This is a genomic window from Blastomonas sp. RAC04 (assembly GCF_001713435.1).
Lineage (GTDB): Bacteria > Pseudomonadota > Alphaproteobacteria > Sphingomonadales > Sphingomonadaceae > Blastomonas > Blastomonas fulva.
This window is the reverse complement of record NZ_CP016460.1, coordinates 783,586-839,643: the sequence shown is the minus strand read 5'-3', so window position 1 is coordinate 839,643 and position 56,058 is coordinate 783,586. Positions and strand designations below refer to the sequence as shown.

Annotated in this window: 57 protein-coding genes (2 of these 57 cut by a window edge); 22 read left to right on the top strand and 35 right to left on the bottom strand. The window is 62.2% G+C overall.

The window, feature by feature from the left end; translation table 11 throughout:
* Window positions 1-670 carry the 3' portion of an SDR family NAD(P)-dependent oxidoreductase gene (locus tag BSY18_RS05065; protein ID WP_069049882.1) on the top strand. It extends 122 nt beyond the left edge of the window, so only the last 670 of its 792 coding nucleotides appear in the window; its start codon lies beyond the left edge, outside the window; its stop codon occupies window positions 668-670.
* Between the two features lie 66 nt (window positions 671-736).
* Here BSY18_RS05065 and BSY18_RS05060 read toward each other — a convergent pair whose 3' ends face one another.
* Window positions 737-1,936, bottom strand: a complete 1,200-nt coding sequence (locus BSY18_RS05060) for an acyltransferase family protein (RefSeq protein WP_171900174.1) — start codon at window positions 1,934-1,936, stop codon at window positions 737-739.
* A gap of 132 nt (window positions 1,937-2,068) precedes the next feature.
* Here BSY18_RS05060 and BSY18_RS05055 point away from each other — a divergent pair, with 132 nt between their 5' ends.
* Window positions 2,069-2,887, top strand: coding sequence for a LytTR family DNA-binding domain-containing protein (locus tag BSY18_RS05055; RefSeq protein ID WP_150126210.1), 819 nt, complete (start codon window positions 2,069-2,071; stop codon window positions 2,885-2,887).
* A 219-nt stretch (window positions 2,888-3,106) separates the two neighbouring features.
* Here the strand turns inward: BSY18_RS05055 and BSY18_RS05050 are convergent, their stop codons facing one another.
* Window positions 3,107-4,096: an alpha-ketoacid dehydrogenase subunit beta gene (locus tag BSY18_RS05050; protein WP_069049879.1), complete on the bottom strand. Its 990-nt coding sequence runs from the start codon at window positions 4,094-4,096 to the stop codon at window positions 3,107-3,109.
* Window positions 4,093-5,088, bottom strand: coding sequence for a thiamine pyrophosphate-dependent dehydrogenase E1 component subunit alpha (locus BSY18_RS05045; protein WP_069049878.1), 996 nt, complete (start codon window positions 5,086-5,088; stop codon window positions 4,093-4,095). The genes BSY18_RS05050 and BSY18_RS05045 overlap by 4 nt, the downstream gene beginning before the upstream one ends.
* 107 nt (window positions 5,089-5,195) lie before the next feature.
* Between BSY18_RS05045 and BSY18_RS05040 the strand changes: the two genes are divergently transcribed.
* Window positions 5,196-5,534, top strand: coding sequence for a hypothetical protein (locus BSY18_RS05040; RefSeq protein ID WP_335617680.1), 339 nt, complete (start codon window positions 5,196-5,198; stop codon window positions 5,532-5,534).
* A 16-nt stretch (window positions 5,535-5,550) separates the two neighbouring features.
* Here BSY18_RS05040 and BSY18_RS05035 read toward each other — a convergent pair whose 3' ends face one another.
* Window positions 5,551-7,224, bottom strand: a complete 1,674-nt coding sequence (locus tag BSY18_RS05035; RefSeq protein WP_069049876.1) for an FAD-dependent oxidoreductase — start codon at window positions 7,222-7,224, stop codon at window positions 5,551-5,553.
* Window positions 7,225-7,361: 137 nt separating this feature from the next.
* On the opposite strand from BSY18_RS05035, the gene BSY18_RS05030 reads away from it, so the two are divergent.
* On the top strand, window positions 7,362-8,156 hold the full coding sequence (locus BSY18_RS05030) for an enoyl-CoA hydratase/isomerase family protein (protein WP_069051707.1): 795 nt from the start codon (window positions 7,362-7,364) through the stop codon (window positions 8,154-8,156).
* On the opposite strand, the gene BSY18_RS05025 is transcribed toward BSY18_RS05030, so the two are convergent.
* From BSY18_RS05025 to BSY18_RS04990, 8 genes are all read right to left on the bottom strand, one after another.
* Window positions 8,157-9,140, bottom strand: coding sequence for an alpha/beta hydrolase (locus tag BSY18_RS05025; RefSeq protein WP_069051706.1), 984 nt, complete (start codon window positions 9,138-9,140; stop codon window positions 8,157-8,159).
* Window positions 9,141-9,250: 110 nt separating this feature from the next.
* The gene (locus tag BSY18_RS05020) at window positions 9,251-10,357 is read right to left on the bottom strand and encodes a Gfo/Idh/MocA family protein (protein WP_150126209.1); all 1,107 of its coding nucleotides are present in this window, start codon (window positions 10,355-10,357) and stop codon (window positions 9,251-9,253) included.
* A gap of 8 nt (window positions 10,358-10,365) precedes the next feature.
* Window positions 10,366-10,596 (bottom strand): biotin/lipoyl-containing protein, encoded by a 231-nt coding sequence (locus BSY18_RS05015; protein WP_069049875.1) that lies wholly within the window; start codon window positions 10,594-10,596, stop codon window positions 10,366-10,368.
* Between the two features lie 114 nt (window positions 10,597-10,710).
* Window positions 10,711-11,364: a carboxymuconolactone decarboxylase family protein gene (locus tag BSY18_RS05010; RefSeq protein ID WP_069049874.1), complete on the bottom strand. Its 654-nt coding sequence runs from the start codon at window positions 11,362-11,364 to the stop codon at window positions 10,711-10,713.
* A 20-nt stretch (window positions 11,365-11,384) separates the two neighbouring features.
* Window positions 11,385-12,731: a spinster family MFS transporter gene (locus tag BSY18_RS05005; protein ID WP_069051704.1), complete on the bottom strand. Its 1,347-nt coding sequence runs from the start codon at window positions 12,729-12,731 to the stop codon at window positions 11,385-11,387.
* 23 nt (window positions 12,732-12,754) lie between these two features.
* Window positions 12,755-13,510 carry an SDR family oxidoreductase gene (locus BSY18_RS05000; RefSeq protein WP_069049873.1) on the bottom strand — a complete coding sequence of 252 codons (756 nt, stop codon included), beginning with the start codon at window positions 13,508-13,510 and terminating at the stop codon, window positions 12,755-12,757.
* 13 nt (window positions 13,511-13,523) lie between these two features.
* A complete protein-coding gene (locus BSY18_RS04995) occupies window positions 13,524-14,567 on the bottom strand; it encodes an NAD(P)H-dependent amine dehydrogenase family protein (protein ID WP_069049872.1) in 1,044 nt (347 codons plus the stop codon).
* 3 nt (window positions 14,568-14,570) lie between these two features.
* Window positions 14,571-16,199, bottom strand: a complete 1,629-nt coding sequence (locus BSY18_RS04990) for an MFS transporter (protein WP_236823452.1) — start codon at window positions 16,197-16,199, stop codon at window positions 14,571-14,573.
* A gap of 201 nt (window positions 16,200-16,400) precedes the next feature.
* Here BSY18_RS04990 and BSY18_RS04985 point away from each other — a divergent pair, with 201 nt between their 5' ends.
* Window positions 16,401-17,654, top strand: a complete 1,254-nt coding sequence (locus BSY18_RS04985; protein WP_069049870.1) for an acetyl-CoA C-acetyltransferase — start codon at window positions 16,401-16,403, stop codon at window positions 17,652-17,654.
* A gap of 7 nt (window positions 17,655-17,661) precedes the next feature.
* Here the strand turns inward: BSY18_RS04985 and BSY18_RS04980 are convergent, their stop codons facing one another.
* Window positions 17,662-18,456, bottom strand: a complete 795-nt coding sequence (locus BSY18_RS04980) for an SDR family oxidoreductase (RefSeq protein WP_069049869.1) — start codon at window positions 18,454-18,456, stop codon at window positions 17,662-17,664.
* Window positions 18,457-18,611: 155 nt separating this feature from the next.
* Here BSY18_RS04980 and BSY18_RS04975 point away from each other — a divergent pair, with 155 nt between their 5' ends.
* The 5 genes from BSY18_RS04975 (at window position 18,612) to BSY18_RS04955 (ending at window position 23,869) form a co-directional block, all read left to right on the top strand.
* Complete coding sequence (locus BSY18_RS04975) at window positions 18,612-19,838, top strand: CaiB/BaiF CoA transferase family protein (protein WP_069049868.1); 1,227 nt, start codon at window positions 18,612-18,614, stop codon at window positions 19,836-19,838.
* Window positions 19,831-21,345: a class I adenylate-forming enzyme family protein gene (locus BSY18_RS04970; RefSeq protein WP_236823451.1), complete on the top strand. Its 1,515-nt coding sequence runs from the start codon at window positions 19,831-19,833 to the stop codon at window positions 21,343-21,345. The genes BSY18_RS04975 and BSY18_RS04970 overlap by 8 nt, the downstream gene beginning before the upstream one ends.
* An 81-nt stretch (window positions 21,346-21,426) precedes the next feature.
* Window positions 21,427-22,230: a helix-turn-helix domain-containing protein gene (locus BSY18_RS04965; protein WP_069049867.1), complete on the top strand. Its 804-nt coding sequence runs from the start codon at window positions 21,427-21,429 to the stop codon at window positions 22,228-22,230.
* A gap of 122 nt (window positions 22,231-22,352) precedes the next feature.
* Entirely contained in the window at window positions 22,353-23,540 is a 1,188-nt protein-coding gene (locus BSY18_RS04960) for an aromatic ring-hydroxylating oxygenase subunit alpha (RefSeq protein WP_069049866.1), read from the top strand.
* Entirely contained in the window at window positions 23,537-23,869 is a 333-nt protein-coding gene (locus BSY18_RS04955; RefSeq protein ID WP_069049865.1) for a hypothetical protein, read from the top strand. Before BSY18_RS04960 ends, BSY18_RS04955 begins: the two co-directional genes overlap by 4 nt.
* Before the next feature lie 37 nt (window positions 23,870-23,906).
* Here the strand turns inward: BSY18_RS04955 and BSY18_RS04950 are convergent, their stop codons facing one another.
* The 3 genes from BSY18_RS04950 to BSY18_RS04940 are packed head-to-tail and all read right to left on the bottom strand — an operon-like array spanning window position 23,907 to window position 25,569.
* Window positions 23,907-24,284 (bottom strand): VOC family protein, encoded by a 378-nt coding sequence (locus BSY18_RS04950; protein ID WP_069049864.1) that lies wholly within the window; start codon window positions 24,282-24,284, stop codon window positions 23,907-23,909.
* A 26-nt stretch (window positions 24,285-24,310) separates the two neighbouring features.
* The gene (locus BSY18_RS04945; protein WP_069049863.1) at window positions 24,311-25,102 is read right to left on the bottom strand and encodes an SDR family NAD(P)-dependent oxidoreductase; all 792 of its coding nucleotides are present in this window, start codon (window positions 25,100-25,102) and stop codon (window positions 24,311-24,313) included.
* The gene (locus BSY18_RS04940; RefSeq protein WP_069049862.1) at window positions 25,099-25,569 is read right to left on the bottom strand and encodes a VOC family protein; all 471 of its coding nucleotides are present in this window, start codon (window positions 25,567-25,569) and stop codon (window positions 25,099-25,101) included. The genes BSY18_RS04945 and BSY18_RS04940 overlap by 4 nt, the downstream gene beginning before the upstream one ends.
* Window positions 25,570-25,723: 154 nt before the next feature.
* Here BSY18_RS04940 and BSY18_RS04935 point away from each other — a divergent pair, with 154 nt between their 5' ends.
* From BSY18_RS04935 to BSY18_RS04925, 3 genes are read left to right on the top strand one after another with little or no spacing between them, the layout of a single operon-like run.
* Window positions 25,724-26,518 carry an SDR family NAD(P)-dependent oxidoreductase gene (locus BSY18_RS04935; RefSeq protein ID WP_069049861.1) on the top strand — a complete coding sequence of 265 codons (795 nt, stop codon included), beginning with the start codon at window positions 25,724-25,726 and terminating at the stop codon, window positions 26,516-26,518.
* 10 nt (window positions 26,519-26,528) lie between these two features.
* Window positions 26,529-27,545, top strand: coding sequence for a zinc-dependent alcohol dehydrogenase (locus tag BSY18_RS04930; RefSeq protein WP_069049860.1), 1,017 nt, complete (start codon window positions 26,529-26,531; stop codon window positions 27,543-27,545).
* On the top strand, window positions 27,542-28,786 hold the full coding sequence (locus tag BSY18_RS04925; protein WP_069049859.1) for an MBL fold metallo-hydrolase: 1,245 nt from the start codon (window positions 27,542-27,544) through the stop codon (window positions 28,784-28,786). Before BSY18_RS04930 ends, BSY18_RS04925 begins: the two co-directional genes overlap by 4 nt.
* Before the next feature lie 26 nt (window positions 28,787-28,812).
* Here BSY18_RS04925 and BSY18_RS04920 read toward each other — a convergent pair whose 3' ends face one another.
* On the bottom strand, window positions 28,813-29,421 hold the full coding sequence (locus BSY18_RS04920) for a TetR/AcrR family transcriptional regulator (RefSeq protein ID WP_069049858.1): 609 nt from the start codon (window positions 29,419-29,421) through the stop codon (window positions 28,813-28,815).
* A 130-nt stretch (window positions 29,422-29,551) separates the two neighbouring features.
* On the opposite strand from BSY18_RS04920, the gene BSY18_RS04915 reads away from it, so the two are divergent.
* Complete coding sequence (locus BSY18_RS04915) at window positions 29,552-29,878, top strand: 2Fe-2S iron-sulfur cluster-binding protein (RefSeq protein WP_069049857.1); 327 nt, start codon at window positions 29,552-29,554, stop codon at window positions 29,876-29,878.
* A gap of 21 nt (window positions 29,879-29,899) precedes the next feature.
* A complete protein-coding gene (locus BSY18_RS04910; RefSeq protein ID WP_069049856.1) occupies window positions 29,900-31,150 on the top strand; it encodes a cytochrome P450 in 1,251 nt (416 codons plus the stop codon).
* A gap of 24 nt (window positions 31,151-31,174) precedes the next feature.
* On the opposite strand, the gene BSY18_RS04905 is transcribed toward BSY18_RS04910, so the two are convergent.
* Together BSY18_RS04905 and BSY18_RS04900 are read right to left on the bottom strand one after the other, a co-directional pair.
* Window positions 31,175-32,341: a thiolase family protein gene (locus BSY18_RS04905; protein ID WP_083231312.1), complete on the bottom strand. Its 1,167-nt coding sequence runs from the start codon at window positions 32,339-32,341 to the stop codon at window positions 31,175-31,177.
* Entirely contained in the window at window positions 32,338-32,742 is a 405-nt protein-coding gene (locus BSY18_RS04900) for a Zn-ribbon domain-containing OB-fold protein (protein ID WP_069049854.1), read from the bottom strand. Before BSY18_RS04900 ends, BSY18_RS04905 begins: the two co-directional genes overlap by 4 nt.
* A 165-nt stretch (window positions 32,743-32,907) precedes the next feature.
* Here BSY18_RS04900 and BSY18_RS04895 point away from each other — a divergent pair, with 165 nt between their 5' ends.
* From BSY18_RS04895 to BSY18_RS04885, 3 genes are read left to right on the top strand one after another with little or no spacing between them, the layout of a single operon-like run.
* Window positions 32,908-33,741: a coniferyl-alcohol dehydrogenase gene (locus tag BSY18_RS04895; RefSeq protein WP_069049853.1), complete on the top strand. Its 834-nt coding sequence runs from the start codon at window positions 32,908-32,910 to the stop codon at window positions 33,739-33,741.
* A gap of 22 nt (window positions 33,742-33,763) precedes the next feature.
* Window positions 33,764-35,956, top strand: coding sequence for an acyl-CoA dehydrogenase family protein (locus tag BSY18_RS04890; RefSeq protein ID WP_069049852.1), 2,193 nt, complete (start codon window positions 33,764-33,766; stop codon window positions 35,954-35,956).
* A gap of 9 nt (window positions 35,957-35,965) precedes the next feature.
* Window positions 35,966-36,763, top strand: coding sequence for an enoyl-CoA hydratase/isomerase family protein (locus BSY18_RS04885; protein WP_069049851.1), 798 nt, complete (start codon window positions 35,966-35,968; stop codon window positions 36,761-36,763).
* A gap of 3 nt (window positions 36,764-36,766) precedes the next feature.
* Here BSY18_RS04885 and BSY18_RS04880 read toward each other — a convergent pair whose 3' ends face one another.
* The 15 genes from BSY18_RS04880 to BSY18_RS04810 all read right to left on the bottom strand — a co-directional run bounded on the left by BSY18_RS04880 (window position 36,767) and on the right by BSY18_RS04810 (window position 50,898).
* Window positions 36,767-37,474 carry a TetR/AcrR family transcriptional regulator gene (locus BSY18_RS04880; protein WP_069049850.1) on the bottom strand — a complete coding sequence of 236 codons (708 nt, stop codon included), beginning with the start codon at window positions 37,472-37,474 and terminating at the stop codon, window positions 36,767-36,769.
* Window positions 37,475-37,492: 18 nt separating this feature from the next.
* A complete protein-coding gene (locus BSY18_RS04875; RefSeq protein ID WP_069049849.1) occupies window positions 37,493-38,959 on the bottom strand; it encodes an aldehyde dehydrogenase family protein in 1,467 nt (488 codons plus the stop codon).
* 36 nt (window positions 38,960-38,995) lie between these two features.
* Complete coding sequence (locus BSY18_RS04870; protein ID WP_069049848.1) at window positions 38,996-39,730, bottom strand: SDR family oxidoreductase; 735 nt, start codon at window positions 39,728-39,730, stop codon at window positions 38,996-38,998.
* 82 nt (window positions 39,731-39,812) lie between these two features.
* Window positions 39,813-40,595, bottom strand: a complete 783-nt coding sequence (locus BSY18_RS04865) for a hypothetical protein (RefSeq protein WP_069049847.1) — start codon at window positions 40,593-40,595, stop codon at window positions 39,813-39,815.
* 51 nt (window positions 40,596-40,646) lie between these two features.
* Complete coding sequence (locus BSY18_RS04860; RefSeq protein ID WP_069049846.1) at window positions 40,647-41,066, bottom strand: nuclear transport factor 2 family protein; 420 nt, start codon at window positions 41,064-41,066, stop codon at window positions 40,647-40,649.
* Complete coding sequence (locus tag BSY18_RS04855; RefSeq protein WP_069049845.1) at window positions 41,063-41,824, bottom strand: SDR family NAD(P)-dependent oxidoreductase; 762 nt, start codon at window positions 41,822-41,824, stop codon at window positions 41,063-41,065. The genes BSY18_RS04860 and BSY18_RS04855 overlap by 4 nt, the downstream gene beginning before the upstream one ends.
* Window positions 41,821-42,222: a nuclear transport factor 2 family protein gene (locus BSY18_RS04850; RefSeq protein ID WP_069049844.1), complete on the bottom strand. Its 402-nt coding sequence runs from the start codon at window positions 42,220-42,222 to the stop codon at window positions 41,821-41,823. Before BSY18_RS04850 ends, BSY18_RS04855 begins: the two co-directional genes overlap by 4 nt.
* A complete protein-coding gene (locus BSY18_RS04845; protein ID WP_069049843.1) occupies window positions 42,219-43,916 on the bottom strand; it encodes a class I adenylate-forming enzyme family protein in 1,698 nt (565 codons plus the stop codon). Before BSY18_RS04845 ends, BSY18_RS04850 begins: the two co-directional genes overlap by 4 nt.
* A gap of 4 nt (window positions 43,917-43,920) precedes the next feature.
* Window positions 43,921-44,904 (bottom strand): acrylyl-CoA reductase (NADPH), encoded by a 984-nt coding sequence (acuI, locus tag BSY18_RS04840; RefSeq protein WP_069049842.1) that lies wholly within the window; start codon window positions 44,902-44,904, stop codon window positions 43,921-43,923.
* Between the two features lie 20 nt (window positions 44,905-44,924).
* The gene (locus BSY18_RS04835) at window positions 44,925-45,611 is read right to left on the bottom strand and encodes a TetR/AcrR family transcriptional regulator (RefSeq protein WP_069049841.1); all 687 of its coding nucleotides are present in this window, start codon (window positions 45,609-45,611) and stop codon (window positions 44,925-44,927) included.
* A 72-nt stretch (window positions 45,612-45,683) separates the two neighbouring features.
* Window positions 45,684-47,078, bottom strand: coding sequence for an amidohydrolase family protein (locus BSY18_RS04830; RefSeq protein ID WP_069049840.1), 1,395 nt, complete (start codon window positions 47,076-47,078; stop codon window positions 45,684-45,686).
* Window positions 47,075-48,061 (bottom strand): CoA transferase, encoded by a 987-nt coding sequence (locus BSY18_RS04825; RefSeq protein WP_083231311.1) that lies wholly within the window; start codon window positions 48,059-48,061, stop codon window positions 47,075-47,077. Before BSY18_RS04825 ends, BSY18_RS04830 begins: the two co-directional genes overlap by 4 nt.
* A complete protein-coding gene (locus BSY18_RS04820) occupies window positions 48,058-49,062 on the bottom strand; it encodes an enoyl-CoA hydratase/isomerase family protein (RefSeq protein WP_083231310.1) in 1,005 nt (334 codons plus the stop codon). The genes BSY18_RS04825 and BSY18_RS04820 overlap by 4 nt, the downstream gene beginning before the upstream one ends.
* A 19-nt stretch (window positions 49,063-49,081) precedes the next feature.
* Window positions 49,082-50,578, bottom strand: a complete 1,497-nt coding sequence (locus BSY18_RS04815; protein WP_069049838.1) for a class I adenylate-forming enzyme family protein — start codon at window positions 50,576-50,578, stop codon at window positions 49,082-49,084.
* A gap of 11 nt (window positions 50,579-50,589) precedes the next feature.
* Window positions 50,590-50,898, bottom strand: a complete 309-nt coding sequence (locus tag BSY18_RS04810) for a hypothetical protein (protein WP_171900173.1) — start codon at window positions 50,896-50,898, stop codon at window positions 50,590-50,592.
* Between the two features lie 247 nt (window positions 50,899-51,145).
* Between BSY18_RS04810 and BSY18_RS04805 the strand changes: the two genes are divergently transcribed.
* Both BSY18_RS04805 and BSY18_RS04800 read left to right on the top strand, forming a co-directional pair.
* Complete coding sequence (locus tag BSY18_RS04805; RefSeq protein WP_069049837.1) at window positions 51,146-52,324, top strand: FAS1-like dehydratase domain-containing protein; 1,179 nt, start codon at window positions 51,146-51,148, stop codon at window positions 52,322-52,324.
* A gap of 8 nt (window positions 52,325-52,332) precedes the next feature.
* Window positions 52,333-53,496: a sulfotransferase family protein gene (locus BSY18_RS04800; RefSeq protein WP_069051700.1), complete on the top strand. Its 1,164-nt coding sequence runs from the start codon at window positions 52,333-52,335 to the stop codon at window positions 53,494-53,496.
* Here the strand turns inward: BSY18_RS04800 and BSY18_RS04795 are convergent.
* Window positions 53,493-54,248 (bottom strand): IclR family transcriptional regulator, encoded by a 756-nt coding sequence (locus tag BSY18_RS04795; protein ID WP_069049836.1) that lies wholly within the window; start codon window positions 54,246-54,248, stop codon window positions 53,493-53,495. The genes BSY18_RS04800 and BSY18_RS04795 overlap by 4 nt on opposite strands.
* A 61-nt stretch (window positions 54,249-54,309) precedes the next feature.
* On the opposite strand from BSY18_RS04795, the gene BSY18_RS04790 reads away from it, so the two are divergent.
* Together BSY18_RS04790 and BSY18_RS04785 are read left to right on the top strand one after the other, a co-directional pair.
* Window positions 54,310-55,899, top strand: coding sequence for an acyl-CoA synthetase (locus BSY18_RS04790; protein ID WP_069049835.1), 1,590 nt, complete (start codon window positions 54,310-54,312; stop codon window positions 55,897-55,899).
* On the top strand, window positions 55,896-56,058 hold the start of the coding sequence (locus tag BSY18_RS04785; protein WP_069049834.1) for a hypothetical protein. Its footprint extends 1,460 nt past the window's final position; only the first 163 of its 1,623 coding nucleotides appear in the window; the start codon lies at window positions 55,896-55,898; the stop codon falls past the right edge of the window. The genes BSY18_RS04790 and BSY18_RS04785 overlap by 4 nt, the downstream gene beginning before the upstream one ends.

The following is a 56,058-nucleotide window of genomic DNA, read 5'->3' as shown; positions in this document are numbered from 1 at the left end:
CCGTCGGGCCGACCGCAATGCGCAGGCTGTAGAAGCGCTGAAGGCGCTCGGCGCGCCACGTGCGCACTCTGAATCGGTTGATGTAAGTGACGAAAAGGCGGTTGAAGCGGCTTTTGCGTCTACGCTTGGGGCGATGGGCCGGGTCGACTGCGTTTTCGCCAATGCCGGGTTCAGCAGCAAGGCCGGATCCTTCCCTGACATGACCAGCCAGCTTTATCACGAGTTGCTTGGGGTAAACCTTCACGGAGCATTTTATACGCTGCGAGAGGTAACCAAACATATGCGCGAACGCGCTTTGGCGGGAGACCGCGGCGGATCTATTGTAGCATGTGGCAGCTTATCCATGTTCCGCGGGATTCAAGGCATGGAGCACTACGGTGCGGCGAAAGGTGCAATAGCCTGCATTATTCGTGGCCTAGCAGTCGAGATGGGGCAATATGGCGTCCGCGCCAATATGATCGCTCCCGGCTTTTTCCCTAGCGGGCTTATGGACGGAGCGTCAGAAGAAGAGTCCACAGCTCTTATCAAGCACTTCTCAAGCATCACTCCACTCGGCCGGGTCGGCCAGTTGATTGATATAGAAGGCCCTGCCGCCTATCTCGCTTCTGATGCCTCCTCGTTTCAAACCGGAGATATCCTGATCATTGACGGCGGTCGTATGGTTAAATAACGCGCGCGAAACACTGCCCATGATGCCGGTGACGTTCGCCTGTTTGGAACGGGGAACGTAGCTCCGTCAGAGCTTCTCAAAGGATTGGCTCCTGACTTCTTGCGCTGCTGTCGCCGAAAGCGAGCGCGGGGTCACGCGCTTCAGCCCGAGGAAGGGTCGCAGCCAGTTAACCCGCCGGGCGCTTTCGTAGGTCAGCGCGCAGCCCAGCAGGGTCGTCAGCAGGATCACCCCGAAAGCCAGCCCCGTCTGCGCTCCGGCCTGCTTGAGCCAGAAACCGGCTGCAATGATGATTGTCTGATGCGCGATGTAATATGGAAAGATCGCCTCGGTAAGGTAGCGTCGCACCGGACCGTCGTGGTGAAGGTGGGTCTGGGCGAAGCCGATAAGGCCTAGGATCGCGGTCCATGCCAGCGCGGTGCGTGCCAGCAGGCGGGCGGTTTCCCACGCCGATGTTCCATCGCTCATGCCATGAACTGCAAACAGCGCGGCACAGGCCAGCGCGGCGATGCCAAGCAGCGCAGGCCATTGGCCAAGAATAGTGGTCCAAGCAGCACCCGAACGCGCCAGCGCCACCCCGAAGAAGAAGGCAAAGCCGTAGATCGCGTGAGCATAGGGATCGTCGAACAGGGCATGGGTCTCGCCAAACACGGGGTGCAGAAGCAGCCGCGCCAGTGCCAGCCACACCATCGGCAGCACCACGAGCCGCCAACCGGTGAAAAGCTGGTCGAAGCCCCGCTGCAAGAGCACTCGCACCCGTGCGGGAAGTGCCGCGAGCACCGCCAGCATCAGCGAATAGGCCCACAAATAGGCAACGAACCACAAGTGGTTCCAGGTGGGTAGCGGCGTGCCCCGGCTGCCGCCGAACTCGAAATAATCGTTGAGCCAGAAATGCACGAAGCCGGCCTCGTAGGCACCCCTGTCGCGCAGTTCGAACCATGGCTGCGGGGCGACGAACAGCATCATTCCCGCCAGCAGCGGCACCGCGAGACGCGCAGATCGGCTCGCTGCAAAGCCGCGCGGCGTCGCGAGCTTGCCCAGCAGCGCACGTGACACCACGCCCGAAATCACGAACAGCAGCATCAGCCGCCACGGATTGACTGCCATCATCGGCCAAACCGCCCAATCGACCGGCTCGGCGGCTTTGACGTGCCATGCCCACGGCACGAAGAACATCCCAATATGATAAAGGATCAGCAGCGCAAAAGCGCCGATTCTGAGCCAATCGAGGCCATATTGGCGGCCAGTCATCCCCGTGGTGGCTTGCATAACACTTCTCCATCGCATCTAATCTGGACCGGGCCTAAGCTGCGGCCGTCCATCGCGTCATCGCGATGGTGACGGGCGGCTGAGCCGGTGGGACAGGTGGCGGGGCGGCGTGTGACGAGCGGCGGGATTGGAGTGGCGAGTGGTACGCGGCATGGCAGGTGGCTGCGCCGCGATCCGCGGGCAATTACCTCGCTGACCTTTGCCGGATTCGGTTTGCTATACATGGTGGTCAATGCGGTGAGCCTGATAGACCAGCGCCGCGCGCTGGGTCGGCCGATTGCCGCATGGCAGGCGTGGGTGCTGGAGGGCACCAGCTTTGCCGCTTGGCTCATGCTGCTCCCCGTCGTGCTGATGCTTGCGATCCGGCTCGCACCGCGGCCGCTATGGCAGGCTACGCTTGGTCATGTGGTTGGCTGCGTCGCTGTCTCGGTTGCCCACACCCTGCTCATGGCCGCGCTGCGCATTGTAGCGTTCGACATCTCAGGGCTGGATTACGCGCCGAGTGAAACGCTAACCACGCGGCTTCTGTTTGAAGCACGCAAGGACGTCATCACTTATATCTCGATCCTCGCAGTTTTCTTGCTGGCGCGGCGGCTAATGGCCGAGACCGGGCCGTTGCCAATACGTCCTTCTGCCGAAGCGGCACTGATTGAAGTGCGTGATGGCAGCCGCATGGTGATGCTGCGCCCTGACGAGATCGACTGGGTGAATGCGGCCGGCAATTATATCGAACTCCACGGCGATTTCGGCACTGAACTGGCGCGGCGGACCATGGCTGGTATCGAAGCGGAGCTTGCTCATTACGGCTTCGTCCGCGTTCACCGCTCGCGGCTGGTCCGTCGCGCGGCAATCGCGTCGACCGAGACACGCCAAAGCGGTGACTTCGACATTACATTGCGCTCGGGCGCGGTGATCAGTGGCAGCCGTCGTTTCCGGCAAAACATAACCTGAATTCAATGGGCGCGTGAGGCGTCCGATACCTACATAATTCACCACTGGGGAGTTTGGCCACGACCAAATAGAAGCAAGTCAGCATCGCCCGGTATTCGTGTTGAATTCAGAGCACGACTTGTTCCGGCAGCTTCTATCAGGACCAGACGTTCGAGCCGACTGATCTCAACTACCGGCCCATTAGCTGCACATCCATTGTCGGCATTGGGTGGTACCTACCTATTCCATCATCGCCTTGGCCTGAGCCAGGATCGCTTCAGGCTGTACGATGAATGCGTCCTCCAGAACCTTGGCGAACGGTACAGGGCAGTACGGACCGCCGAGACGCTTTACCGGGGCCTTGAGTTGGCCAAACATTTCGTCGGCAATGGTCGCAGCGATCTCCGCACCGGGCCCGAAGGCCTTGACCGCCTCGTGCACGATCAGGGCACGTCCCGTCTTGGCAACCGACGCCAGCACTGCCTCCTTGTCCCAAGGCGAAATGGTGCGCAGGTCGATCAATTCCGCTGAGATGCCAGCATCCGCTAGCCCGGCAAGCGCCATCTGACAGCGCATGACCTGGCCCGACCAGCTGATGATCGTGAGGTCGGAGCCTTCGACCATAACATTGGCCTTGCCCAGTGGAATGGGTCCTTGATCGTCGGCGACATCGCCCGGAACGAACAAAGTCATCCCGTTTTCGACGAAGATGCACGGGTCGGGATCCTGAATACAGGACAGCAACAAGCCCTTCATGTCGGCCGGATTGGAGGGACACACCACCTTGATCCCAGCGGAATGCGCAAACCAGCCTTCGAGATGGTCGCTGTGCTGGCCCGCAGTTTGCCAGCCTGCACCGGTGAGCGTGCGAATGGTGATGGGAACGCTTGTCTGCCCGCCGCTCATGAACCGCAGTTTTGCGGCATGGTTGAAGATCATGTCCATCGCAACGGTCGTGAAATTCATCAGCATGATCTCGGCCACCGGCTTGTAGCCCGCCATCGCCGCGCCGATGGCGGCGCCTATGATCGCCTGTTCCGAAATCGGTGTCGTGCGAACACGGTGTCCACCGAATTTGGTGGAAAGCCCCCGCATGGTGCCGGTGACGCCGCCCCCCTGCGGATCGGCGATGTCCTCGCCCAGCACGACAACCTTGGGATCCGCCGCCATCGCGTCCATCATCGCAGCGTTGATGGCCTGAATCCCGTTCATCTTCAGCATCTCGGTCATGCTGCAATCTCCTCGGCGAACACATCCCGGCGCAATTCGTCCACGGATGGCAGTGGGCTGGCCATGCCGAACGCTTCGGCATCGGCGATTTCGGCTTCCAGATCGGCCTGCATGGCGGCGAGCAGCTCTTCGCTGGCGTGGCCCTCTGCAATCAATCGGGCGCGAAGTGCGGGCAGCGGATCGTTGGCGATTGCGGCTTCCTTGACTTCCTTGGGGATATAGAAATCGTCATCACCCAGCACATGGCCCAGGAAACGGAAGGTCTTGCATTCCAGCAGGGTTGGCCCGTCGCCCGCACGGGCCCGCTCGATCGCGACCGCCATATGTGCATACATGTCGTCCGGATCGTTGCCATCCACGGTAAACCCGGGCATTCCATAGGAGATGGCCCGCGTCGAAATCTTGTCGACCGATGTCGCGACATCATAAGCGGTGTGCTCGCCATAGCCATTGTTGGGGCATACGAAGATCACTGGCAGCTTCCACAGCGAGGCAAGGTTCAGGGATTCATGGAACGCACCGATATTGGATGCCCCGTCTCCGAAGAACGCGACCACCACTCGCGAGGATCCGTCCATCTGCGCAGCCCAAGCCAGGCCATTCGCAATGGGCATCGACGAGCCGACGATCCCAGTGGTGACCATCACGCCCATCTCGGGATAGGTCAAATGCATCGGTCCGCCCTTGCCCTTGCAGGTGCCGTCCACCCGGCCTGCGATTTCAGCCCACAGGGGGCGCAGCGGCATGTCCTTGGCGACCATATCCTGAATGCCGCGATAGATCGTGCAGATTTGGTCCTCGTCATTGAGCAGGTGGCCGATGGTGGCAGGGATCACTTCCTGCCCCCGCGCCGAATAATAAGGCATGGTCAGTCGGCCACGACGGATCGTCTTGCGGATCGCATCGTCATTGCGTTCGACGCGCAGCATGCGGCGATAGATATCGACGAGCGCGTCCGGGCCAGGTTTTGGGGCGTTGCTCTGATCTGCCATGATAACCTTCTGATGTCGTGGACAAGGATCACGTTAGTCGGGCGTTGGCAGTGGCAGGTCAATGCGCCGTGGCGATATGTGGCTGGCCTGCGCGATATGCGCGGGCCATGGCGCGTTTGTACCGCCAGAGTGCATTACCAGTCGCATCGCAGGGACATACAATGATTGCAGAAGACAACGTCGTTTCAAAAGCAGAAAGGGTCGCCGCACTGGAGGCAGAGCTGGAAAGCGCAGGCGAGATATCGGTTGCGGATATTGAGCTTCAGCACATGCGCGGGGTGCTCCACGCCTGGGTCGATGGGGTTGTAGGCATCGTTTCGTCGCCCGGTGTCGGGCGAGTATCGCTGATCCACGCCGATGGCAGCCAATCGAGCATCGCCTCTTCCCGCCTGCCCTTCCTGCTGTCGCGCCCTGTTCGTTTCGGCAGCGCCGAAGGCCCTGTTTGAACCTCAGCCTAATTCGCTAAATCTGGTTGCCGATTCCCGCAGCGTGACGTGCCGCCAGATATCCGAACGCCATGCTGGGTCCGATGCTGGCCCCGGCCCCAGGATAGACCCCGCCCATCACCGACGCGCTGGAAACCCCGCACGCGTAAAGCCCTTCAACCACAGATCCATCGGCGCGGGTTACGCGCCCCGCGGTGTCGGTCACTGCCCCGCCATAGGTCGAGACATCGCCCGGCACGATATCGACGGCATAGAACGGCCCGGTGTCGATCCGCCCGAGGCTGCGTTCCGGAGCAGGTGTGGCCGACCGGAATGGATCCCCCAGCCACTGGTCGTATGCCCGCTCGCCTCGATGGAAATCCTCGTCCCTTCCGGCATCGACAAAGCCGTTCCAGCGGGTGATCGTCTGCGCCAGTACTGCCGGGTCACAGCCGATCTGCTCGGCCAGTCCCTCAACCGTATCGGCCTGTTTGAGGTAGCCGGTTCCACGCCACATATCGTAGTATTTGGCCATCTTGACGCCGCCGATCGCATACTCGCTGGCAAAATTGCCGTCGAATACCGCCCAGCTCGGCACAGCGGGCACGGTCTTGTTGCGCTCCCACATGGTCTGGCAGAACAGCTCGTAGCTGCCGCCCTCGTTCATATAACGCATGCCCGACTGATCGACCACGATCGCATGCGGCTTGCCGGTTGTGCTCTGGATCGGCGGCTTAACGAACGCCTTCTCCCAACCGGGCATCCGCGTCATCTGGTATCCGACCATCTGATCCATCTGCCCGAGAACCCCGCCAACCCGCTCCATTTCCGGGTGAAGATCGCCGGTATCGCCCGGCGGGGTGTTCGACCATGCCGCCTGCGTTCCGGGCATATACCGATCGCGCATCGCCTGATTCTGTGCAAAGCCGCCTGCATTGACCAGTACCCCCAGCCGCGCGCCGATGCGGCCCCTGTCGGTCACCACACCGGTCACCCTGCCATGCTCGACGATCAGTTCACGCACAGGGGTTTCTGTGCGGACATCAACCCCTGCCTTGAGCGCGGCCAGCAGCATCCGCCCCTGCAGCGCAGCGCCCGCAGATACCCAGTCCTTGCCCGTCACCTTGGCCCACAGGATACGCAAGCCGATCCGTGCCATCAGCGCCTTGATCTTCCAGCTTTTTGCGGCGTACGGCAGCTGCATGCCCTCGGCCAGTCGCGCCGGGGCATGCGCAAATCCGGGCTGGAGCCGGTCGGCCCATTCCGGCCCCAGTTCCTTCTTGTTGAAATAGCGTGCCGTCAGCGTGCGTGTCGTTTTGCATCCACCCGGCGCCTCATCGTAATAATCGGGCCAGAAATCGCAGGTCCGCTCCAGCGCGACGCCCTGTTCGACCAGAAAATCGATCATCTTCGGGGCTTCGGTCACATAGGTCAGGCGCTTTTCGTGCGTCGATCCGGGCAGATCTTCGCATACCGCATCGAGATAGGTGATCCCTGCCGCAGCGCTGTCCTTCTCGCCCGCTTCAATCATGAAACGGTTGTTCGGCACCCAGATGACCCCGCCCGATTTGGCGGTGGTGCCGCCAACCGTCGGCATCTTTTCGAGGATCAGCACCGACTTGCCCGCCGCGCGCATGACCAGCGCCGATACGAACGAGCCCGCCCCGCTGCCGGCAACGACCCAGTCGTAGGTCTCGTCAAAACTGCTCATGCCCAACTCCCCGGTCCAATGATCCTCGCGCGCAGCGCGGGGGTACGATACGACTAGAATGGCGGTGGGCGGCGCGCACAAGTGGTTATCGCCCCAGCGGCATAGGCATATCGCCATGGCGTGATATGGAGGGCGACATGACCGACCTGCCCTCATACGAAACCATATTGCTCGAACGCGACCGGCGGCTGCTGCGAGTGACCCTGAACCGCCCCCACGCGCTCAATTCGTTCAATCGCCAGCAGCATGATGAACTGCCGCACGCTTTGGCGTTCGCCCGCGATGACACAGGCTCGGACGTCATATTGCTGACGGGGGCGGGCCGCGCCTTCTCTGCAGGTGGGGATCTGGCGCATATCGAAAACAACGCCAAAAACCCGCACCTCTTCGACCACGAGATCGAAATGGCGCGTGCGATCATCCTGACGCTGCTTGATACCGACAAGCCGGTAGTGTGCCGGATGAATGGCCATGCTGTCGGCCTGGGGGCAACGCTCGCATTGTTCTGCGATGTCATCTTTGCCGTGGATACGGCGAAGATCGGCGATCCGCATGTCGGGCTTGGGCTCGTCGCGGGCGATGGCGGCGCGATTATCTGGCCGCAACTGATCGGTCTTGCTCGCGCAAAGGAATATCTGCTGGGCGGCGGGCTGCTCCTCGCGCCACGTGCTGCCCAGATTGGGCTGATCAACCACGCCCTGCCCGCGGACGAACTGGACGCTGCGGTGGACGAATTCTGCAACCGGCTGCTGGACGGCGCACAACAGGCAATCCGATGGACGAAGCGGCTCACCAATATGGAGCTGAAGCGTATTACAGAAGCCGTCCTACCCGTAGGGCTGGGTTATGAGGCTCAGTCCGTCCGAACCGCCGATCACCGCGAGGGCATTGCGGCGCTGAAGGAGAAGCGGGCGCCGCGTTTCGGCGGCTGACTAAGGTTTGCCCCTGCTGGCCTCACCGGCGGCTTCATTTCGACCTAGCATCGCTTTTGCCAGCGAGAGGATGTGATCGAGGTCGCGCTGCGCCGATGGGATAGCCCTGCGGAATGTCGCGAAGCCATGGATGTTGCCCTCGGCCTCATAATAGCTCACCGACACCCCCGCTTTTGCCAGTGCGCTGACGAATGCGCGTCCCCCGTCGCGTAGCGGGTCAAGCGCGGCGGTCGCCAGCACCGTGGGTGGCAGACCCTTCAGGTCGGCGAGCAGGGCGGAGTGGCGCGGACTGTTGACGTCTGGCGCATAAGCCTCGCCGTAGAATTGGGAATCGGCAGAATCCAGTCCGTATCCGTTCGAGAAGGCTGCCATCGATGGATAAGGCTTCGAAGCATCGGCCATCGGATAGAGCGCGACGAGGAGTTCAACGGGCACGCTGGCGGGCTTGTCGCGCAACGCCAGCGCGGTGACCAATGTCAGCGTTCCTCCTGCACTGTCGCCTGAAAGCACCAGCCCGGTGACCTCGCGCCCCATGGCTGCGCCATTGGCTGCGATCCACCGCGCCGCCGCTTCCGCGTCATCCGGCGCTGCGGGCCATTTATGCTCGGGAGCCAGACGATACTCGACCGATACAACGGGTATATCGAGCTGCCGCGCCATCTCTGCCGCCAGCGCTGCATGGGTGGCGATGCTGCCGACGACGAAGCCCCCACCATGATAGAACACGAGCACCGGGCCGGGAGAACGCTCCTGCCTCGCGTCAAACAGCCGCAGGTCGATCGCCCCGCCGGGACCGGGCATTGTCAGCTTCCGGTCCACCGCAAGTGCAGGCACCTCCACTTCCGACTGGGACATCATCACGGCGAGCTGCTCGGGCGGAATCTTGCGGATCATGGCGATGGTCGGCGCGTTCATCGGCGGTCGCGGCTGTTTGACAAGGGCGTCGAGATAGGCCTTTGCGTCGGGACGGATGGTGGGAGTCATGGTCAATTCTCCAGATCTGGTCGGTTCATCCTTGCCGTTGACAGGAATGGCACTTGCAATCGCCAGGGCCAATGCTGAGCCCAGAATTCCTGTCATCATGGTCATTCTCCTCAGTGAATTCCGTCGACGCTAACCCAGTGCCGCCGCTGGCTGGATAGCCGGACCGCCTCAAGCACCCGTTCGATCTCGAAAGCCTGCGCGAAATCGGGCGATGACCTGCCCTCGCCGTTGATCGCCCTGACCATGGCATTCATGGATAGCGCCATCGGGAAGGCGGGCTGGATGTCGGCCGACCAGTCAAGGCTGACAGCAGGATCGTTCTTGAATGCTTCGGGAACCGCAATCTCTTCCATCGCCCCTCCAAGCTGGCCTCCGAACAACCGGCAATCGCGCGCAGTCGGAAAGGTCGGGGATTGCGCCCGCAGCCGCCCTTTGGTCCCATAGATATCAATCAGCCAGCCATCGTGTAGCGGGAGACTCCAGCTGATCTGCAGCGCCATCGTCAGACCAGAGGCGAATTTCAGGATCGCATTGGCGTAATCGGTGTTGGCCGGCACGACCACATCGCCATCGGGGAAGACCCATTCGCGCAAGACCTGGCGGTCATCGGCTACCAGCTCGGTAACTGGGCCGAAAAGATGGGTCAGCATATAGAGCGCATGGCTGCCGTTGTTGCGCATGGCGCTGACCCCGGCACTGCCATCGGCGAACCAGTTATAGGGAAAGCGCTTGTCGGGCTGGTTGAACAACGAGATGTTCAGGCGGCAGCTTCCGCCAAGCGGCTCGCCGACATATCCGTTTCGCAGCATCGTGTGCATCTGCCGGTGGGCTGGAATGTATTGCGAGAAGGCATCGACCAATGCAATGCTGCTGCTTGCGCTGCGGGCCGCCTCGATGGCCTTGGCACCGGCCCAGTCCGGCGCGTGCGGGCTGGCGTTGTAGATATGCTTGCCGTGCCTGAGCGCTGCGAGCACCATTGGCAAACGCACCGACGGGCGCGTGCCGAGGTCGACAATGTCGATGTCCGGGTCCTGGCACATCGCCTGCGCGTCGCAGAAGGCACGGGGTAGCCCCAGCCGTTGCTGTGCGGCTTTGGCAGTGTCCTCCCGGGATGTGCAGATCGCGGTCACTTCCACACCAGGCACCGCACGCCAGGCAGGCAAATGAGCGAACGCTCCCCAGCCTGCGCTGACGATGCCTACGCGCAGGGCGGTCACGCCCGCGGCTACTCGATATAGCCGATGACGGTGCCAACCTCGTAGGTTTCGCCTTCCACGCCCAAGATTCGCAAAATGCCCGACGCCGGAGCCTCGACTTCGTTGGCGGACTTGTCCGCTTCCAGCAGGTACAGGACGTCGCCCTCGGCCACTTCTTCTCCGTCACCGAACATCCATTCGGCGATCTGCCCCTCGTTCATCGAAAAGCCGATCTTGGGCAAAAGGATTTCGGTGGCCATGGCATGCATCTTTCAGTGTGTGCGGGAGGTTGCACCATACCTAGGCGGCAGGACACTGCGGGCAACGCTTTTTGGCGTCTCGCCGGTTCATATCGTTGAAGCGATGAGGCAGCGTCAGTAACCGCGGGTATCGGTCCAGTTTTCGACCTCGCCGGGCTTGTAGGTCTTGCCTGGAATTCTTCCCGATGCGGTCTTCAGGTCAAACCCCACGGCATCCGCGCCGCCTTCGATCGGCACGCCAAAGGACGACAGAGCCCAGCTGGTCATCACATAATGACCGATGGTGAACGTCAGGTCCATCATCTGCTTCTTGTCGAGCGTCTTGACCAGAATGGCCCAGGTCGCATCGCTGATGGTGTTGGTATCGATAAGGTCATCGACCGCCTGCAGAAGCGCCGTCTCTTCCTCGGTCCAGTTGCCGCTTGCGGGAAAGTCGCGGATCGCGGCGATATCCTCAAGCGACAGCCCGGCATTCATTCCATAGCCGACATGGTTGTGCCACTCATATTCGGACTTTACCCGCCAGCTTACGCGCAGGATGAGAAGCTCAAGCTGCCTGGTATTGAGGCTGTTGGCCATCAGGAAATGCTTGCCCCAGTTGTTGTAGACCTTGCCCAGCGCGGGATGGTTGCCCATCACCATCATGATATTGGTCTTGCTGCCCTCCTCCCAGGCATTGGGCTCGCCCCAGAAGGCGAAGACCTCGCGTGCATCGTCGGTCCATTCCTCGCGGGGGCAATGCGGGATGCGGGGGGTTATTTCGCTCATCGGATTTACCTCTCTGCCTTTCAATGCAAAGCTGCCGCAACTGGCTTGCCCGCGCTCCACCCGCCTGCCCTGTCAAAATCGCCCAGGCAGGCACGGCTTGCCAGCCATGCCAGCACGAAGCTGGGACCTCCGACAAGCAGCACGATCCGCATCGCCATGCCCAGCGCCTCCTGCCCATAAGCGGGCGTGAGCATGTCGCTCAGCCAGCCGACGAAGACCGGCCCAAGGCCAAGCCCGATGACGTTGATCGCAATCATCAGCAATGCCACTGCGACCGACCGGGAGTGAGCGGGTGCCAGACCGGCAATGACCGCCAGCAGCGGAGCAGCGGACATGCCTCCAATCAGCATGTTCAGCCCAAGTAGCGGGAAAACCAGGTTCATCGGTGCAGACAGTGCCAGCCAGGCAATAACCATGGCCGCGGCCCCGCAGAGCATGCCCATCCAGATATACCAGCGCAGGTCTCGCCGCCCGAGCCAGTCCGACAACGGACCGCCAACGGTATGACCGATCACCGATCCCAGAAACAGCGCGCCGCCCATCTGGATGCCCGCATCCTGTGCCGACATGCCGTGCGAGCGCTCGACGAACGCCGGGGCCCAGCTCACCAGGCCCATGGTGATGAGGGTATTGAGCGCCGAAGACAGCATGAGCAACGGCAGCGTCCGGATTGCCAACAGCTGTTTCACCGTCGCAACGAACGGCTGAATTTCAGCGTCTGCCTTTGAAACGTTGTCTGCAAGGCCGGGTCGCACGTCCCGCAGTGTGAACCAGACGATCGGCGCGAGGACGATACCAGGCAGGAATGCGTAGAACATCGCCTCGCGCCAGCCGTAATTGTGGGTCAGCCAGCCACCCACTGCGGGGCCCAGGAAATTGCCGAGCGATGCGCCGAGCAGGAAAATCGCCATCGCCGTCGCACGCTGGCGCAGCGGAAAATGATCGGCGATCCAGCTTTGCGAGGCCGGGGTATATCCCCCCTCGCCCAGCCCGATCAGCGCACGCCCCACGAGCAGCATCCAGAACCCCTTGGCAGCGCCGCAGATCAGCACCGCAATGCTCCACAACCCGGCGGACAACGCGATGATCTTGCGCTTCGACCAGCGATCGGCCAGCCGCGCCAGTGGCAGCACCGCGATGATATAGACGATCGCAATCGCCATATCCTTGGCGAGCCCGATTTCCGTATCGCTGAGCTTGAGCTCGGCCTTAATCGGCCCGACCATGACCGCCATCATGAAGCGTTCACCGACGACCGAAGCGGACACCAGGATCAGGACAAACATGAACCAGCTGCGATAGACCAAGCCCGGCAACTTTTCGGACGTTGCGTCCGTCTGGTCCGGTGTGGAACTGATCCCCGTCATCTGCCTCTCCTGCACCGGATCGCTCACATTGGCGCGGTGTCGATGGTCGGGCGTATCAGAATTTGGGAGACGTTGGCGCGCCTTGGCAGCGAGAGGATGAAGATGATCGCTTCTGCGATGTCAGCCGCCTGCATCGCCCCCTGCTTGCTGACATGCTGCTGCATCATTGCTGCCCATTGCGGATCGGTCACGCTGGAGGCGATCTCGGTTTCGGTCGCCCCGGGCTCGACCACCGAAACGCGGATGTTGTCGCCGCCCAATTCCTGGCGGATGGATTCGGTAAATCCGTTCACGCCGTGCTTGCTGGTGGCATAGGATGCAAACACCCCAGCCGCCCGCCGACCTGCGGTCGAGCTGATGTTGATGATGTCACCGCCGCCTGCTGCCTGCAGATGCGGCACTGCGGCCTTGCAGGTATAGATGGTTCCCCACAGGTTGATGTCGATCACCTTGCGCCAGCCCTCGAGGTCAAGCGACTGGATGCCGCCCGCCTCGTTCACCCCTGCAGAATTCACGACGATGTCGAGCTTGCCGAACGCGCGCACAGTCTGTTCGACCGCGTCGAAAGCTTCGCCCTCGACGCTGGCGTCGCTGCGGATTGCTACTGCGACGCCGCCTGCGGCAGAAATGGCGGCGACCACCCCATCCAGCCGCTCCTGTCGGCGGCCGGTGATGGCGACGCTGACCCCTGCTGCAGCGAGCGCCACCGCGGCAGCCTCGCCGATGCCCGTTCCCCCGCCTGTGATCAGAGCGACCTTTCCCGCCAACATCATCGACATGTCGTCGCGCCTTTCATCCGAAATCCGCCGCCACCTGTGGCAGGTCCACGGTCGTGCGAATGCCCGGCGCAGCGCAGCACACTGCTGCGATGGCATTGACCGCACGGTGGGCGGTGAATCCGGGCGTGATGCTGGGATAATCCTCCGGGCTCACCGGGAAGGTGATGTTCACCTCCATCGGCGTATCGCCCTCTATCCGGATGCGCCAGCCGGATTCGCGCAGGTTCCAGTCGGTATTCTCGATGGCACTGGAGGCGTACCAGTTGGCGCGAAAGCGCAGTCGGGGAACGCCTGAACAGCGCCCTTCGATGGTGATCCGCTGGGCGGCGATCGTTCCCGCCTTTACCGCGCCCGCCGCTATTTGCACATCGCGCGTCGCGGGGGAATATTCGCCGAACGCTTGCCAGTCGTCGATGGCGATGTTCAAGGCATCGGCAACTTGGGATAGCGAAGCTGCAAAATCGCGCTTCACATGATCGGCCCGGTGTTGATCGAACGCGCCCGGCACTGCACCGAACCCCATCACGTTGAACAGCAGATTGGGCGAATTGCGGCTGGTGAGGTCGGCAAATTCATCGATCGTCAGGCAATCGAGACGCCGCGACATCGAAACCAGCGGGATTGTCAGCGCCTCGGTGCTGAAGCCGGGGCTGGAACCGGTGCAATAGATAGAGGTCTGCCCGGTCCGGCACGCCTCTTCGATCCGTTCGCGGATCGCCGGGTCCATCGAGCGGGGATGGTGAAAGTCGCTGCGGGTGGTGACGACATTCTTGCCGCTGGCCAGCAACGCGCACAGCACATCGAAATCGGTTCCCTGCGGCATATAGAGCACACAATCGGCAGGGGTCGCGATGATCTGCGCGCTATCGCTGGTTGCGATGACGCCGGTATCGGGCAGCCCGCACAGTGATCCAGCATCGGCGCCCGCCTTGTCCGGCGAGTGCACCCAAAGCCCGGCGAGTTCCATAGCGGGGTGTTCGATCACACGCCTGAGCGCGCGGGTGCCGATATTGCCGGTCGCCCACTGGATGATACGGAGAGATTTTGCCTGGGTCATGTGTCAAGGTCCAAGATAATTGACGGCATCCTGCCGCGTGTCGGGCGAATCCTTCTGCCAGCGCACCGACCCGAACGGGCGTTCGAGCTGGCGGCGAACCTGTTTTACAAAGCCGGTGACAAGGTACGCATCAGCCCGTGTCTGCGCCCGCAGATCAGCCTGGGTGTACCGGTCGCGCGTGCGCAGAAAGTCGCCCCAGGTCGGGAACTGGAAGCGTTCGGTCCACAGCCTTTCATCGGCAATGTCGCGAGACAGCGACCAGTTGAAACCGCCGTTGCGCAGCCGCACCCGCTGCAGGTCCAGCATGCTGCGATAGAAAGCGCGGGCATCTTCTGGTTCCACCGCATAGTCGATGGCGATGACGATCGGGCCTGACCGCATAGTGATTTCCAGGCCAACCTCGGGGTCCGCCTGCATCTCGGCCATTTCCGAGGCAGCCGCGATATCCCGGGGCAGCGGAAACAGGATCATCAGCAACGGCAATGCCAACAGGCCCCCGCCCGATGCCACCATCGCAAACTCGATCGACGTATGGCTTGCAATCACGCCCCACATCGCCGCGCCGATCGCGATCCCTCCGGTCAGTGCGGCGGAAAACAGAGAAAGCGCGCGCGCCGTGACCCAACGCGGTGCCCCCACCTGCACGGCGACATTGAACAAGGCGATGCTGAGGATGCTGGACCCGCCCGCAACGAACATTGCTAGGCACGTCAGCAGGAGCGAATGGCTGAACCCCACGACGATCAGGGCCGAACCCGAAACCAGCATCATCAGCCGTGTGGCGAGTTCCACGCCAAGCCAGCTGTTCAGACGGTTGACCAATAGGGCACCGGCCACGGCCCCCGCGCCGCTCGCTCCCAGCAGGATGCCGAACGTGCTGGCGTTGCCGTGCAGCAGGTCCTTGGCGATCAGTGGTGCAAGCGCCGATCCGGTCGCCCCCACCATCCCGAACAGGAACGCCCGCCAAAGCACCTTGCGCATGATAGCGGAGTGAAACACGAACCGCGCGCCGGAGATGATGGCTCGGTCGATGCGCTCGGGCGGCAGCCGCGATGGCACGTGCTGACGGCGCCACAGCGCCAGCGCGAGGAGGAGCGGCAAATACCCCACCGCGTTGACCGCGAACGCGGCATGCGCGCCCGCCACCAGCACGATGATGCCGCCCAGCGCAGGCCCGAAACTGCGGGCGACATTATAGCTGATTGATCCGAGCGCTATGGCCGCCGGAAGCTGCGCAGGGCCAACCTGTTCGCCAAGCGACGATTGCCAGGCCGGGCTGTAGATCGCAACGCCCGCACCGATCAGCACGCAAAAGCTGAGCAGAACCCACGGAGTCGCCAGCCCCAGCCACGCGAGACCAGTCAGAGCAGCAGCACCGGACGCCGATATTGCGAGGCCGGACATCGCGATCTTGCGTTTGTCGAACATGTCGGCAATCGCGCCTGCTGGCGCCGCAACCAGCATCAAGGGCAGCATCATGGCCGTCTGGACAAGAGCCACCATCCCTGGATCGCCCGTCTGGCGCGTCATCTCCCAGGCGGCACCGACCCCCAGGATCAGCTGACCGAAATTAGACAGCAGGCTTGCGCTCCAGATGCGCCGGAACACCGGTTCCTTCAGCGGCGCAAACATGCCCGGAGACATTGCTGTCGAACTGTCATCGCTGTGGCCCATCTGCTGAACCGTAGACACGTTTGCCGGAGCGCGAGGGTTTTTTGCAGGCGATAGGTGCGCTTATCGCCCGCGCGATTGGGGCTGTATGGCGTGCCCGCCAAGACCGTGCGATAGCCTTTGCAACACTGCAAAGAACTCTATTCGACCAGGAGGCCAGCCATGGCAGAAGCCTATATCATCGACGCCGTCCGTACCCCACGCAGCATCGGCAAGCTGGGCAAGGGCGCGCTTTCGACCCTGCATCCGCAGCACGTGGCGGCAACGGTGCTGAAGGCATTGAAGGATCGCAACACCCTCAACACCGCCGATGTCGATGACATCATCTGGGGCTGCTCGGCGCAGGCGGGCCTTCAGGGTGGCAACATGGGCCGCATGGCAGCGCTGGACGCGGGATATGACGTCCGGGCCAGCGGGGTCACGCTCGACCGGTTCTGCGGATCCGGCATCACCGCCACCAGCCTGGCCGCCGCGCAGGTGATGTCCGGCATGGAAGACCTTGTCATTGCAGGCGGCACGGAGATGATGAGCCAGGTTACGGATTTCGGCATGAAGATGCGCGAAGCCGGGCTATCTGCCGGAGGGATCGGCACCGGCAACGCCAGGCTGCAGGCAAAGCACCCCCAGTCGAACCAGGGGGTCTGCGCCGATGCGATCGCATCGATGGAGGGCATCGGCCGCGCCGATCTGGAAGCCTTTGGCGTTGAGAGCCAGCGTCGCGCCGCTGTCGCGATGGCCGAGGACCGCTTCGCCAAATCGACTGTGCCGGTCATTGCCGACGACGGCAGCGTCATCCTCGACCGCGAGGAATATCCCCGGCCCGACACCAGCGCGGAAGGGTTGGCCGCGATGAAACCCGCGTTCGCGATGATCGCCGACATGCCTTCGGCCAAGGACGGTCCCACGTTTCGCCAGCTGATCAACAGCAAGTATCCAGACCTTGAGATTGTGCCGGCGCACCATGTCGGTACGTCCTCGGGCGTGGTCGATGGCGCCGCTGCGATCCTGCTGGCCTCCGGATCCTATGTTCAAAAGAGCGGGCTGAAGCCGCGCGCGCGTATCGTTGCCACCGCCAACGTGGGCGATTGCCCAACCCTGATGCTAAACGCGCCTGTGCCCGCGGCCCGCAAGGTTCTGGAAAAAGCCGGGCTGAGCAGCAACGACATCGACGTGTGGGAAGTCAACGAGGCCTTCGCCGTCGTCGTCGAGAAGTTCATCCGCGACCTCGATCTCGATCGTTCGAAGGTGAACCCCAATGGCGGATCGATTGCGCTGGGCCACCCGATCGGCGCGACCGGTGCCATCCTGATCGGCACGGCGCTGGACGAGCTGGAACGCACCGGTGGCCGTTACGGGTTGATCACGATGTGCGCTGCCGGCGGAATGGCCCCCGCCATCATCATCGAACGGATATGAACCCGGGCTAGCGCGGCGGCATGCGAATGCCGCCATCAAGCCGGATGCACTGGCCGTTGAAATAGGTATTGCGGATCAGCTCCATCGCCAGACTGCCGAATTCGTGCGGCTCACCCAGACGTTTGGGGAACGGCACCGATGATTCGAGGGCTGCAAAAATGGCCGGAGCCCGTTCTTTGACCATGAGCATCGGCGGGGTGGCAAATGTGCCGGGCATGATAGCGTTGACCCGGATGCCGACGTCCATCAGATCGCGCGCCATTGGCAGCACCATGGCGTTGACGGCACCCTTGCCCGATCCATACGTCACCTGTCCGATCTGGCCATCCTGCGCTGCGCAGCTTGAGGTAAGGATAATCGTGCCCCGTTCTCCATCGTCGTTGACCGGGTCTGCCCCCGCCATGCCAAGTGCGGCAATCGACGCCGTGCGATAGCTGGCCACCGCGATCCCGAGCATCCCGCGTTCAAACCCATCGGTAGGCGCGCGCTTGTAGCGGCTATTTTCCTTGTCCCAGCTCACAGTCTTGCCGCCACCGGCGACCATCGCGCAATGCACAAGGGCCCGTTCCTGGCCATTGGCAGCGCGGGCCGCCTCGAACCCGGCCAGCACGCTATCTTCAGACATGATGTCGACCTTGCAGAACACCGCGCCCAGGTCCGTTGCGATCGCCTGGCCCGCCTCCTCGTTGAGGTCGAAAATGGAGACCTTTGCGCCAGCCTCGCGTAGCGCCCTTACCGTGGCGAGGCCAAGGCCGGAGGCTCCGCCGGTCACAATGGCCGAAAGCGTGGTGTCGATTTTCATGAAGCAGCCTTTCCCTAAACGCCCCCCACCATTGCCAGCGGCGGCCGCCACTGCAAGCGTCAACACCGCTCAACCCTATCGTCGCCGCGATGGTTTTCGGCAGCCGGTTTTCTCACGTCCCTGCCGGGCTTAGAAGAATGCCAAAGGGGTATCCGATGACCAAGGTAATGCAGGGCGTTCGCGTTCTGGAAGTCGCGCAATTCACGTTCGTACCGGCAGCAGGCGGCATTCTGGCCGATTGGGGTGCGGATGTTATCAAGGTGGAGCATCCGGTTCGCGGCGACACCCAACGCGGATTCCTCAATATGGGGGGCGTCACGCTGGACCCCTTGCGCCACACGCTCGTCGAGCATCCCAACCGGGGCAAACGCAGCGTGGGGATCGATGTTTCGACGCCCGAGGGGCAACAGGTGCTGTACGAGCTCGCCAAGACTGCCGACGTATTCCTCACCAACTATCTGCCGCAGGTCCGACAGAAGAACAAATTCGATGTCGAACATATCCGGGCTATCAATCCCGACATCATCTATGCCCGCGGCAGCGCGCTGGGAGACAAGGGACCCGAGCGCGAGGTCGGCGGTTTCGACGGCACGTGCTTCTGGGCACGCAGCGGAATTGCCCATGCGATGACGCCCGAAGAAATGCCCGGACCTTTGGGCCAGGGCATCCCCGCTTTCGGCGATTCGATCGGCGGCATGTTCATTGCAGGCGGTATATCTTCAGCACTCTACCACCGCGAAAAGACCGGGGAGGCGGTGGAACTCGACGTATCGCTGCTGTCTACCGCATGGTGGGCATCAGGCGCAGTCATTGCACAGGGCATGGAAACGGGCATCCTCACCCGCAATGCCATGCCGCATTCGGGTGGCGGCGCCAAAAACCCGTTCATGGGCAATTATTGGACATCCGATGGGGGCACGATCAACCTATGCATTGTCAGCCCGACCGGACTGATCCGTGATACTTTCGAGCATATCGGCAGGCCCGATGCAGCGGACGATCCGCGCTTCAAGGATGTACCAAGTCTGATCGAAAACGCCGCAGCCGCGAGCGGCATTCTGGCGGGCGCCTTTGCAGCGCAGCCCTTTGCCTATTGGCGACAGCGCCTCAAGACGATGCGGGGCCAGTGGGCTCCGGTGCAGAGCCTGATCGACCTCACGACCGACGAACAGGCCGTCGCAAACGACATGATCATCGAGGTGGAAGGCGCAGACGGCGGCGCGCCGCTTCGGCTGGTGCGAGGCCCGGTGCAGTTCAACCACGAACCCTTGGTCACGACCCGCGCACCGCAGGCATCCGAACACACCGAACTGGTCCTGATGGAGTTGGGCATGGAATGGGACCGGATTGAAGCGCTGAAGAACGCCGGCGCCATTGCCTGACACCGTGCCTTTGCTGGCCGACATGGTCCGGCAGGCACTGGCGCGCGATTGCGACCGACCCGCCATCGAGTTCGAGGGGCGTTGGACCAGTTGGGGCGAACTGGCTTACATGGCATCATCGGTCGAACAGCAGATTGAAGCGAGTGGTGTCGGTCCGAACGCGCCTGTAGCCTTTGTGCCGCGCAATCGGCCGTCGTCGATTGCCACACTGCTAGGTCTGCTGGCAGCCAAGCGGACTGTAAGGATGATCTATCCGTTCCAGTCAGCGGCTGTCATCGCCCAGCAGATCGCAAAGCTGGAACCGGCGGTCGCAATCCTTGACGAGGTTGATCTGGCCGCGCCAATCGGCACGATCCTGGCAACAGAGGGCATTGCCGGTATCGTGCTGGACCACGACGCCATTGGCCCGATCGAAGGGGCAGCGCGCGCACTGGGTATTGCCGCCCAGCGCACCGGGCCAGAAGCGCCATTGCTCGAAATTCTGACCAGCGGCACCACCGGTCCGCCCAAGCAGTTTCCGATCCGGCACCAGATGATTGCCGAAAGCCTGATCGGGGCACAGGCGCTCACTGCAGAAGCGCAAAAGAGCGCGGCGGACTTGCCACCCTATCTGCTCTATTTTCCGCTCGGCAATATCTCCGGCATCTATTCGACCGTGCCGACGCTGGTTCGCGGGCAGCGGGCATGTCTGCTCGACCGGTTCAGCATCGATGCCTGGCACCAATATGTTGTGCGCCATCGCCCTGCCCACAGCGGCATTCCTCCGGCGAGCATGCGGGCGTTGCTGGACGCCGACATTCCGGTTGCGGACCTTGCATCGATCAAGGCCATGGGGGTCGGCGCGGCACCCCTTTCGCCGGACTTGCAGCGTGCGTTCGAGGATCGCTATGGCATCCCGGTCCTGTTATCTTACGGAGCGACGGAGTTTGGTGGCCCGGTTTGTACCTGGTCGCTGCCGCTCCACGCAAAATGGGGACGCAGGAAATTGGGCAGCGTCGGCCTGCCGCTGCCGGGGGCTCAGATTCGCATCGTCGATCCGGAGAGCGGGGCGGTGCTCGGGCCCAATAGCGGAGGCCGGGTCGAAGTGATATCGCCCCGCATCGGGTCAGGCTGGATCCAGACGTCCGACCTGGGGCGGATCGACGAAGACGGGTTCCTTTTCCTCCAGGGCCGGTCGGACAGCGCGATCATGCGCGGCGGATTCAAAATCCTCCCCGACGTGATCGAGAATGCCCTGCTACGCCACCCTGCGATTACCGAAGCGGCCGTGGTCGACCTGCCTGATCCTCGGCTGGGCCAGGCGCCCGCCGCTATGGTGGTTCCGTCACCTGGAACCTCGCCCCCAACGGTCGAATCGATGGAGGCACATCTGCGCAATCTGTTGCCGGCAACGCATGTGCCGGTGGCATGGCATATCGCAGACTGCCTTCCGCGCAACCCTTCAATGAAAATCGACCGCCCCGTCATCCGGCAGATTTTCAAGGACTTGGTCGCACAACGGAACTAAAAAACTACACCTTCTCACTTTTATGTTGACTCGCCCTCAGCGTTAGCCAACAACTGTGTTCATTAGTGAGAGGAGAAAACAATGCGCTCGACAGAGTCAAACAAGGCAAAAATTGCCAACCGCGTCATCGAAGTTCTTGATTTTTTTGATGATAATCACACCGAGGCAACCGTGATGGACATCGTCCGGCGCTACAATCGGCCGCAGTCCAGCACCTCCGAACTGCTCTCAAGCCTTGTAAACCTGGGTCTGCTGTATAAGGATCCGGTCAGCCGCTCCTACTCACCGACGCCGCGTGCAGCCCTGCTGGGCTCGGTCGCACAGCCCGAATACATCCGCGACGGCCAGCTGATGGCCATGGTCGATCGGCTGGTGGCACAGACAGGCCTTGCCATTGCGGTGTTCGGCATGGTCGGCCTTAATGTGCAGATCTTCAGCTGGCGCGGTGGCAACTCCACGCTCGCCACGGCGCGCAGCCAGGGCTTTGGCAGCGGCATGCAGGAGCGCATGACGGACAGCGCTGCAGGCCTCCTGCTCCTCTCCACGATCATGCAGCCCCGCCGCGATGGCACCATCCGCCGCCTCAACGCCGAAGCAAGCGAAGACCGGAAATTCTCGTTCCCCGAGATGTCGGCCAAGGTCGAACAGGTACGCGCTGCCGGCTATGCCTGCGGGATGGCAGGGTTCGGATCGATTGCCGATACCTGCGCGGTACTTCTCCCCAACCAGGCGCCCAACCGTCCAATCGCTATCGGCTTCGTCTACGAGCCGTCGCATCAGATCGACCCCGAGACGCTGCACAGGTTACTGACCCAGGCGCTCGCACGCTGTGATGAGCAGTCACAACTTAGCGCATCGGTGCTGCCGATGTCCTCGGCGGCCTGAGTCATAGCCCACACAATACACAAAGCCCGGAGGTCGCCCCGAAACGGGAGCCGCTTCCGGGCTTGTTGTGTCCGAAGAGCCACTGAGACCTGCCTCTGGTAGGATATTGGGGTGAGATCACCATGACCACCGAGCCAGCCGGCTTCGTTCCGATTCCAAGCGAGTCTGTGGCATTCCTTGGAACACGCCCCATTCCGGCCAAGCCCTATTATGACCCGGCCTGGTTCGAACTCGAGCGGGAAGCTGTGTTCAGGCGCAGCTGGCTGCAGATCGGCCATGTCTGCGAACTGCCCGATGTAGGAAGCTTCGTCAGGCGGGAACTCGAAGTACTCGGCGCATCACTGTTAGTCGTCCGCGGCAAGGACGGCACGCTCCGCGCCTTCCACAACGTGTGCACCCACCGGGGAACCCAGCTGGTGGAGGAAGTCCAAGGCAAGCGCGCAACCTTTTCATGCCCTTACCATATGTGGACCTTCGGAGGCGACGGAGCCCTGCTCTCGGCACCCGACTTTGATAGCTTCGGTCTCGACAAAAGGGACTGCGCGCTCAAGCAGGTCGCGCTAGACGTTTGCGCAGGGATGATCTTCGTCAACTTTGCCGCACAACCGCAAGACTTGCGGGAATGGCTCGGCGAGCTTGCCGATCAGATGGAAACTCTGCCGGTGGCAAGAGCGACGACGTTCAGCGAGTACAGCTATGACATCGCCGCCAACTGGAAGCTGACCTACGACAACTTTCAGGAGAACTACCACCTGCGCTTCATCCACCCGCGCAGCGGCCAGAGCGCGTTCTCTGCAGAAAACCCGTTCGGCTACCCCAAGGAATACGCCTTCCACGATCCGCACCGCACCCAGACGATCTGGACCAACCCCAATCCCAGGCCTGCACCGATGCTGGCCGACGCCTTTGCGCGGCTGGTCCCGCGCGCCATGGAGCAGGGGCTGCTGACAACGCCGCACCACCGCACATATTTTGCGCTTTTCCCCAGCTTCTTCATGCTCGGGACACCGCTGCAGAACTTCGTCCACGTGGTCTATCCCGTCACCGCCACCCAGTCGCGCGGCGTGATCCGGCTCTATTGGGTGGGCGATGACGCCAATGCCAGCGAGCGATTTGGGCGCGAGGCGATCATGGGCACCGCCCGCGATGTGCACTGCGAAGATGTCGCGGTGATCGAGGCGGGCCAAAGGGGGCTTTCCAGCGGAGCGTTGGAGCACATCCATTTTCAAACGCAGGAGGCGTTGTGTCGTCACCTGTTCAACATGGTCGAAGCTGCCGTGGTTGCCTATCAGGCGGAGCAGATCGCATGATGCTGCCTGCGGGATTTGCAGCGCTCGAACGCTTCGTTGCCGAATGGGCCGGGACGACGGCAGCCGAACGCGACCGGCTGCGCACGGTACACGGCGCGCAGGCGCGGCAAGAATTCTATGAGGTGATGACGCCGCTTCTGGCGTCCGCGCTTGCCCTGCTCGATGCAACCCCGCTCGCCGAGCACGACGAGCGGCAGCGCACCTTGATGCTGCTGACGCTGAGCTATGCTCATGTCGCGCTGGCGGTCGAGGTGCAGGGTCCCGATGAAGCGAAGCACGCGATCAATCGCCAGCGACTTCCGATTTTGCGCGCACCTGCAGACGCCTGACGGATGCCCGCACGACCAGCGAGACCCTGTTGCCCTTTCAGGGGCCGACCCGCATCACCATGATCTTGTTGCCATCCCGATCGCGGAAATAGGCAGCATAAAAGCCATTGGGACCATCGGGCCCGCGCACTCCAGGAGTGCCTTCACAGGTACCTCCCAGCGCAATCGCTTCGGCATGGACCGCATCGACGATGTCTCTGCTGGGTGCCGAAAAGCCGACCTGCGACCCGTTGCCCACGCTGGCTTCGCCCGCGAATGGAAGACCGATCAGGAACATGCCGCCGTCTGCCCCTTTATAGGCGACAAGCTCATCACGCTCCATCACTCGCCGCGCGCCGAGCAGCGCCGCAATGACATCATAGAATTCTGTGGCCCGCGCCAGATCGCGGGTTCCGTAACGCGCAACGCTCAGCATCTAGTGTTCTCCCTGTTGGCCGGGCGCTACCGCCGTGTTTGCGGGGCAAGCGCCCGCGTCATCGTTTCCACTGCCTGGCGGCGGGGCATGGCCCGCAATGCCAGAAAAGCCGCCTCCAGTTCCGGCGGGACGAGCACCGGTCCGGCGCCCAGATTCGCAAGCGCAAATCGCGCGATATCGTCTGGCTCGGCCGCAGGAATGCCGCTGTCCTGGCCATATTCGGACCGCTCAAGCGCGGGTGTGCGGGTCCGCCCGATCATCAGCGCGGCCACATCGATCCCCAACGGGTGCAACTCTGCCCAAAGCCCTTCGGCAAAGGTCAGCGTATAGGCCTTCACCGCGCTGTACACCGCGAGCTGCATGCAGCCAGCATTGGCGCCCATCGACCCCAGCAGGATGATGCCGCCCCTGCCCCGCGCGGCCATCGACTGCCCAAAATGCCTGGCCAGCAGAGTCTGCCCAATGGTGTTGAGGCGAATCAGCCGCATGATCTCGTCCGGGCTCTGGTCGATGACCAGTTGCGGGCCCGAGGCGGCACCAGCATTGTAGACCAGCAGACCAACATCAATGTCGGAGGTCGAGGCGGCCACCTTGTCGGCCATGTCGTCCGCTGCAAGGTCGATCACTGCGGTCCTCACGTGCACGGTGTGGGCGGCTGTTATCTCGGCAGAGACTCCCGCCAGCGTGGCGGCATTGCGCGCAATCAACAGCAGATTGAATCCCGCATCGGCAAGCTGATGCGCGAACGCCGCGCCGACCCCCTCTGACCCCCCGGCAATAACTGCCCAAGGACCATAACGCTGCGCCAGATCGGTCACGCCGGACCACCAAGCCGAGCCCACATCTCATCAGTCATCCAGCAATATTCCAGATAATGCCCGCAGAAGCTGCGTCCATCGAGGTAGAGAAACTTCAGTTGATCGCCTTCATTGGCGCGTTCCAGCACAACGGGCAGGTCCTGCAGCGCCACCGCCGCGCGGAACGGCTCCCATTCCGGCACGCGCATGCAGACATGGTGGAAATGGAACAGACCGCCATTGCTGGCAAAATTGGCATAGATCCCGCTGTCATCGGCCACCACCTGGATCAGCTCATATTGCAGATCGCCGATCCAGATGAACGCCAGCCGCGATGCCACCCGCTTCATGCCCGCAGGCGTCCACAGCATCTGCTCGACATCGAAGGGACGCACATCGCCGATGTCCGCCCGCTGCCGGAAAGCGGCGATCGCGGCGTCGATATCGTCGCAGATATAGGCATTCTGATAGTGATGGCCGGTGATCATGGGCACTGCCTTTCATGGGTAAGCCTGTCCATCTAGCAGGCCCGGATCGGGACTGTCCTCCCCACCTGCCCATTGATCGCCAAAGCGATTGGGTCCGGGCTGGAAAGGCAGCCACCGCTCGGCCATGGTCGCCTGCGAAAAGAGGAGACGGGATATGGGCAACGGCCTGTTTGATTGCACCGGAAAGGTGACGCTGGTGACCGGCGGCAATGGCGGTATCGGCCTGGGGTTTGCGACCGGCATCGCACGGATGGGCGGAGACGTGGCGATCTGGGCACGCAACGCCGAGAAGAATGCCGCGGCCAGGCAGGTGTTGCTGGATGCAGGCGCCCGGCGGGTGGAAACCTACATCGTCGATGTCTCGTCGGAAGAGGCGATCCTTGCTGGCTACGACCAGTTAATGGCCGATTTCGAGCGGATCGACTGCGTGTTTGCCAATTCGGGGGCATCGCCGCGCTACAATTCGATCTTCGACATGCCGACCGACCACTGGCACGATTTTCAGAAGACCGCGCTCGATGGCGCATTCTTCACTTTGCGCGAAGGCGCACGGCACATGAAGGCGCGGGCAGAAGCGGGCGAGCCGGGCGGAAGCCTGGTGGCATGCGGCAGCCTTTCGATGTTCCAGGGGCTGGCGGGCAAGGCCGAATATGCCGCATCCAAAAGCGCTGTTGCCGCCGTGATCCGGTGTCTAGCAGCCGAACTGGGCGCATTTGGCATCCGCGCCAACGTCGTCGCGCCGGGCCTGATCATCACCCCGATGATGGGGCCTGCCGATGGCCCTGCCGTGCAGTATCTCAACGGCCATTATGCGCCGATCACCCCGATGAAACGGACGGGCGCTGTCGCCGATTTCGAAGGCATCGGCGCTTTCCTGTGTTCGGATGCATCATCTTTCATTTCCGGTGAGACCATCAAGGTCGACGGCGGCTACATGATCCGGGGATAAGGACAGACCGATGGGACGCCTGCTCACAATTCACGCCGTTAACGATGTTCGTGTGGATGAATACCAACGGCCCGAGCCCGGTCCGAACGATGTGGTCATCAAGATGAAGGCGTGCGGGATCTGCGGCAGCGACCTGAGCTACATCAAGGTTGGCGGGATGAGCCAGAACGCCGATGGCACGACCGCGTTGGGACATGAAGGTGCAGGCGAAGTGATGTTCGTCGGCAGCGCGGTCAATGATATTGCGCTGGGTCAGCCGGTTATCGTCAATCCCATGAACACGCCCAGCTTCATTGGCAGCGGCGGACCGGAGGGCGCGTTTACGGAGGAGTTGCTGGTTCGCGAGGCACGGCTTGGTGATTCCATCCTGCCGATCCCTGCGGGCATTCCCTATGACATCGCCGCGATGTGCGAGCCGCTAGCCGTGGCCCTGCACGGGGTCAATCGCGCCGAAGCGCAGGCAGGCACAAGGCTCGTCATCTTTGGCTGCGGGCCGATCGGGCTTGGCATGGTGATGTGGGCGGTCGACCGGGGCTGCGACGTCATCGCGCTCGATCTGGCAGAAGAAAGGCTGGAGCGCGCACGCAGACTGGGGGCAAGGACCATCAACCCTGCACGCGAGGATGCCGTCGAGCGGATCAAGGAACTCCACGGGCGCGAAATGTACTTCGGTCGTGAACGTGCTTCCACCGACGCATATATCGACGCGGCGGGAGGCCCTGCGATCCTATCTCAGGTGGTGTCGATGGCTAAGAAGCATGCCCGGCATGTGATCACGGCGGCCTATATGAAGCCGATTGAGCTTCCCGCAGGCCCGATGCTGACCAGCGAGATGACGATTACCAGCGCAGTAGGCTATCCTACCGAGTTTCCCGATGTGGTGGACGCCATGCCGCGGCTGAAACAGCAGATCCGCTCGATCATCAGCCACCATCTGCCGTTCGAGCGGATCATGGAAGGGCTGGAGATCGCCGCCACGCCGCAGTCGGCCAAGGTGATGATCGAGTTCGGAGACAGCGCGCCATGAAGGACGATGCAAAGCCAGCACTCGCAGGCCTGGTACGGGCTGGCGACAGCCAGGCAGAGGCGATCCCGGTCACCGACTTCGTCTGGCAGGTAAACGACATCTCTAACCTGTATCTGGTCAACACCGCCGACGGCGACGTGATGGTAAACACAGGCTTCATGGACAATGCCGAGCGCAACCTGAGCCTGATGTCCCCGAAACGCAGCGGGCCGCTGCGGCACATCATCCTGACCCAGAGCCATGCCGATCATTTCGGCGGCGTGCCCGATTTCCGCGAGGCGGAGACTGTCGTCATCGGCGGGCCGGGTTTCACCGAGGCATGGGGCGACATGAAGCGGCTGCAGCCGTTCTTCGGGCCGCGCAGCCGCAAGCTGTGGGGCAGCACGCTCAAGCGCGGCGGCACTCCCAAACCCGCACCCGACGTGGTCCCCGACCTGATGGTCGACCGGCACCATGCCTTTGACCAGGGCGGCCGCAGGTTCGAACTGATCCACGCGCCCGAGGGCGAAACGGTCGACAACCTGATCGTATGGCTGCCGGACGAAAGGATTGCGTTCACCGGTAACCTGGTGGGTCCGGTATGGCTGTCGATGCCGTTTTTCTGCACGCTGCGGGGGGACAAGCCACGGCTGGTGTGGAACACGTTGAAGAGCCTTGAAAAGCTGAAGGCGCTCGATGCCGAGATCATCATCACCGGGCATGGCGAGCCGATCCGAGGCGCTAGAAAAATTCGTGCCGATATCGACAGGATGATCGGCGCCATCACCTATATCCGCGACTATACGCTCGACGGGATGAATGCGGGCCGCACGGTTCACGAGCTGATGCGCGATGTGAAACTGCCCGAGAACCTGACCATCGGAGAATTCCACGGCAAGGTGAGCTGGTCAGTCAAGACCATCTGGGAAGAATATTCAGGCTGGTTCCATTACGAGGATGGCACCACGGAGCTGTATCATGTGCCGCGTTCGGCGGTGAACAACGATCTGGTGATGCTGGCCGGCGGTCCTTCAGCTCTCGCGCATCAGGCAAGCGTTCATGTTATTGCAGGGCGACCGCTGGAAGCGATCCATCTTCTGGATATCGCGCTGGATGTCGAGCCAGCGCATCGTGAATCGCTCGGCGTCAAGAAGCAGGCGCTCACGGCGCTGCTGGACGCAAGCGGATCACGCAACCTGTCCGAGACGATGTGGCTGAAGTCCGAGATAGCAGCGGTCGATCAATTGCTGACGGCGGATTGATCGACCCGACTTTGCCTCTCGGCCTGTCAGGCAGAGACAGCGCGCAGGCAGAATTCCCACAAATCCCCGGCAAGACGGCTTCGATCTTCCAGATCCGGCATCTGATGCTCTTCGGCAATCAACTGGCTGTGCACGGTTGTGGACACAAGATTGTAGACGAGGTGCGCCAGCCTCTCGCCATTCGCGCTGCGAACCTGGCCTGATTGCATTCCGGCCTGCAATTGCGTGGCGATCAGCTCGACCAAGGGGGCGATGGCCCGTTGCAATTCCGCAGGCCGCGCCTCCGCAAGCCGCAGGTGCTCGCGGCTAAGCGCAGCGGCTCGGTAGTTTGGCGCATCATCGCCATCCGCGTCGCGCCGCCCATGCCCCAACACGATCCCGACGACGATCAGACGGAGGCGCTCGACTGGGCATTCGACCGGAGCAATGAGCTCGGCAAACCGTGCCGCCGCGTCAGAAAGCGTGTGCTGGAACACGGCCAGGACAAGGTCATCCTTCGTGGCGAACCGGTCATAAAAGGCGCGCCGGGCAAGGCCCGTTTCGGCAAGCACCGAACGGATCGTCAACCCTTCCAGCCCGTCGCGCGCCAACAGGTCATACGCAGCCCGGACGATCCTCGCCCGCCGCTCAGCCATCGATAACGCCCCAGCGATGCAACATGAACTCCCGCAGACATTGCCCTTCCATTCTGTTGTTACCGCGATATACCAAGGCTGTCGAGAACGTTGTTCTCAGTCCCCGCGTTGCAGCCTGCAAGGAGCGCTTATGCCAGCCGTTACCTATGTCGAGTTCGATGGCGCCGAACATGCCATTGATTTGGCCCTGGGCGAAAATGTGATGCGCGGCGCGCTTCATAACGATCTTCCCGGGATCGTCGGCGAATGCGGTGGCGGATTGGCCTGCGCCACCTGCCATTGCTATGTCGATGATGCCTGGACCGAAAGGGTCGGTGGACCGGCGTCGCGCGAGGAGAGCGAAATGCTCGAATCCACCGCTGCACCGATCAAGCCGAGCAGCCGCCTTTCCTGCCAGATCGTCATGTCGGCAGAATTGGATGGCCTCATCGTCCACTTGCCCGAAGCCCAGTACTAAAACGCGACCAGGAGAAAGAGCATGCGCATCGACCCTGCAAATCCGGTCGCGCCGACCAACATCGTCCGCCGCTTCGGCATGGACCAGGTGCCCGATCACGTCCCACCCGAACTGGTTCGCCAGGCAGGGCTAATCTACAGCCCCGAATTTCTGGCGGATCCGTACACGTTCTTTCCGGCGATGCACGAAAGGTTCCCGCCGATCTTCTACGATGTAGGCCCGTTCGGCAACGCCTGGGTGCTTACCAAGCATGAAGATGCGTTGTTCGCGCTGCGCCACGCCGAATATTTCTCGAACGAGGATGCCACGCCGTTTCCGCGTGATCCCAACAACTACTTCTACTTCATCCCCATCGAGATCGATCCGCCGGAACACCGCAAATATCGCAACATCGTCGATCCCGTGGTCAGCCCGCAGGGCGTGCTCAAGCTGGAAGAACGCATCCGCGCGCTAGCCAACGAGTTGATCGATGAAGTCATCGAAAAGGGTGAGTGCGAGTTCGACGAGGTGTTCGGTCGGCCTCTGCCGGTCCTCGTATTCCTGGACCTGATGGGGCTGCCACGCGACATGTGCGACACCTTTGTCAGTTGGGCAATGGCGCTGCTGCACTCCAATGACCGGAAGATCATGGGCGATACGCTCAAGACAATCGGCGACTATCTGACAACTGCAATAGCCGAGAAGGAAGCCAATCCTGATGACGGGCTCGTGAGCCGCATCGTGCATGCCGAGTTCGACGGCAAACGCATATCCGACAAGGAGGCGTTCGGCTTCGTGACGTTCCTTTTCATCGCAGGGCTGGACACCGTTTTTGCGACACTCAACAATATCTGGCTGTGGCTGGCCCGCAATCCGGAACGCCGGCAGGAGATCATCGACAATCCCGACAACATCAACGCACAGGTCGAAGAGCTGCTGCGCGTGTTCTCGGTCACCTTTTCCGGCAGGACGGTTGCCCAGGATGTTGAGGTCCGCGGGGTCCAGATGAAGAAGGGCGACAAGGTCACCAGCATCCTTCCGGCCTGCAATTATGACCCGGACGTGTTCCCCAACCCCACCGTGGTGGATTTCAACCGGCCCAAGAAGATCATCCTTGCCTTCACCGTGGGTATCCACAGCTGCATGGGGGCGCATCTGGCCAGGCTGGAAATCAAGATCGCGCTGCAGGAATGGCTCAAGCGCATTCCCGACTTCAAGGTCAGGCCGGGTGCCGAGACGGTGTACCGCCCCGGCGGGGTGATCGGCCCTGAATCGGTGCCATTGGTCTGGTAATCATGCGCGGCGCGGGGCTGGCGATCAGTCCCGCGCCAGCAACAGCGCAGCCGCCATCGGCCCACCACCCGATGTCGCCACCGCAAGCGTCGGATCGCCCTTGATCTGCCGAGCCCCACCATCGCCGCGCAGCTGCACGACCGATTCATAGGCATAGCCAAAGCCGTGCAACCGGCCCCAGCCAAGCTGTCCGCCGCCAGTGTTCATCGGCAACTCGCCATCCAGCGCGATCCGAGTTCCGCCTTCGATGAACCTGTGCCCTTCGCCTACCCCGCAGACGCCAAGCCCTTCCAGCCAGGTGATCGGCTGGAACGAGAAGCCGTCGTAGAGCTGGACCGTGTCGAGATCATCAACGGTATAGTCGGTGTTTTTCCACAGGTCGCGCCCGGTGGGATAGGCGGCCGCCCATTCGGCCTGGTCCCAGCTGTAACGATCCACCGACCCTGCCGACGCTGCGATCCGGATCGGCGTGGATGTGACCTCGTCCAGCGCGTCTCCCGCCGAGACGATCACCACCGTCGATGCATCGGTGAAGCGGTCGCAATCATACAGGCAGAACGGCGTCGAGATCATCCGCGCGTCGAGATACTTTTCAATCGTCAGCGGCTCTTTCACCATCGCGCGCGGATTGAGCGCGGCATTGCGATGGTCGTTGATCGCGACCTGCGCCAGCTGCTCGCGGGTCATGCCGTACTGCTTCATGTGCCGCATCGCGAACTGCGCGGTCCAGCAGGCCGCCGAGAACGCGCCAAAGGGCGATACCCATTGCGAGTTGCCCGTGACATCCTTGCGGCGTTCCAGCGGCGGGAACTGCTCCGGCCGTGCCATCGCAGCCGCTTCGTACACCGTCCGGAAGCACAGGACGTGCCGGGCATTGCCTGACCGCACGGCCGCTGCTGCATCTGCAATCGCGCCAAGCTGCGCAGTCGCCTCGGCCGCACCAGAGTGCCAGCGCGTCTTCAACCCGCAGGTTTCGATCACATCGTCGACGCCAATGGGGGAAAAGCCCAGGAATGTCTGCATCTTGCCGGGATAGGTCGAAACCCCGTCGATCTGGTCCAGCGTCAGGCCGGCGTCCGAAACCGCCTCGCGGATCGCATCCATGGTCAGCCCCAGCGGCGAGCGCGCCAGACGCACACCGACCTCGGACATGCCGATGCCAGTGATATATGCTTCACGCGCCATGGTCATTCCACCTTCTCGAACAACGGGTACCATATGCCGTCCTGTTCCTCGAAAACGACCCTCACCCGGTCGCCAATGTCGACGCTGTCGACCGGGCAGTTGACGATGTTGGTGGTGAGACACACATCTGGCGCATCGTCCAGCCTAACCCGGGCAATCACAAAGGGCACTTCCATATCGGCGGCCCATTTCTGGTGATTGACGGTATAGGTGTCGATGACCCCTGCCCCTGACACGGCATGGGGCCCGACGTTGTCTGACTGGCAGTGGCGGCAGAACTCTCGCGGGGGATGGGTGAATCCCCCGCAATCGGCGCATTTATGAATCTTCAGCCGCCCTTCCGCCCCGCCGGTCCAGAATGCCGTGTTGTCGCCATCAAGCCTGATGCGCGAGCGTTGCCATGTCATATGCCTCGTCCTTTGAACCCTGCATCCTTGCATAGCGCACACAGGCCGCAAGCCAAGGCAAGGCCGGCCTTATCGCCGCGACGATTTGGGAGCCATGCGGTTGATTGGCAGACCCCGTCCTGCGAAAGCTGCAGGCAACAGCACATTTGATGCAAGGAACACGAGATGAACGATCTTCTGGGCTATCGGGGCAAACGGGTGATCGTCAGCGGATGCTATTCCGGCATGGGTGAGGCGACCGCGAAGCTGCTGCTCGATCTGGGTGCCGAGGTCCACGGCCTCGACTACAAGCCGTGCGCGCTTCCCCTGGCATCGTTCCAGCAGATCGACCTGCGCGATCCGGCGAGCATAGAGGCGGGCGTGGCCGCTATTGGCGGCAAGATCGATGCCTTGTTCAATTGCGCAGGCCTGCCCGGTGGCGGTGCGTTTCCGGCTATGGACACCTTCGCGGTCAACTTTGCCGGCACCCGCCATCTGACCGAATGCGTGATCCCTGCAATGGGCGAAGGCGGTGCCATCGTCAGCATCGCTTCCACTGGCGGGCTGGGGTGGTCGAGGCGCATTCCGGTGCACATGGAACTCATGCAGACCAGCGGTTTCGATGGCGCGATCGCCTGGGCCGAGGCGCACAGCGAGCATGTAGCCGAAGGCTACGCTTTCTCGAAGGAGGCGGTGATCGTGTGGACACAGTTCATGTGTGCCCGGCTGATCAAGAAAGGCATCCGCATCAACTGCACCCTGCCCTCCCCCACCCAGACCCCGATGATGGAGACCTTCCATGCGACATCGGGCAAGGAGGTGGTCGATGCCGCGGCCGAGCCGCTGGGCCGTTATTCCACCGCGAAAGAGCAGGCGCAGGGCGTTGCACTTTTGAACAGCGGCATGGCCGGCATTATCACCGGCGTTGTGTTGCCGGTCGATGGCGGATTCATGGGATCGCTCGCCACCGGGCAAATCGACATTTCGAAAATGATGAGCAGGGCCAAGCCCGCAGCCTGACGTTACGCCTGAGGAACACCCGATGAATTTCGACCTGACCGACGACCAGGAGATGATGCGCGACATGTTCGCGCGGTTCCTCGATGAAAACAGCAGCATGGCCCGGGTACGCGCCGCTGCTCCGGGCGGGTTCGACCCGGATCTGTGGCGCGGTCTGGCGGAACAGGGCGCACTGTCCATTCGTGTTTCCGAAGACGCCGGTGGCCTTGGCCTCGGCCTGTTCGATGCAACCCTTCTGATGACAGAGGCGGGCCGCACTCTGGTTTCCGGGCCGCTGGCAGAAGCGCTGGTTGCAACCCGGCTGCTGGCGCAATCGGGGGCGCAGCCTGACCTTCTGGAACGCGTTCTGGCAGGCGACGCTGTGGTGACGATTGCCTTGCACGACATCGCGACAACCCCGCAGCAATGGGTGGCAGGCGCCAGCATCGCCGAGGCCGTGATCGCCCGCCGGGGTGACGACGTCGTGCTCGTCACACTCGCCGCTGCCGATCAAAAGGCCGAACGCAACCTGGCCGATACGCCGATAGCGCACATCGACTTTACCGGGCGTGAGGGTGCACCGCTCGCGATTGCACCAGCCGACTTCGACGCCGGCGTGGAAGAATGGAAACTGCTGATTTCAGCGGGGCTTGCAGGGCTTTCGAAGGAGTCGCTGAGGCTCGCATCGGCCTATGCTGGCGAGCGCAAGCAGTTCGGCCAGTTCATCGGCCAGTTCCAGGGCATCTCGCACCCGCTCGCTGATCTGGCGTCCGAGGCCGATGGCGGCACGATGCTGGTGTGGAAGGCTATCCGCAATATCGCAGATGGCAGTAAAGAGGCAGGTGCTGCCGTCTCGATCGCAGCGTGGTGGAACGCAATCGCCGCGGCGCGCTGCGTTGCCCAGGCGCTGCACACCTTCGGCGGCTATGGTCTCACCACCGAATACGACATCCACCTGTTCAATCTGCGGGCCAAGGCCTGGCCCCTTGTCTATGGGGACCCGGCGCTGCTGCTCGACGAGGCCGGACGGCGGCTGTATGCCGGTGAAACCGCTTCGCTCCCCCCCGCCGGCGACTGCCCGATCGAGTTTGATCTGGGCGAGGATGCCGCGCAGATGACCCGCGAGATCGATGCGTTCTTCACGAGCCAGGTCAGCGACGAGGAACGATCACACTTCCACTACAGCTGGGAGGGCTTTGTCCCCACCGTCCACAAGAAGCTGGCTGATGCAGGTCTGCTGTTCCCCGGTCTGCCGGGCGATCTGCGTGGCAAGAAGCTGTCGCATTATGCCCAGATGGCCGCGATGGATGCGTTCGAGCATCACGGTTACAACAACCCTGCTGCCAACGTGACGCAGATGGTGGCGTTGATCATCCATCGCTTCGGGTCGGACGAACTCAAGGCAGACGTGCTGCCCAGGCTGATGCAGGGCGAGGCCATCTGCAGCCTGGGATATTCGGAACCGGGTTCAGGATCCGACGTGTTCGCGGCGCAATGCAAAGCGACACCCGAAGGAAATGGATGGCGGATCGACGGTACCAAAATGTTCACATCCGGCGCGAACCTGTCATCCTATGTGCTGATGCTGTGCCGCACCAACACCGAAGTGGCCAAGCATGCCGGGCTCACCATGTTCATCGTGCCGCTGAAAGCCGAGGGCGTGACGGTTCAGCCGGTTTACACATTCCAGGATGAACGCACGAACATCACCTTCTACGACAATGTCCGCATCCCCGACAGCTGGCGGCTGGGGGAGGTCGATGGCGGCGTCAAGACGATGAGCGCCAGCCTGGAGCTCGAACACGGCGGCGGCTTCGGCAAGTACATGCGCAAGATGCTGGACGCAGGCGTCGCTGCGTGCCGCCAGATCAGCCGGAATGGCAAGCCGCTGATCGAGCAGCAGCAGGCCCAAGCGCGGCTTGCCCGAACCGCCGCGCATCTGTGGTTGGCCGAGCTCATAACGTTCCGCGCGCAATGGGTGATCGCGGAGAAGAAGGCCAACCTCGCTTATGGCCCGATGGCCAAGATGTTCTCGTCCGAGAAGTTTCTGACCGATGCACGCGACCTGCTGGACCTGACTGCACCCGATTCGCTATCGCTGCGGCCCGGGCCGACAGCCGAGCTCAATCTGTTCTATCGCCATGCGCAAGGAGCGACCATCTATGGCGGGACCAGCGAAGTGCATCGATCGATGATCGCCGAGCGGAACCTGGGACTGCCCCGCACGCGGGCTTGAGGATTGAACATGGCCGATGAACCGCACCTTTTGACCCGTGAGGACGATGGCGTCCTGATCGTATCGCTGAACCGGCCCGAAAAGCTCAATGCCCTTTCGGGAGAAACGATGCAGCTGTTCGAGGCTGCACTGCTGCACTTTCGGGACACTGACGCACTGCGGGTCATGCTGATCCGGGCCAACGGGCGGTATTTCTGTGCCGGAGCCGACATGCGCAGCGGTAGCGGCGGAGCGACCAAGCGCACCGCGACTGGTATCCGCGAAAACCACCGGACCGGCCTGCACGGCATGCACCGCATTTATGACGAGATGGAGCATATCGAAAAGCCGATCGTCGCGGCCATCCATTCGGCGTGCGTTGGCGGCGGACTTGAGATGGCGCTGTCCTGCGATTTCAGGCTGGCCGCCAAAGGGGCTTCGTTCTCCTTCCCCGAAGGCTTGTTCGGGGTGCTGCCCGCGAGCAACGGAGTCAGCCGGCTGACCCGGACCTGCGGCCCACACTGGGCCCGCTGGTTGATCATGGGCAACCAGAAAGCCGATGCCGACAAGGCGCACATCATGGGGCTTGTGCACGACGTGCTGCCCGATGACGGCTTCGACGATGCAGCGCTGGCGTTCTGTCATCATCTTAAGAAGAGCGACGCGGAGCAGATGGGGGCGGCCAAGATCGCGATCGACATGGCTGCTGAGGTCGGTCGCGATACTGCCCGCCATGTCGAACGCATGGCCAACAGCGCACTGATGCTCAACCCGGCCTACCAGGCCCGGATCGAGCAGTATATCAAGGGCATCGGGTCCAAGGAATAACGATCAGGCGGTAGTGGCCAATCGCATATCGGTGATCGCCACTTCGAACAGTCGCGAGACTGCGTCCAGATAATGCTTCACGTCCGGGGCAAACTGGCCCTCCATCGCATCGCCGAAATGACGGTCAGTCGCGATGTTCACGGCGCGCTCAAAACCCATATAGAGCACGGTCGCCATGCCCACGGCGGAAGACCCGCGCTGGGCCGGGTCGTACCCCATCTGCACCACCAGCATGTCGATGACGGGGCGGGCGGCGTTGATGCGTTGACTGGTCATCAACCGGTCCTTGCGGTCGGCCATGGTGTTGCGCAGATGCAGAATACCTGAATTGCGCTGCCAGAATGCATAGAAGCCGTGGACGAATTGCTGAACGTCGTCGGCCAGAGAATCCTGCCCCCAAGGCGTCCGCAGGAGGCACAGATAGCTGGTCTCTGCTTCGGCCATCACAGGATCGAGCATGGCTTGCAACAGTTCGCTCAGATCTGCGAAATAGACATAGAGCGAGGCCATGCGCAAATTGGCTCGCCGCGCCACCTCGCTCAGCGTCAGCACTGTGCCGTCATCCGCATCGACGATTTCGCGGGCGGCGGCGATAATGCGGTCGCGGGTGTCACGCCCTTTGCGCCCCAGGCGCTGGCCATTGAGGTTATGGCTTACATCGCTGGCCGCAGGGCGCTTCTTGCCGACATTCGTTGACTGCCCTGCTTCCATCCGCTGCCTTCAAACCACCTATTTTCGCCAGGCTATCAGCTTGGTTTCGAGGTACTCCTCGATCCCTTCCAAGCCCCATTCACGGCCGATGCCGCTAGACTTGTATCCGCCAAAAGGCAAGTCCCCTGCGATGCACATGCCCCCGTTGACGCTGACGGATCCTGTCCGGACACGCCTTGCCACCGCCATAGCACGATCGAGGCTGCCCGAGGCGACGCCGCCGGAAAGACCGTAGCTCGACTCATTGGCAATTCGGACGGCATCGTCGTCATCCTGGAACGGGATCACCACCAGCACCGGACCGAAGATCTCTTCTTGCGCAATTCTCATGCTGTTGTCGACATCGACAAAGCACGTCGGTTCGATGAAGAACCCGCCGCCCTTGTCGGGCCGCGCCTTGCCGCCAGCCAGCAATGTTGCCCCTTCCTCCTCGCCCAGCGCGATATAGGAGAGCACGCGTTCCATCTGCCGCCTGGAGATGACCGGCCCCATGATCTGCCCGGGGTTGTCGAAGTCTCCCCAATTGTCACCGAAATTGGCATAGGCCGCCTTCAGGATCGCCTTGGCCTCTTCATAGCGGCTTTGCGGAACCAGCAGGCGCGAATGCACCGCGCAGCCCTGCCCTGCATGGAACACCAGCATGGTCGTTGCGACATCCATCGCGAAGTTTTCCGAATCCTCCAGCACGATCTTGGCCGATTTGCCGCCCAGCTCCAGAAACACACGCTTCAGGGTCGCTGCACCCTGCTCCATGATGCGCTTGCCCACACCGGTCGATCCGGTGAAACTGATCAGGTCCACCCTGGGGTCCTTGACCAGCATTTCGCCTGCCAGCGCTGCATCTTCTCCGAACACGACATTGATCACGCCCGGCGGGAAACCCGCTTGCGCTGCCAGTTCGCCAAAGATCGCACCCATGCCTGGCGTGTTCGGAGCAGGCTTAAGGATGACAGTGCATCCCGCAAGAAGCGCCGCGACGACCTTGCCGACATTGACGTAAAGCGGCACGTTCCATGGGGTGATCGCACCGACAACACCGACCGGCTCGTACACCGCGATCCGCTCGTGCATCATTCCGTATCCGCTGCGTTCCCCATAGCTCTTTTGCCACTGCACCTGCGGGAAGACGGCGAGGTAATCCTTCCATCCGTCCATCGCCATGTCGACATGCGCGCGACCGACCGCGCCCATGGCGGCCCCAGCCTCATGTCTGGCCAGATCGGACAGGCGATCGCGATTGGCATCGAACAGGTCATAAAGCTTCTGGACTAACGAAACGCGCAGATCGACATTGGTCGGCCAGTCGGTGTCGTCGAACGCGCGCCGGGCGGCGGCAATCGCGTCCTCGATATCCTGCACGGACGCATCCGCGGCCCTGCCCACTGGGGCGCCCGTCCACGGTCCGATGATGTCGAACGTACGGCCGCCTTTGGCATCGCGGAGCTGCCCACCAATGAAAAGTCGGGCATCGGGAAGAGATGTCATGCGTTGATTTCCTTGCTGGACGGGTCGGTTTCAGCCCTAGCGCGTGCCGCGCAGTGCCACGGACTGCATGTGAAGATCAGCAGGCGCATCAAGAATGGCGCGAAACACGCTGGCTGCAGAATTATAGTGCGAGATCGGCCGTTCACGCAGGTTGATGCCGACCTTGGCGTTCTCCACTGCAAAGCGCATCGATACCTCGGCCGGCCAGTTGCTGCCGGTCTTAGTCTCGTCCATCATCATTCCAGCCTGGACATTCGTTACGCGTACGCCCTCTGACTCCAGCTCGCGCGCCCAACTGTCGGACATATATTCCAGCGCGCTTTTGGTCGCAGCGTACAACCACAGCATTGGCATCTTGAGCGGGCCGGACTCGCTGGTCACGTTGATCAGATGCCCGCCGCCGCGCAGCAGCGGCAGCGCCTCTCGCGCGCAAAAGATAGGGCCTGCCAGATTTATGTTGATCTGCGATGCGATCTGCGCGTCGGTCACCTCGGCCAGGGTGAACGGCTCATAGACAGCCGCGTTGTTGATCAGCACATCGATGCGCGGATATCGCTGCCCAATCGCCTTGAAGGCATCACGGACGGACTGCGGATCAGCGACATCGCATTCCAGCGCCAAATGGCCCTCGCCGATTTCATCGGCAACCGCCTCGACCTTGGAAAAGGTGCGGCCCAGCAGAATGACGGTATCGCCATCCTTTGCAAATCGCCGTGACAGCGCGCGTCCCAGCCCGTCGCCTGCACCTGTGATGACGATGATCTTGCCCATGACACTCTCCTTGCACCATCCCTATCGCGGCGACGCGCAAAGAGCGAGACGGGGGCAAACGCAATCGCACAAGCGATGCAACCTAAGCCCCGGTAATTCGGAAATCGGCGGGATACACGGAGAGATCACCTGCATAGGCGATGCCGCCATCCCATTGCTGCGCGCCGCTGATACGTTTGAAGAAGTGGACCGTACGGGCAAAGCTTCCCGCCTTTGACCGCGGCTCCATCGCCTCGCCGCTGGGGCTAACCCCCCGAGCGCGCGCGCTGAAATCCTTTACCGAAAACAGCAGGTCATCGGTCTGGTGCGCGCACATGACGATCTCGCTTCCGGGGCAGAAGCGTTTTGGTTCGATCTGGATAGGCGAAAGCCGCCCGCGCTTCATCGCGACAAACCCGGGTACACGGCAGACCTCCGGGATATGCACGTTGTCGTACCAGTCGTGGTATTCCGCCTCCATTCCGGCGACGAAATTGGCCGGAATGATAAACATGCCCGAGAACGGCTTGTCCACATTGCGGTTGGGCCCCGAGTACCAGTCGCGGTACATGGCATAGCTAAAGATGCGCTCTGACTCGTTGGCGTCATCGATCAGGCCAGAATCGCGCACCTCGGCGAGCAGGGGGCCAAGCGCGGGCAGATCGATTTCCGGCGCGGGATAATCGAACTCGTACACGCTCATGAATCGCCAGGGCTGGGCGATGTCGGGCATCACCTGTTCGGGCGTCACCTCATACCGGTCCGCGGATCGAAAGCCGCGCAGACGCGACAGATCGCGCGCATGCTCACCATCGAACCACGCTTGGTAGTCGGCCTCCCTGCCGGCCGTCACGTTGTAGAGATGCGTGGTTGTGTAAATGCTCATCGAACCATGTCCTAATGTCGGACAGACCGGTTGCCCAAGGCGACAACACAGTCAGCCATTGGTCATTTCCATGTTGATCCGCGTCAGACTGCTCTCGGCAATCCGCCACCCGTCTGCTGTGCGAACATAGCGTTCGTGATAATGGCCAAAGCCCAGAAGCTTGCGCCCGTTTGGCCAGATGTTGCGATCCTGCATCGCCCAGATGCCCGTGGCGGTATCGCCGTCGATCGCGATCTCGGGTGCGTGGATATGGTGGGTCGTGATCGTGTCTTCGCTGATCGAAGAGCGGACATAAGCGACGAGAGCATCACGTCCGGCAACCGTCAACCCACCCGACGGAGAGGTGTCGAGCACCGCGTCGTCGGCGAACACCTCGGCATAGCCCTGCCAGTCCTTGGTATCGAGACACCGGCAGTACCGCGCCTTCAGGTTGCAGATATCAAGCCAATCGGAAAACGCAGGACTGGTCATATCCTGAATCCTCTCAACTGATGCCCGCCGTCACACAGCAGCACCTGGTTGTTGATGAAGCTGCCTTCATCCGAGGCGAGAAAGATGCCCAGATTGGCGATGTCGTCGGCCGTGCCCTGCCGTTTGACCGCCTGCATGGAGCGCAATCTCTCCCAGTTGGCATCTTCCACGCCGTCCTTGGCCGCCGGTGTCTCCATCAGCCCCGGCGCGATTCCGACGCAGCGGATCTCGTCTGCCGCAAACTGGCTGGCCATCGCATGGGTGAAGACGTTGAGCGCCGCCTTTGTGATGCCATAAGCCGTCTGGGGCTGATAGCTCGCCATCGATGACTTGTTGATGATCAGGCCCTTTGCCCGCGCCAGCGCCGGACGCAGCGCCTCGGCCAGCAGCAGCGGGCCGATCGTGTTGACGGCAAAGAAATGCTGCCATTTGGCCTGACCGAGCCCGAAGAAACCGCGCGCGATTTCTCCCATGTGCATTCCGGCGTTGTTGATCAGGACGTCCAGCCGGTCATGCGCCGCCAGAACGGCTTGCCCCAGCGCCTGGATCTGCGCCTCGTCACTCATGTCGCACAGATGATGTTCAGCGGTTCCGCCTACCGCCTCGACCATCGCTGCGGTCTCCACCATGCCATCGGCATTGATGTCGGCCAGGATCAGATGTGCTCCCTGTGCACCGAACTTGAGCGCATAGGCCCGGCCCAGGCCCGCTGCGGCGCCTGTGACCAATACGGTTTTGCCTGCAAATCTGTCGGTCATGCCAACCTCTCAAAACGAAGGCGGCAAATCTTCCACCCATTTTCGGTTCTCCGGAACTCGTCCGCGTAGCGCCCGATCACCGTGTCGATCTGTCCGCTGCCCGACCGTTTCATTTGGCTCATTACAGTCCAGTCACCGGTCGCATGATTCCCATCGACGGCAATCAGGGGCGTGTGCACCATGTGCAGCATCCAGTCGGAGCTCCCGGCCACGACCGTGGTCATGAAGCCGGTGAGCTCTTCAAACCCTTCGAATACCCGGAACCCGTAATCGCCGACCACATCTTCGGTGAAGACCTGGCGGAAGCCAGACAGCGCCGCAGCAGGATCGACAGGTGTCAGGTCCGATGCCGCGCAATAGCGCGCCTTCACGTTGGCAATCTCCAAGGCGTCGTTCATGCGACGAGTGCCTCCAGCCTCTCTGCCGCCAGCTTACGCAGGTCGGCGGTCTTGATCTTGTTGGTGCCGGTTGTGGCGAGGTCTTCCTCGGCGAAGAACAGCACCGCGCGCGGCACCTTGAAGCTGGCGAGCTTTTCCTTTGCAAACGCCTTTACGGCATCTGCATCAAGGTTGGTGTTCTCATGTGGCACAATGCAGCTGACCACCAGCTCGCCCAGGGTATCGTGCGGCACACCCACGGTCTGGCTGATCTTGACCTGCGCCATGGTGCGCAGCAGTGTATCGACCTCCACCGGGGATACGTTCGCACCGCCGGTCTTGATGATGTCGTTGAGCCGTCCGTGCCAGAACATACGTCCCGCGCCGTCGACATGGCCGCCATCGCCTGTCCGCAGAAAGCCATCGGCGTCCAGCGTGTCGGTCAGCGGTATGCCGATATAGCCCAGCATCAATGTTGGCCCCTTGACGCAGATCTCGCCGCGCTGGCCCTGGGGCACGATATCGCCGGTCAATGGATCGACGATCTTCACCGTGACGCCGTGGCACGGAACCCCGACGCTTCCTGCCGTCACCTCATCGGGGGTGTTGGCGGGATAAGCGGTGAACAGCGTGAAGGTTTCGGTATTGCCAAACGCGGCATATGGCTCGCGCCAGGTAGACTGGATCGTCGGATGCTGCGCGATCGGCGAGTTGAAGTCGATATAGCTAAGCGATGACAGGTCTGCGTCTGCCCAATTGGGTGCAGCGATGATCTGCTCCCACTGATGCGGCCAGGCATTGAGGAAGGTCGCCCTCTCGCGCTCCATCAGGCGCAGCGCCTCTTGCGCATCGAACGTGGACTGCAGGATCAATGCGCCGCCGCTGGTCAGCGCGCCGCCCAGTGCCATGCTGAAATTGCCCGACCAGAAAAGCCCGTTCGCCGACCACATCCGCAAGTCGCCGGGCCTTGCCTGATACCATTTCGGCCAACGCCACAGCTGCAACGTGACCCCGCGATGCGCTGAAAGTACGCCCTTGGGCAACGCTGTCGACCCGGAGGAGAAGAACAACACCCCGGGGTCCGCCGGGCGATTCGTGCTGGCACGGGCATCGACCTGGGTCTGTTCTACGCCACGCCCGCGCGCCAGAAATGCAGTCCAGCCCTCGATCGCACCGTCCGCCTCGCCCAGAGCCGCGACATGGCTGAGGAACGGATACCGCAGCGAAGTGATCTCGCCTGCCCGCCCCTGCGCAATCGCAGGATCAAGATCGGACAGGATGGCGCCGAAGTCCTTCTTGAGGATCTGCCGTTCCATCAACAGCACCGACACTCCCGATGCCGCAAGCAGATGGTCCAGTTCGGCAGGGGTGGAAAAGGTGCTGAGCGTGGTCGCGACGCCGCCGACCAGCGCGGTGCCGAAAGTCGCTGCGAGGAACTCGGGCCGGTTGGTCATCAGTATGCCGACGCGGGTGCCCTTGCCCACCCCGCAGGCGACCAACGCTTTGGCGACCTCGTTTGCTTGATCCCACAGCTGGGCATAGCTCCAGCTGATCCGCTCGCCTTGGCCGAGGCCGCCATCATGATAGACCAGCGCTTCGCGCTCACCCCAGGTTTCACACACCGAACGGAACCAGCCGGACAGTGTCAGCTCACCAAGCCCTGATTCTTCGGCGAGCGGCGGGCCGTGGAGGATGGACGGCGTTACGCTGGTCATCGGATCAGCGGTTCACATTGACGACGATGCGCCCGCGCACCTTGCCGGCCAGAAGGTCGGAGGCGGCAGCGATGGCCTCGCCCAACCCGATTTCCACCGCGATGACATCGAGCAGAGCAGGGTCAAGATCACGGGCGAGACGATCCCACGCCGCCATGCGCGAAGCCTTGGGCGCCATGACACTGTCGACGCCCAGCAAGCGGACACCGCGCAGGATGAAGGGCATGACGGTGCCGGGGAAATCCGCACCCTGCGCAAGGCCGCAGGCTGCCACCGCGCCTCCATAGCGGGTCGCGGCGCAAGCATTGGCCAGCGTGTGGCTGCCGACGGAATCGACCACACCGCCCCAGCGTTCCTTGGACAGCGGACGGCCCTTTTCGGAAAGCTCGGCGCGATCGATGATCGAATCGGCACCCAGCTGCTTGAGATAATCAACTTCGGATGCCTTGCCGGTGGATCCGGCCACGGTATAGCCCGCCTTCTTGAGCAGCGCGACGGCTACGCTGCCGACGCCGCCGGTGGCTCCGGTGACCAGCACCTCGCCCTGATCGGGAGTGACGCCCGCCCTGACCAGCGCCTCTACGCACAGAGCCGCGGTGTATCCGGCAGTGCCGATCGCCATCGCCTGCTTTTCGGTAAAAGCCGATGGCAGCGGCACCAGCCATTCGCCCTTCAGCCGCGCAACCTGCGCCAGTCCGCCGGTGTGACCTTCTCCCACGCCCCAGCCGTTGAGCACGACCTTGTCCCCCGCCTTCCAGTCACCATGCGCTGATTCGCGCACCGTGCCGGCAAGATCGATCCCCGGAACCATCGGGAACTTGCGCACCACCGGGGACGCTCCGGTGATGGCCAGGCCATCCTTGTAGTTGAGGGTCGAATAAGCAACGTCGATGGTGACATCGCCATCATGCAGCAGCGTTTCGTCGATCTGCTTGAGCGACACACTCTGCAGATCGTCAGTCTTTTCGATCAGAATGGCATTAAACATTGGAAATTCTTTCCTGAAATTCAGCGGATGACCCGCAAGCGGGGCGGTGGAGGCGGCGATGCGCCTTGGAGTTGCGCTGCGACATTGGGCAGCTTTTCGGCTTTGAGCGTTCCGTACATGCACAGGCGGACGACTTCCTGCGCGAAGCGGTGGGCGAGCGCCTTGCGCTCATCGTCGCTCTGCGAATGCGACCGTGCCCAGACGGGCCACAGAAAGTTTGCCGCCAGCGTGATGACTGAAAACACCTCGACATCGATATTCGGCTTTGCAAGGTCGGTATCCGCAAACCGGCCGATGGAGCCTGCATATTCGCGCCAGAAAGGATCTTCGGCGGGGTCGGGAGCAGACAAAACCTGAAGCAACCAGATGCGGCCAAGTTCAGGGTTCTCCATCGCAAAATTCGCCAGACGCTCAGGTACCGCCACCATGTCGACATGCTCGACATCGCGCTCGCCGATCGCTTCAGGATCGCCGAAGACTTCGCGGAAGATGGTGTCGGACACCGATTTCAGGGTCGCGGTTATGAGGTTCTCACGCGTGGCGAAATGCTGGTAGGCGGTCCCGCGGTTTACCCCGGCGAGTTGCGCAACCTTGGAGAGGCTCAGCCCTTCAGGCCCATCCTTGGCGAGAATGGTGCGGGCTGCCGCCAGGATCGTTTCGCGCGTCGCTTCCGGATTGCGCGTGCGACGCCTTCGTGTCTCGGTCATGCCATCCCCTTCACCTGTGCACAGGCCCTGCATGCCCCCACGACCGGCATAGCGCAACCGCTTGGGGTCAACCTATCGCCCGCGCGAATAGATGGGGCCTAAATGAGCATATCTACCCATGATCGTCATGGCGACGGGGTCAGGATCTGCGTCCCCCGCAAGCTGGTTGACCCAGTCGGCATCGACCAGAATGCAGTCTGCAACGGCTCCGACTGCAAGATCGCCTTGCGCCGTCATCAACTGCAATGCAGACCACGGGCCGATCGCTTCTTCAGCCCCGAGCAATGCACCCGAAGGGCATTGGCGATTTGCCGCCGCACGGATCGACACCCAGGGGTTGACGGGGCCATAGGGCGCATCGCTACCGATCAGCACCGGAATGCCGCTGGCCTGCAACGAAGCCAACCGTTGCAGGTCGGGGAGGTCACCGGCGTCCATCTCCGCCAGATACCTGTCACCGCGGCGGGCGATAAACCCCGGATTGGCGACAACGATCAGCCCAAGCCGGGCGATGTCCTGCATAAGCGCCTGCGGGATCATGCTGCCATGCTCGATGCGATCACCGGGCCTGACCCCGCCTGCCATGTCGAGCACGGCCAGATACACCAGCAGTTCCGCCTCGGTGACGCAATGCGCGGCAACGTTGCGGCCTAGCCTGCGCGCTGCTTCGATGCGGGCAGCGATGCTGGCCGGATCGGGAAGATCGCGTTCATCGTAAAGCAGCTTCACCGGTCCGGTCAGATAGGGCTCACTGTCCGGCAGGTCTTCGCGCCCCATCATCGTCAGGCGCTGCAGCAGGTCCCCTTGGCGGAATGCTGCGCCCAGCAGCGCAGCCTCTTTGGGCCCGTTGTTCGCGCCTGCATCGGTAACGGCGATGACGCCCCGGCGGGCAAGCTCGCGCGACAATGCGGAAAGCGAGGGCGGCCGTGATCCGATGCGCTCCTGCAGCCAGGCATCACCGCGCCAGATGCGCCCGGTGGGGCGTCCCGAGGGATCGGTCTCCACCGCATCGGGCCAGGGCCCATCGCCAAGCTGTGCAAGCCCTGCGCTGTTGAGCATCCACAGCGCTCCCGTCCGGTCCTGAATGCGCACGGGGCGATCGGCTATCCAGCCATCGATCTGCCCGCGATCGGGGATGCCGGAGGCCCGTTCGTCACAACCGATGGCGCGCACCCATTCACCCGGCCCTGCCTGTGCCGCCTTGGCCCGCAGCGCGGCGGCGATGGCATCGGGGTGCGTACACTGTGTCAGATCGACGGATTGCAGCCGCGCCGCTGTGGCGAACAGGTGGATATGATGATCATGCAAGCCGGGGAGCAGCAGCTTTCCATCGCAATCGATGTCGTTATCGCACCGGCCCAGACCCGATGACATGGCCGAGAACCTGCCATCCCGGATGCCGAAATCGACACCGGCGCCGTGATTGAGCCTGACCCCGCGAAGGACAATATCGAACCGATCGGTCATCGCAAACCCGCCCGCCTGGCAAAGTCAGCGGCGCTAGATGCCAGCGCAACATCAATCAGCCCGGCACGCGCTTCGACGATGGCACGCAATGCCAGATGCGCCGCGCGCAGACCTGTCAGCGGGTCGGCCAGCGCATCCCCCAGGAAACTGGGTGCTCCATCCACCCGGCTGATCAGGCCTCCTGCAGCTGCGGTATCGTCTCCAAAACCTACCCGCATCGCGTTGTCCCCCATAAAGCCATGGGCGGTAATCGCGACCCAGATCAGCTGCGGGTGTCGATCGAAAACCGCATCCGGGGTCAGCCCCAGTCGCGCCAGCGCGTGCGGACGTGCGCTGGTGATCAGCACATCGCATCGATCCAGCGCCGCCCCCACCGCAGAGCTGGCCAGGGTCATCGAGACATGGCTTTTGCGGCCATTCAACCGCTGGTGATGGACCGGCGTCGCGACTGCGGTGGGGTCAGGGCGCGCCGGATCTTGAACCTTCGTCACCTCCAGCCCTGCATCCGCGAGCAATGCACCGCACAGCGGCCCTGCCCATAATGCGGACAAGTCCAGCACCTTTAGCGCTCTTTCCGGACGGGTGGCTGGATGCAGTTCGCTTGCCTGCGCGAGCGGGGCCTCTCCTACGACCGACACGGGCATGCCCAGCAAGATAGAGCGTTCCAGCAAGTCCGCGGTGGCCCGTTCCTTGACCAAGCCGATGACTGCGTCCCATGGCGCGTCGGCGTCATCACATTCGAGCCATGCCGCCACGGATGCCAGATCGTCCTGCCGCGCCAGGTTGACGGCCATCCACCCATCGCGAGCTTGAACTAGCCTGCAATGCCGGTTGGGTGACCACAGGCCAGGTGGCTGCAATGCAATGTCACGCTGCAGAAGCATCTCGGGATCTATGGAAACATGCCTTCCCATGTCGCGGGAAAGCGCGGTAATGCGGCGGGCGTCGTCTGCTATTGCATCGAGCAAGAGTGGCGCGGTCATCGGGCTATCTCGTGGACAAGGCCCCAGGCCAGCGCCTGTTTTGCACGGATACGCCTGCCGGAGAGAACCATCCAGGCGGTGCGGTGCCGACCGATTGCGCGCGCGATGCTGGCCGTTCCGCCTGCGCCGGGGATCAACCCCATCCGAAGCTCGGGCAACTGGAACCACGCGTCGGGGCCTGCGATGCGGCGACCGGCGGCAGCGGGAATCTCGATTCCGGAGCCAACACATGCCCCCTGCAGGTACACCTGCCCCCTGCCCCCCAAGCTGTGAAGCAGGCGCGCGCAACTGCGCAGGGTGCGCACGATATGCGCCTGCGAAAGGTCGGTAGCGCTGCCGAATTCACCCAGAGCGCCACCGGTGGAGAAACACCGCCCGTTCGCCCTGAGCCTCAGCTCAGGACCGGTGGGATCATCAAGGATGTTGGCTAGCGCGCCATGCAGCGCATCGCGCATGCCCGCCGTCATGGCATTTTGGGAACCGGGATTGTTCAACGTGACGGTGACAAGGTCTTCGTCCCGCTCGACCAGTACCTCGCTATCGTCGCTGCCCGGGAGCGGCAACGGGCCACGGGCGATGCGCCAGCGCTGGAATTCTGCGCCGCCCAGTAGCGTGGAATAGGCAAGCGACTCCACATCGAGCGCATGGCTAAACGGAATAGTTTCTGAAATCCTGAGCACCCGGCACAGGATGGTCGCTGCGGCAGGCCAATGGTGCGCCGCTTGTGCAAGGTCGCGCAGATGGCTTTCAAGACGCGCATGCTCGATGCTGACCCATGGTGCCGGGGCCTGCTTGGCCGTGGTCACCAGAATGTCGAACTGGCCCGGGTCAACAGGAGGCAGCCGACCTTCCGCATCGATCCCGATGCACACCGCCTGGACCGCTGGTTCGGGCAGATTCCAACTCGGCAAATCGGCGATGATGACGGGCGTGTCACCCAGCGCGGAAAATCGGTCTGCGGTCAGGAAATCGATATCGCCCGGTTGCGGTGCCTTCGCCATGACGGCAAGCCTACCCAGCTCAGCTTTCGCTGGCCAGTTCCGTCTTCAGCACCCGCCGCAGTAACTTGCCAGTTTCATTATAGGGAAGCGCATCGCGGAAGAACCAGCTTTCAGGCGTTTTGGTGGACCGAAGGCGGCTTTTGACATGATACGCCAGCGCCTCCACGTCACCCGGAGCGCCATGCGTGACAATGACAGCGGCAACCTTTTCGCCCCATTGCACGCATGGCAGGCCTAGCACTGCAACGTCTGCGACATCGGCGTGGGCGCGCAGGACGTCCTCAATCTCACCGGGGGAAATGTTTTCGCCGCCCCGCACGATCACGTCGTCCAACCGGCCATCGACAAACAGATAGCCTTCATCATCCAGCCAGCCCGCATCGTTGGTGGCGAACCAGCCATCGTCGGCAATGGCCTTCTTGTGGAGATACTCGCCCGACACCTGATCACCGCGGACATGGATCTCACCGGGTTCGCCCGGATTGCACACGCTGCCGTCCTCGCGTCGGATCTGGAGCTCTATGCTCGGCAGCGGCTTGCCGACCGATCCCAGGCGGCGGCGAACCACCGGATCGGAACTGGCAATGGCTGTGCGGTGATCGGCCGCGCCCAGCAGCGCAATGGTCGAACTGGTTTCGGTGAGCCCATAGGCGTTGACGAAATCGACATGCGGCAAGGCCTCCAGCGCTCGCGCGATCACCGGCTCGGGCATGCGGCCGCCGCCATAGGACAGGGCCCGCAAAGCAGGCAGGGTCACGCCGGATTGGTCAAGCACATCAAGGATACGATCGAGCATCGTGGGCACTACCATTGCGTGGGTGATCCGCTCCCGCGCAGCTATCTCTACCCACGCCTCAGCCGTGAAGGCTGGCAGATAAACGATCCTTCGCCCGCCATAAGCCGATGTCAGGACAGCCGATATCCCGGCGATGTGATAGGGCGGCACGCTGACCAGTGCTGCTTCGTCTTCCCCCGCGCCCAGGAACTCGACTGTCGACATGACATAGGAGGTGAGGTTTGCGTGGCGCAGCATGGCGGCCTTGGGTTCGCCGGTGGTGCCGCTGGTGAACAGAAGAACAGCAACATCGTTTTCAGCATCTTCGGTCGGTTCACCCGCTGGCGGGGATGGCTGCAGAAAGCGTGCCTCGAATTCGCTGCGGGGGCACAGCTGCGCCCCGTCCACCCCCTCAATGCGGGCCAGCATGTCGTCATCGACGATGACGACCGAGGGAGCGGTGCGCGCGATCAGCTTGCGCACTTCAGAATCCGATAGGCGGTAGTTCACCGGCACGAACGGCTTGCCCGCCATACCGCTGGCAAACATGAGAACCGGCAGAGCGGCCCCGTTCAGGCCGACGAAGACGGCATTGTCAGCCCCCGTACCACCCAGCCAGGTCGCTGCAGCCCTGGCGTTGCCGCGCATCGCGGCAAAGTCGAGGCCATCGCCGAGATCGCCCAGGGCCTTGCGCTCTGGAGCGACATCGGCGGTCAGTTCAAGAAGAAGTGGAATCTGCACAGGGCTTCGGCCTAGTCGGACGCAGGAAGGGGTTTGGCGTCCTTGATCTGCAAGGGTCGCCCGTCGAATGCCAGCGAGCCCTTGCCGGCCTTGGCTCCAAGAACCTCGATCCCGCTTTCGGCATCGGTGTAGCGCTTGCCGATCAGCACGCCGCCGGCATGGTCCGGGTGAATACTCCCGCTCGGCGCGGCCGCATCGGTGAGCTCGAGCACCGCGCTGCCTCCGCACTGCAGCACACCTGATGCCCGCGGTGGCCTCACCACAACCATCTGTGCATCGCACACGGCGCTTTTCCAGCGCGATCCTGGTTTGATATCCATGCTGATCGGAACTCCTGCGAATGTTCCATTCTCATGCGGGCAGGCACCTTGGCAATCAAGCGCTGGGAGCCTGAAGGCCGTCATTATCGCCCGTGCGGACATACTGCGGCCCGCCAAGCGCCGCCAATAGCGCGGGTGCGATATGACACCCGGCCCAGGCGATGGATCGCCGCCGGGGCTTTCTTCTATGGCGCGACGGATTACGGAAAAGGCTCACACACAGACACGCCGCTGAGAGGGGATCTTGATGACCACACCGAAACTGGATTGCTCGGATCTCGACAACTACATGGGCAAGCCGATGCAGCCCGCGCGCATGATCGATCCCTTTGCCAACAACGACATCCGCCGCTGGGTGCAGGCCATGCATTATCCAAACCGGCTGCATTATGACGCGATGTTCGCGATGCAGAGCCGCCATGGCGGTCTGATTGCGCCGCAGAGCTTCCCCGTCACCATGGACGATGGCCATGGCTCGGCCCCAAGCTGCATCGGGCTGATCCCCAACTCGCACATGCTGTTCGGCGGCGATGAATGGTGGTTCTACGGCCCGGTCGTACGCGCAGGAGACCGGATCTGGAACGAGCGGGTGCCGTTCGATTACGCGATCAAGGAAACCAAGTTTGCCGGCCCCACCTGCTTCCAGCGCGGGGACAATTTCTATTACAACCAGCACGGAGATCTGGTCGCCAAGCAGCGCTCGACCTCGATCCGCTATTCGCAGGAGGCAGGCGAGGCCAGCCAGTCCGGAACCACCGAAGGATATGATGATCCGGTGTGGACCGATGATGAGCTGGAAGCCCTTGAAGCGCGCAAATACACCTGGATCAAGATGCTGCACGATCTGGGCCACTCGCCGCGCTACTGGGATGATGTCGAAGCAGGAACCGCGCTGCCCGAGCGCGTGTTCGGCCCGCACTCGATTGTCAGCTTCACCACCGAATGGCGCAGCTACACCTTCACCCAATGGGGATCGATGCACCGCCGGACTGATCTCGACATGGCGATGCTGGGTTTTGTCGGCCCCATGGCAGGCCCCGAGCAGGACCCGACCGAAGAGGCCAACAACCCAGAAAACACCGATGGTGCGTACATCGGCCCGTCGCGCGGACACCTTTTCCCGCGCTGGGCACGCTATATCGGCATGCCGCGCGGCTATGGCTATGGTGCATCGATGGGGGCATGGATCACCGACTATCTGGCCGGATGGGCCAGCGAATGGGGCATGGTGCGCCACTCGGTCGCCAACTATCGCAGCCCCGCACTGACCGGCGACATCACCATCATGACCGGCAACATCCTTGACAAATATGTCGATGCCGATGGCCGCCACATGATCGCAGTAGACTGCAGGATGGAAAATCAACTGGGCGGCGTGCTGGCGACGGCCAAGGCCGAAATCGAACTCATGAAGAAACCGGGATAACGATGACCATGACAATGACCGTGACCGCACTGGATACCGGGACCCTGCTGGCCGCAGCATCAGCACAGGCTGGCCTGTCCGACTTTGGCGACCCCAGCTTCCGCGAAGGTCTCGATGTTCTGGTCAAGGCCTTGAACGACGAAGCCAGGCTGACCGAAGCTGCATCAGGGCGCGTTGCGGCCAGCATTGTCGCCACGCTGGTCAACCGCCTGCAGGTTGAGGACCATCTGGCCCGGCACCCCCAACTGCTGGATGCGCCGATCGTCAAGCCTACATTCGTCTTCGGCCTGCCGCGCACCGGCACGACGCTTGCGATCAACCTCCTGGCGGCGGATCCGGCACGGCGCAGCTTCATGCGGTGGGAGGCGTTTGCAAGCGCGCCGCCGGCAGCAAAGGGCGAGCTGCGCAGCGACCCCCGCTATCATGCCGAACAGGCCAAGCTCGACATGTCGCTGAAGTACGTGCCTCACATTTCGGCGATGCATCATGAAGATGCCGATTCATCGTGCGAATGCCAGTTTGCGATGTCGCCGACCTTCTGCTCGCAGGTGTATGACTCTCAATACGACGTCCCGAGCTATCACGCGTGGTTCATGAAGACCGATTACCGCGCCGCGTTCCGTTATCACAAGCGGCTGATGCAGCTGCTTCAACAGGACAACAAGGGCCACTGGACCTTCAAGAACCCTTGGCATCCGCTGTATCTCGATGCGCTGACCGAGATCTATCCCGATGCACAGCTGGTCATGACCCACCGAGATCCTGCAGATGTCGTCGCGTCGGCATGCTCGCTCGTTTACGCAGTTCGCAAGCTGTACAGCGAAGATGTTGACCCGATTGCGGTTGCAGAGGTGTCGCTCGAGACTTTTGGCGCCATGATCGATCGCACGCTCGCCTATGAAGCGAAGCACGGAGCGGGGTCGATCCATCACATTCAGTACAAGGAACTGACCGCCGACCCCATTGGCGAGATGCACAAACTTTATACACATTTCGGCGATGCGCTGACCGATGATGCGGCCGCCGCGATGCAGAACATGCTGGACAGCAACCCGCAGGGCAAACACGGCAAACATGCCTACGCGCTAGAGGACTATGGTCTTACCCGCGACAAGGTTTACAGCCATTTTGCCGATTACATCGAACGGTTCGCCATTCCCGTAAAGGGCTAGCCCTGGTCCAGCCTGTCTGATGCTGTTCGGGCCGCGGCGGACAGGTGTTCACCTATGGTCTGAACGCCGGCGCGCTCAACCGCGCTGGCCAGGCCCACCGCGACCAGAGCGTGGCTCAGACTGCCCCTGCCATTGGTGACCGGAGCGGCGATCACGGTGACACCCGCGATGTAATGGCCGCGATCGAGTGCATACCCCTGGCGTTTCGTCTCGGCGACCTGCTCGCACCAGTCGGCATAAGTTGGCGGATTGTCCCAGCGCAGCTTGTGGAAGCGGCGTTCCAGTTCGCCTGACGGGTAGCCACCAAAGGCCGCGATGCACCGCCCCGTTGCGCTGATCAGCGCGGGAAAACGGCTGCCGACATGCGCGGACAACTGAAAATTCGCGCTGCCCTGCGATGTCGCAACAACCACCATGTGCTGCAATCCGACGACCTGAACCGCAAGCATCGTGACATTATAGTCGCGCGACAGCCGATCGAGCGCTGGCTGAATCACATCGGCAAACCGGTTTCGGCGCAACCATCCGCGCGCCAGGGTCAGCACGCCGGCATCCAAAGTGTAACGTTTGGTGTCGGGATCGAAAGCCACCAGCTCCTCCTCCGTCAGCGCGCGCAGCACGTACAGGCAGGTTGACGGCACGAGGCCCAACGCCCGGGCGATAGTGTTCACACCCAGCGGCGTGTCACTTTTGCCCAGAAGCCGCAGAATTGCGGCCGCGCGGGCGATGGCGGGGGCTTTGCTGTCAGTCATTCGATATATTGAATAGCATTCATTATTTACAACAGCAAGGCGCTTGTGGGACAGCGTCCGCATGATCCGACTCACTGACCTTTCAAGCTATGCCGACGCCCAGCAGCATGCATCGATGGATGCCCTTTGGGCGCTGTTTGATGGCGACCGCACGAAACTGAATATCGCTCACGAGTGCATCACCCGCCATGCGGACGGGAGCGGACGTGCAGCAGTACGGATCGCCCACTCCGACGGCGCTGATGAAATCCTCAGCTTCGATCAAATCCATGCCGGTGCGGCACGCTTCGCGCACTGGCTGGACAGCGAGGGTATAAAGCCTGGCGAGCGGATCGCCTTCATGTTGGAGCCGTCGCTCGCCTTTTACGTCTGCCTCTTTGGCGCGATGCAGACCGGCGCGATATCCGTCCCCATGTTCACGCTGTTCGGCCCGGATGCGCTGCGCCTGCGCGTGGGCGACTGTACCCCGGCGATGCTGGTCACCAATGCCGAAAAGGCCGATATGGCACGCAGCATCGTTAACGAGGATGGCAAACCCGCCGTGATCGTTGCCGATGACACGTTCCTCGCGTCGATCGCTCATTTCCCAGCAACATATACACCTCGAACACGCGCGGACGATCTTGCCGTTTTCCAGTACACCAGTGGCACCACGCGCGAATTGCCCGAAGCGGTGAAGCATACTCACAAGGCGCTGGTAACGCTCATGTTCGCGGCGCTCTATGGCACCGGCATCCGCCCAGGAGACGAATTCTTCTGCCCGTCGTCACCCGCGTGGGGCCATGGACTTTGGCATGGCACGCTCGCGCCGCTGGGGCTGGGCGTGACGACCGGAACCTTTGCAGGCCGATTTGATCCCGTCCGGCTGATGCAGGCGCTCGACGATTTTGGCATAACCAACATGAGCGCCGCCGCGACCCATTATCGCATGATGAAGAACACGGGCAAAGGCGACGACTACACCTTCCATTTCCAAAAGCTGAGCTACACCGGCGAGCCGATCGATCCGGCTACGCTCGACTGGATCGACAGCCATTTCAAGACCCCCGCATGTTCGATGTACGGCACCACCGAGATCGGCGTGGTGCTGGTCAACTATCCCGGTGCACAGGATTTTCACGTCAAGCCGGGCTCGCTGGGCAAGGCAATTCCTGGCCAGCGGCTGGAGGTCCAACGCCCTGATGGCAGCATGTCGGCGCCCGGAGAAATCGGAGAGCTGATGCTCTGGCGCCGCGGCCAATGGGAAACGACCAAGGATCGCGCAAAGATCGACGCCGATGGGTATTTCTACCACTGCGGACGTGCTGATGATGTCATCATCTCGGCTGGCTGGACGATGTCTGCCGTAGAGATCGAAAACACCATGCTGAAGCACGACAACGTGCTGGAATGTGCGGTGATCGGCGCACCCGATGAAAAGCGCGGACAGGTGGTGAAGGCCTTTGTCATCGCCAATGTCGCAGGCAGCGACGCCCTGACCAGGGAACTGCAGGATTTTACGCGGAAGAAACTGGCCCAGCACGAATTTCCACGCATCGTGGAGTTTGTCAGCGAGCTACCCAAAACACCCGCTGGAAAGGTCAACCGCAAGGTCCTGCGCGACCGCGAGGCCGCCAGGCTTGCAGATATAACACCGGAGCAGACGCTGTGAGCGCCAAACTTGCACTCAGTACCCTGCTGGCGATATTCGCCGCAGCCCCCGTTCTGGCCAGCGTCCCGGACGACACCGCAACTGGTCGTCACATCGTCCGTACCGTGCCCCTGCCCGAAGATGTCACGATCGACAGCGCGACTTATACGCCATCGGGCA

Bases quoted from the DNA above. Each gene is read 5' to 3' on its own strand.
- BSY18_RS05060 (WP_171900174.1), bottom strand. From the start codon at position 1,936: ATGCAAGCCACCACGGGGATGACTGGCCGCCAATATGGCCTCGATTGG.
- BSY18_RS05050 (WP_069049879.1), bottom strand. From the start codon at position 4,096: ATGACCGAGATGCTGAAGATGAACGGGATTCAGGCCATCAACGCTGCG.
- BSY18_RS05045 (WP_069049878.1), bottom strand. From the start codon at position 5,088: ATGGCAGATCAGAGCAACGCCCCAAAACCTGGCCCGGACGCGCTCGTC.
- BSY18_RS05040 (WP_335617680.1), top strand. From the start codon at position 5,196: ATGGCGCGTTTGTACCGCCAGAGTGCATTACCAGTCGCATCGCAGGGA.
- BSY18_RS05035 (WP_069049876.1), bottom strand. From the start codon at position 7,224: ATGAGCAGTTTTGACGAGACCTACGACTGGGTCGTTGCCGGCAGCGGG.
- BSY18_RS05030 (WP_069051707.1), top strand. From the start codon at position 7,362: ATGACCGACCTGCCCTCATACGAAACCATATTGCTCGAACGCGACCGG.
- BSY18_RS05025 (WP_069051706.1), bottom strand. From the start codon at position 9,140: ATGACTCCCACCATCCGTCCCGACGCAAAGGCCTATCTCGACGCCCTT.
- BSY18_RS05015 (WP_069049875.1), bottom strand. From the start codon at position 10,596: ATGGCCACCGAAATCCTTTTGCCCAAGATCGGCTTTTCGATGAACGAG.
- BSY18_RS05010 (WP_069049874.1), bottom strand. From the start codon at position 11,364: ATGAGCGAAATAACCCCCCGCATCCCGCATTGCCCCCGCGAGGAATGG.
- BSY18_RS05005 (WP_069051704.1), bottom strand. From the start codon at position 12,731: ATGACGGGGATCAGTTCCACACCGGACCAGACGGACGCAACGTCCGAA.
- BSY18_RS05000 (WP_069049873.1), bottom strand. From the start codon at position 13,510: ATGTCGATGATGTTGGCGGGAAAGGTCGCTCTGATCACAGGCGGGGGA.
- BSY18_RS04995 (WP_069049872.1), bottom strand. From the start codon at position 14,567: ATGACCCAGGCAAAATCTCTCCGTATCATCCAGTGGGCGACCGGCAAT.
- BSY18_RS04990 (WP_236823452.1), bottom strand. From the start codon at position 16,199: ATGTTTGCGCCGCTGAAGGAACCGGTGTTCCGGCGCATCTGGAGCGCA.
- BSY18_RS04985 (WP_069049870.1), top strand. From the start codon at position 16,401: ATGGCAGAAGCCTATATCATCGACGCCGTCCGTACCCCACGCAGCATC.
- BSY18_RS04980 (WP_069049869.1), bottom strand. From the start codon at position 18,456: ATGAAAATCGACACCACGCTTTCGGCCATTGTGACCGGCGGAGCCTCC.
- BSY18_RS04975 (WP_069049868.1), top strand. From the start codon at position 18,612: ATGACCAAGGTAATGCAGGGCGTTCGCGTTCTGGAAGTCGCGCAATTC.
- BSY18_RS04965 (WP_069049867.1), top strand. From the start codon at position 21,427: ATGCGCTCGACAGAGTCAAACAAGGCAAAAATTGCCAACCGCGTCATC.
- BSY18_RS04960 (WP_069049866.1), top strand. From the start codon at position 22,353: ATGACCACCGAGCCAGCCGGCTTCGTTCCGATTCCAAGCGAGTCTGTG.
- BSY18_RS04955 (WP_069049865.1), top strand. From the start codon at position 23,537: ATGATGCTGCCTGCGGGATTTGCAGCGCTCGAACGCTTCGTTGCCGAA.
- BSY18_RS04950 (WP_069049864.1), bottom strand. From the start codon at position 24,284: ATGCTGAGCGTTGCGCGTTACGGAACCCGCGATCTGGCGCGGGCCACA.
- BSY18_RS04940 (WP_069049862.1), bottom strand. From the start codon at position 25,569: ATGATCACCGGCCATCACTATCAGAATGCCTATATCTGCGACGATATC.
- BSY18_RS04935 (WP_069049861.1), top strand. From the start codon at position 25,724: ATGGGCAACGGCCTGTTTGATTGCACCGGAAAGGTGACGCTGGTGACC.
- BSY18_RS04930 (WP_069049860.1), top strand. From the start codon at position 26,529: ATGGGACGCCTGCTCACAATTCACGCCGTTAACGATGTTCGTGTGGAT.
- BSY18_RS04925 (WP_069049859.1), top strand. From the start codon at position 27,542: ATGAAGGACGATGCAAAGCCAGCACTCGCAGGCCTGGTACGGGCTGGC.
- BSY18_RS04920 (WP_069049858.1), bottom strand. From the start codon at position 29,421: ATGGCTGAGCGGCGGGCGAGGATCGTCCGGGCTGCGTATGACCTGTTG.
- BSY18_RS04915 (WP_069049857.1), top strand. From the start codon at position 29,552: ATGCCAGCCGTTACCTATGTCGAGTTCGATGGCGCCGAACATGCCATT.
- BSY18_RS04910 (WP_069049856.1), top strand. From the start codon at position 29,900: ATGCGCATCGACCCTGCAAATCCGGTCGCGCCGACCAACATCGTCCGC.
- BSY18_RS04905 (WP_083231312.1), bottom strand. From the start codon at position 32,341: ATGACCATGGCGCGTGAAGCATATATCACTGGCATCGGCATGTCCGAG.
- BSY18_RS04900 (WP_069049854.1), bottom strand. From the start codon at position 32,742: ATGACATGGCAACGCTCGCGCATCAGGCTTGATGGCGACAACACGGCA.
- BSY18_RS04895 (WP_069049853.1), top strand. From the start codon at position 32,908: ATGAACGATCTTCTGGGCTATCGGGGCAAACGGGTGATCGTCAGCGGA.
- BSY18_RS04890 (WP_069049852.1), top strand. From the start codon at position 33,764: ATGAATTTCGACCTGACCGACGACCAGGAGATGATGCGCGACATGTTC.
- BSY18_RS04885 (WP_069049851.1), top strand. From the start codon at position 35,966: ATGGCCGATGAACCGCACCTTTTGACCCGTGAGGACGATGGCGTCCTG.
- BSY18_RS04880 (WP_069049850.1), bottom strand. From the start codon at position 37,474: ATGGAAGCAGGGCAGTCAACGAATGTCGGCAAGAAGCGCCCTGCGGCC.
- BSY18_RS04875 (WP_069049849.1), bottom strand. From the start codon at position 38,959: ATGACATCTCTTCCCGATGCCCGACTTTTCATTGGTGGGCAGCTCCGC.
- BSY18_RS04870 (WP_069049848.1), bottom strand. From the start codon at position 39,730: ATGGGCAAGATCATCGTCATCACAGGTGCAGGCGACGGGCTGGGACGC.
- BSY18_RS04865 (WP_069049847.1), bottom strand. From the start codon at position 40,595: ATGAGCATTTACACAACCACGCATCTCTACAACGTGACGGCCGGCAGG.
- BSY18_RS04860 (WP_069049846.1), bottom strand. From the start codon at position 41,066: ATGACCAGTCCTGCGTTTTCCGATTGGCTTGATATCTGCAACCTGAAG.
- BSY18_RS04855 (WP_069049845.1), bottom strand. From the start codon at position 41,824: ATGACCGACAGATTTGCAGGCAAAACCGTATTGGTCACAGGCGCCGCA.
- BSY18_RS04850 (WP_069049844.1), bottom strand. From the start codon at position 42,222: ATGAACGACGCCTTGGAGATTGCCAACGTGAAGGCGCGCTATTGCGCG.
- BSY18_RS04845 (WP_069049843.1), bottom strand. From the start codon at position 43,916: ATGACCAGCGTAACGCCGTCCATCCTCCACGGCCCGCCGCTCGCCGAA.
- acuI (WP_069049842.1), bottom strand. From the start codon at position 44,904: ATGTTTAATGCCATTCTGATCGAAAAGACTGACGATCTGCAGAGTGTG.
- BSY18_RS04835 (WP_069049841.1), bottom strand. From the start codon at position 45,611: ATGACCGAGACACGAAGGCGTCGCACGCGCAATCCGGAAGCGACGCGC.
- BSY18_RS04830 (WP_069049840.1), bottom strand. From the start codon at position 47,078: ATGACCGATCGGTTCGATATTGTCCTTCGCGGGGTCAGGCTCAATCAC.
- BSY18_RS04825 (WP_083231311.1), bottom strand. From the start codon at position 48,061: ATGACCGCGCCACTCTTGCTCGATGCAATAGCAGACGACGCCCGCCGC.
- BSY18_RS04820 (WP_083231310.1), bottom strand. From the start codon at position 49,062: ATGGCGAAGGCACCGCAACCGGGCGATATCGATTTCCTGACCGCAGAC.
- BSY18_RS04810 (WP_171900173.1), bottom strand. From the start codon at position 50,898: ATGGATATCAAACCAGGATCGCGCTGGAAAAGCGCCGTGTGCGATGCA.
- BSY18_RS04805 (WP_069049837.1), top strand. From the start codon at position 51,146: ATGACCACACCGAAACTGGATTGCTCGGATCTCGACAACTACATGGGC.
- BSY18_RS04800 (WP_069051700.1), top strand. From the start codon at position 52,333: ATGACAATGACCGTGACCGCACTGGATACCGGGACCCTGCTGGCCGCA.
- BSY18_RS04795 (WP_069049836.1), bottom strand. From the start codon at position 54,248: ATGACTGACAGCAAAGCCCCCGCCATCGCCCGCGCGGCCGCAATTCTG.
- BSY18_RS04790 (WP_069049835.1), top strand. From the start codon at position 54,310: ATGATCCGACTCACTGACCTTTCAAGCTATGCCGACGCCCAGCAGCAT.